This window comes from Pseudomonas sp. m6p (genome assembly GCF_055760375.1).
On the sequence record NZ_CM147084.1, the window covers coordinates 6022501 to 6080171 of the forward strand.

The 57671-nt window shown below is 61.2% G+C and carries 32 protein-coding genes and 3 rRNA genes (2 of these 35 only partly in view); 21 read left to right on the plus strand and 14 right to left on the minus strand.

The genetic code is table 11. The features are described from left to right. The 3 genes from ACYZUM_RS27605 to rrf (ACYZUM_RS27615) form a co-directional block, all read left to right on the plus strand. A 23S ribosomal RNA gene (locus ACYZUM_RS27605) occupies positions 1-1839 on the plus strand; it begins 1053 nt to the left of the window's first position. A gap of 154 nt (positions 1840-1993) precedes the next feature. Continuing rightward, a 5S ribosomal RNA gene (gene rrf, locus ACYZUM_RS27610) occupies positions 1994-2109 on the plus strand. 105 nt (positions 2110-2214) lie between these two features. Further along, a 5S ribosomal RNA gene (gene rrf / locus ACYZUM_RS27615) occupies positions 2215-2330 on the plus strand. 233 nt (positions 2331-2563) lie between these two features. On the opposite strand, the gene ACYZUM_RS27620 is transcribed toward rrf (ACYZUM_RS27615), so the two are convergent. From ACYZUM_RS27620 to ACYZUM_RS27630, 3 genes are all read right to left on the minus strand, one after another. Then, positions 2564-5056 carry a TonB-dependent siderophore receptor gene (locus tag ACYZUM_RS27620; RefSeq protein WP_108181290.1) on the minus strand — a complete coding sequence of 831 codons (2493 nt, stop codon included), beginning with the start codon at positions 5054-5056 and terminating at the stop codon, positions 2564-2566. Positions 5057-5143: 87 nt separating this feature from the next. Further along, positions 5144-6145 (minus strand): FecR domain-containing protein, encoded by a 1002-nt coding sequence (locus ACYZUM_RS27625; RefSeq protein ID WP_108181291.1) that lies wholly within the window; start codon positions 6143-6145, stop codon positions 5144-5146. Next, complete coding sequence (locus tag ACYZUM_RS27630) at positions 6145-6645, minus strand: sigma-70 family RNA polymerase sigma factor (protein WP_086795007.1); 501 nt, start codon at positions 6643-6645, stop codon at positions 6145-6147. Before ACYZUM_RS27630 ends, ACYZUM_RS27625 begins: the two co-directional genes overlap by 1 nt. 311 nt (positions 6646-6956) lie before the next feature. Between ACYZUM_RS27630 and ACYZUM_RS27635 the strand changes: the two genes are divergently transcribed. Then, entirely contained in the window at positions 6957-8837 is a 1881-nt protein-coding gene (locus ACYZUM_RS27635; RefSeq protein WP_108181292.1) for a methyl-accepting chemotaxis protein, read from the plus strand. 146 nt (positions 8838-8983) lie between these two features. On the opposite strand, the gene ACYZUM_RS27640 is transcribed toward ACYZUM_RS27635, so the two are convergent. From ACYZUM_RS27640 to ACYZUM_RS27660, 5 genes are all read right to left on the minus strand, one after another. Continuing rightward, positions 8984-9451 (minus strand): SRPBCC family protein, encoded by a 468-nt coding sequence (locus ACYZUM_RS27640; RefSeq protein ID WP_108181293.1) that lies wholly within the window; start codon positions 9449-9451, stop codon positions 8984-8986. A gap of 22 nt (positions 9452-9473) precedes the next feature. Further along, entirely contained in the window at positions 9474-12866 is a 3393-nt protein-coding gene (locus tag ACYZUM_RS27645; protein WP_142580082.1) for a non-ribosomal peptide synthetase, read from the minus strand. Between the two features lie 13 nt (positions 12867-12879). Then, positions 12880-13809, minus strand: coding sequence for a diiron oxygenase (locus ACYZUM_RS27650; RefSeq protein WP_041070899.1), 930 nt, complete (start codon positions 13807-13809; stop codon positions 12880-12882). After that, positions 13806-14582, minus strand: coding sequence for a DUF3050 domain-containing protein (locus tag ACYZUM_RS27655; protein WP_041070902.1), 777 nt, complete (start codon positions 14580-14582; stop codon positions 13806-13808). The genes ACYZUM_RS27650 and ACYZUM_RS27655 overlap by 4 nt, the downstream gene beginning before the upstream one ends. 768 nt (positions 14583-15350) lie before the next feature. Further along, entirely contained in the window at positions 15351-16061 is a 711-nt protein-coding gene (locus tag ACYZUM_RS27660) for a GntR family transcriptional regulator (protein WP_108181296.1), read from the minus strand. A gap of 197 nt (positions 16062-16258) precedes the next feature. Between ACYZUM_RS27660 and lapG the strand changes: the two genes are divergently transcribed. Continuing rightward, positions 16259-16951: a cysteine protease LapG gene (lapG, locus tag ACYZUM_RS27665; protein WP_007962016.1), complete on the plus strand. Its 693-nt coding sequence runs from the start codon at positions 16259-16261 to the stop codon at positions 16949-16951. Between the two features lie 14 nt (positions 16952-16965). Further along, positions 16966-18912 (plus strand): cyclic di-GMP receptor LapD, encoded by a 1947-nt coding sequence (gene lapD / locus ACYZUM_RS27670; RefSeq protein WP_108181297.1) that lies wholly within the window; start codon positions 16966-16968, stop codon positions 18910-18912. A 127-nt stretch (positions 18913-19039) separates the two neighbouring features. Here lapD and ACYZUM_RS27675 read toward each other — a convergent pair whose 3' ends face one another. Beyond that, positions 19040-19378, minus strand: coding sequence for a hypothetical protein (locus ACYZUM_RS27675; protein WP_041070910.1), 339 nt, complete (start codon positions 19376-19378; stop codon positions 19040-19042). A gap of 147 nt (positions 19379-19525) precedes the next feature. Continuing rightward, complete coding sequence (locus ACYZUM_RS27680) at positions 19526-36361, minus strand: LapA family giant adhesin (protein ID WP_108181298.1); 16836 nt, start codon at positions 36359-36361, stop codon at positions 19526-19528. A 357-nt stretch (positions 36362-36718) separates the two neighbouring features. On the opposite strand from ACYZUM_RS27680, the gene ACYZUM_RS27685 reads away from it, so the two are divergent. From ACYZUM_RS27685 to ACYZUM_RS27735, 11 genes are all read left to right on the plus strand, one after another. Further along, complete coding sequence (locus ACYZUM_RS27685; protein ID WP_041070916.1) at positions 36719-38071, plus strand: TolC family outer membrane protein; 1353 nt, start codon at positions 36719-36721, stop codon at positions 38069-38071. Between the two features lie 42 nt (positions 38072-38113). Further along, the gene (locus tag ACYZUM_RS27690; RefSeq protein WP_027611114.1) at positions 38114-40270 is read left to right on the plus strand and encodes a type I secretion system permease/ATPase; all 2157 of its coding nucleotides are present in this window, start codon (positions 38114-38116) and stop codon (positions 40268-40270) included. After that, positions 40260-41627, plus strand: coding sequence for an HlyD family type I secretion periplasmic adaptor subunit (locus tag ACYZUM_RS27695; RefSeq protein WP_041070920.1), 1368 nt, complete (start codon positions 40260-40262; stop codon positions 41625-41627). Before ACYZUM_RS27690 ends, ACYZUM_RS27695 begins: the two co-directional genes overlap by 11 nt. Positions 41628-42000: 373 nt before the next feature. Beyond that, positions 42001-42897: a TauD/TfdA dioxygenase family protein gene (locus tag ACYZUM_RS27700; protein WP_108181299.1), complete on the plus strand. Its 897-nt coding sequence runs from the start codon at positions 42001-42003 to the stop codon at positions 42895-42897. 18 nt (positions 42898-42915) lie between these two features. Next, complete coding sequence (locus ACYZUM_RS27705; protein ID WP_108181300.1) at positions 42916-43941, plus strand: ABC transporter substrate-binding protein; 1026 nt, start codon at positions 42916-42918, stop codon at positions 43939-43941. 5 nt (positions 43942-43946) lie between these two features. Further along, complete coding sequence (locus ACYZUM_RS27710; RefSeq protein WP_108181301.1) at positions 43947-44804, plus strand: ABC transporter ATP-binding protein; 858 nt, start codon at positions 43947-43949, stop codon at positions 44802-44804. 20 nt (positions 44805-44824) lie between these two features. Continuing rightward, positions 44825-45691: an ABC transporter permease gene (locus ACYZUM_RS27715; RefSeq protein WP_108181302.1), complete on the plus strand. Its 867-nt coding sequence runs from the start codon at positions 44825-44827 to the stop codon at positions 45689-45691. A gap of 194 nt (positions 45692-45885) precedes the next feature. Further along, positions 45886-46803, plus strand: coding sequence for a LysR family transcriptional regulator (locus tag ACYZUM_RS27720; RefSeq protein ID WP_041070933.1), 918 nt, complete (start codon positions 45886-45888; stop codon positions 46801-46803). Between the two features lie 188 nt (positions 46804-46991). Further along, complete coding sequence (locus tag ACYZUM_RS27725) at positions 46992-48530, plus strand: MFS transporter (RefSeq protein WP_108181303.1); 1539 nt, start codon at positions 46992-46994, stop codon at positions 48528-48530. Between the two features lie 26 nt (positions 48531-48556). Then, entirely contained in the window at positions 48557-49627 is a 1071-nt protein-coding gene (locus tag ACYZUM_RS27730; RefSeq protein WP_108181304.1) for an HlyD family secretion protein, read from the plus strand. Beyond that, positions 49624-51198: an efflux transporter outer membrane subunit gene (locus tag ACYZUM_RS27735; RefSeq protein ID WP_473061214.1), complete on the plus strand. Its 1575-nt coding sequence runs from the start codon at positions 49624-49626 to the stop codon at positions 51196-51198. The genes ACYZUM_RS27730 and ACYZUM_RS27735 overlap by 4 nt, the downstream gene beginning before the upstream one ends. A gap of 95 nt (positions 51199-51293) precedes the next feature. Here ACYZUM_RS27735 and ACYZUM_RS27740 read toward each other — a convergent pair whose 3' ends face one another. Both ACYZUM_RS27740 and ACYZUM_RS27745 read right to left on the minus strand, forming a co-directional pair. Further along, entirely contained in the window at positions 51294-51599 is a 306-nt protein-coding gene (locus tag ACYZUM_RS27740) for an XRE family transcriptional regulator (RefSeq protein ID WP_098966556.1), read from the minus strand. Next, the gene (locus tag ACYZUM_RS27745) at positions 51592-51957 is read right to left on the minus strand and encodes a type II toxin-antitoxin system RelE/ParE family toxin (RefSeq protein ID WP_108181305.1); all 366 of its coding nucleotides are present in this window, start codon (positions 51955-51957) and stop codon (positions 51592-51594) included. The genes ACYZUM_RS27740 and ACYZUM_RS27745 overlap by 8 nt, the downstream gene beginning before the upstream one ends. Before the next feature lie 169 nt (positions 51958-52126). On the opposite strand from ACYZUM_RS27745, the gene ACYZUM_RS27750 reads away from it, so the two are divergent. The 4 genes from ACYZUM_RS27750 to ACYZUM_RS27765 are packed head-to-tail and all read left to right on the plus strand — an operon-like array spanning position 52127 to position 56825. Further along, positions 52127-52906, plus strand: a complete 780-nt coding sequence (locus tag ACYZUM_RS27750) for an efflux RND transporter periplasmic adaptor subunit (RefSeq protein WP_108181306.1) — start codon at positions 52127-52129, stop codon at positions 52904-52906. After that, entirely contained in the window at positions 52903-54222 is a 1320-nt protein-coding gene (locus ACYZUM_RS27755; RefSeq protein ID WP_086794970.1) for an efflux RND transporter periplasmic adaptor subunit, read from the plus strand. The genes ACYZUM_RS27750 and ACYZUM_RS27755 overlap by 4 nt, the downstream gene beginning before the upstream one ends. Then, positions 54223-56319 (plus strand): site-2 protease family protein, encoded by a 2097-nt coding sequence (locus tag ACYZUM_RS27760; protein ID WP_108181307.1) that lies wholly within the window; start codon positions 54223-54225, stop codon positions 56317-56319. 11 nt (positions 56320-56330) lie between these two features. Then, positions 56331-56825, plus strand: a complete 495-nt coding sequence (locus ACYZUM_RS27765; protein ID WP_108181308.1) for a GNAT family N-acetyltransferase — start codon at positions 56331-56333, stop codon at positions 56823-56825. A 9-nt stretch (positions 56826-56834) separates the two neighbouring features. Here the strand turns inward: ACYZUM_RS27765 and ACYZUM_RS27770 are convergent, their stop codons facing one another. Continuing rightward, entirely contained in the window at positions 56835-57146 is a 312-nt protein-coding gene (locus ACYZUM_RS27770; protein WP_108181309.1) for a DUF6916 family protein, read from the minus strand. Positions 57147-57202: 56 nt separating this feature from the next. Then, positions 57203-57671: the 3' portion of a phage tail protein gene (locus ACYZUM_RS27775; protein ID WP_041070954.1), read on the minus strand. Its footprint extends 119 nt past the window's final position; only the last 469 of its 588 coding nucleotides appear in the window; its start codon lies beyond the right edge, outside the window — the gene reads right to left on this strand; the stop codon is at positions 57203-57205.

Below are 57671 nucleotides of genomic sequence, written 5' to 3' on the forward strand. Positions count from 1 at the left end.
GCTTAGAAGCAGCCACCCTTTAAAGAAAGCGTAATAGCTCACTAGTCGAGTCGGCCTGCGCGGAAGATGTAACGGGGCTCAAACCATACACCGAAGCTACGGGTATCACGCAAGTGATGCGGTAGAGGAGCGTTCTGTAAGCCTGTGAAGGTGAGTTGAGAAGCTTGCTGGAGGTATCAGAAGTGCGAATGCTGACATGAGTAACGACAATGGGTGTGAAAAACACCCACGCCGAAAGACCAAGGTTTCCTGCGCAACGTTAATCGACGCAGGGTTAGTCGGTCCCTAAGGCGAGGCTGAAAAGCGTAGTCGATGGAAAACAGGTTAATATTCCTGTACTTCTGGTTATTGCGATGGAGGGACGGAGAAGGCTAGGCCAGCTTGGCGTTGGTTGTCCAAGTTTAAGGTGGTAGGCTGAGATCTTAGGTAAATCCGGGATCTTAAGGCCGAGAGCTGATGACGAGTTACCTTTCAGGTGACGAAGTGGTTGATGCCATGCTTCCAAGAAAAGCTTCTAAGCTTCAGATAACCAGGAACCGTACCCCAAACCGACACAGGTGGTTGGGTAGAGAATACCAAGGCGCTTGAGAGAACTCGGGTGAAGGAACTAGGCAAAATGGCACCGTAACTTCGGGAGAAGGTGCGCCGGTGAGGGTGAAGGACTTGCTCCGTAAGCTCATGCCGGTCGAAGATACCAGGCCGCTGCGACTGTTTATTAAAAACACAGCACTCTGCAAACACGAAAGTGGACGTATAGGGTGTGACGCCTGCCCGGTGCCGGAAGGTTAATTGATGGGGTTAGCTAACGCGAAGCTCTTGATCGAAGCCCCGGTAAACGGCGGCCGTAACTATAACGGTCCTAAGGTAGCGAAATTCCTTGTCGGGTAAGTTCCGACCTGCACGAATGGCGTAACGATGGCGGCGCTGTCTCCACCCGAGACTCAGTGAAATTGAAATCGCTGTGAAGATGCAGTGTATCCGCGGCTAGACGGAAAGACCCCGTGAACCTTTACTATAGCTTTGCACTGGACTTTGAATTTGCTTGTGTAGGATAGGTGGGAGGCTTTGAAGCGTGGACGCCAGTTCGCGTGGAGCCATCCTTGAAATACCACCCTGGCAACTTTGAGGTTCTAACTCAGGTCCGTTATCCGGATCGAGGACAGTGTATGGTGGGTAGTTTGACTGGGGCGGTCTCCTCCTAAAGAGTAACGGAGGAGTACGAAGGTGCGCTCAGACCGGTCGGAAATCGGTCGTAGAGTATAAAGGCAAAAGCGCGCTTGACTGCGAGACAGACACGTCGAGCAGGTACGAAAGTAGGTCTTAGTGATCCGGTGGTTCTGTATGGAAGGGCCATCGCTCAACGGATAAAAGGTACTCCGGGGATAACAGGCTGATACCGCCCAAGAGTTCATATCGACGGCGGTGTTTGGCACCTCGATGTCGGCTCATCACATCCTGGGGCTGAAGCCGGTCCCAAGGGTATGGCTGTTCGCCATTTAAAGTGGTACGCGAGCTGGGTTTAGAACGTCGTGAGACAGTTCGGTCCCTATCTGCCGTGGACGTTTGAGATTTGAGAGGGGCTGCTCCTAGTACGAGAGGACCGGAGTGGACGAACCTCTGGTGTTCCGGTTGTCACGCCAGTGGCATTGCCGGGTAGCTATGTTCGGGAAAGATAACCGCTGAAAGCATCTAAGCGGGAAACTTGCCTCAAGATGAGATCTCACTGGAACCTTGAGTTCCCTGAAGGGCCGTCGAAGACTACGACGTTGATAGGTTGGGTGTGTAAGCGCTGTGAGGCGTTGAGCTAACCAATACTAATTGCCCGTGAGGCTTGACCATATAACACCCAAGCAATCTGAATGCTCGAAAGAGACCAGATTGCGGTGTGTGAAGACGCAATGAACCGAAAGTTCGCGCAGCTCACAAAGCACCTGTATCACATACCCGATTTGCTGAAGCGAGGCCAGTTGGTCACGAGTCAGTACCCGAATTTCTTGACGACCATAGAGCGTTGGAACCACCTGATCCCATCCCGAACTCAGAAGTGAAACGATGCATCGCCGATGGTAGTGTGGGGTTTCCCCATGTGAGAGTAGGTCATCGTCAAGATTAAATTCCGAAACCCCAATTGCGAAAGCAGTTGGGGTTTTGTTTTAGTAGAAGTCACCGATTTTGCTGGCACGTTACCGTGTTGACGGGCCAGATACAGAATTTCTTGACGACCATAGAGCGTTGGAACCACCTGATCCCATCCCGAACTCAGAAGTGAAACGATGCATCGCCGATGGTAGTGTGGGGTTTCCCCATGTGAGAGTAGGTCATCGTCAAGATTAAATTCCAAAACCCCTGTCTGCTAACGCAGACAGGGGTTTTGTCGTTTCAGGGAATTCAAAATTCATGCCGCTTTGCGAGCTGTATTGATCTTCCACGCAACCTTCCGGAACGGTTTGTCATGGAGTAATCGCACCGCCTCAGCTGAGGCCGTTTGAACGGCGCCCTTAAAATCGAAAAAGCCAGCCCCTGAATGATCAGGGGCTGGCTTTTTTATGCACAAGGCTAAGGTTCAGAACTGGTAGCTGACTGTGGCCGCGATGTTGCGCTCTTCGCCCATGTAGCAGAAGCTCAGACTGGCGCAGGAGGCCACGTAAGACTCGTTGGTCAGGTTGTTAGCATTCAATCGAACGTCGACGCCCTTCAAGCCGACCTTGCCCAGGTCATAACCGATCGATGCGTCGAACAACGTGTAAGACGGTACCTTCAGTGTATTTTCCGCATCCGCCCAGCTGTAACCGACATAACGCACACCACCGCCCAAACGCAGGCCATCCAGTGCCGCGCTATCAAACTTGTAGTCGGCCCACAACGATGCCATGTGCCGCGGAGCCTGAGTCGGCGAGTTGCCTTTGTTTTCGATCACGTCGGTCGGCGTGCTCAGGGTACTGACCATCGACTTCGAATACTCGATATCGGTGAAGGTATAGCTACCGAGCACTTTCAGGTTGTCGGTCACCTGCATGTGCGCTTCCAGTTCCAGACCTTGCGAACGCACGGCGCCGACAGCACGGTAGAAATTTTCCTGGGGCAGCTTGGTCGCCAGGTTCTCCTGATCGATATGGAACAGCGAGGCGGTGAACAGATTGTCGGTGCCCGGCGGCTGGTACTTCAGGCCGACTTCCCATTGCGTTCCGTCGGTTGGCGGCAGCGGATTGCCGGCGCTGTCGGCATATGAGTTCGGGTTAAACGACTCGGAATAGCTGATGTACGGCGCCAAGCCGTTTTCGAACAGATACAAGGCGCCAGCGCGGCCGGTCAGTTTGGTGCGGCGGTCGTTGATTTCGGTGCCCACTGGCCGTCCCGCTTCGGCGATACGGTTCTCATCGGAAGTCTCGACCCAGTCCTGACGCAGTCCGAGTGAGAAGCGCCACTGGTCTATCTCGATCAGGTCTTGCAGGTATACGCCGGTTTGTTCCAGGCGGCGCAGATAACTGGTCTCGCCGTACATGTCGATCGCCGAATTGCCGTAGACCGGATCGAAGGCATTGATCGGCGCCAGGCCGCCGCTGGTCCAGTCGACCACGGTTTTGCGCCGTTGATAATCTGCGCCCATCAACACGGTGTGCTTGGTGGCACCGGTGAAGAATTCGGCCTGCAGCATGTTGTCGACGATGAACGCATGCAGACGCTCATCGCCGCCGGTGTAATAGCGGTTCAGTTCGTTGCTGGTTGGCGTCGTCCAGCCATAGGCGTAGACCTGATCCATGTTCACTTTGGAGTCGAGGTAACGGAAATTCTGCCGCGCCGTGAAGACATCGTTGAAGCGATGTTCGAACTGATAGCCAAAAGACTGCTGATCCCGCGAATACCCATCAACTCCCGGCTCGCCCTCGAAGAAGTGCGGCGAGATGCGGTTGCCGTTGCGCTGATGAATCGTGCCATCCGCCGGAACGCCACCGTGGTAGCCGCCATCCGGATCGTGCTGCAGATACGCCTGCAGCGTCAGCGAAGTGTCTTCAGTGAAATCGATGCTCAGGGTCGGGGCGAGAGCGAAGCGTTTTTCCTTGTTGTGGTCGAATTGCGTGTCGGATTGATCCGTCAAACCGGTCAGACGATAGGCAATGCGCTTGTCGTCATCGACTGGGCCGCTGAAGTCAAACCCGACCCCGCGCTGACCTTGGGTACCGACCGTGGCCTGAACCTGATGATAGGCCTCGTACAACGGTTTTTTGCTGGTCAGCGCCACCAGTCCACCGGGCGAACTGCGACCGTACAACACGGACGATGGGCCTTTGAGAATATCCACGCGTTCAAGGAAATACGGATCGACCTGCATGGTGCTGTAGGTGCCGCTGTCACCCATCGACTTGAGGCCGTCGAGATAGATGTTGTCCACCGAACCGTCGTTGAAACCGCGCATCGCCACGTAATCGTAGCGATGCGTCGCGCCGTAAGGGTTGGTCAGCACGCCGGGGGTATAACGCATCGTCTGGGAGACGGTCTGCGAGCCTTGGTCGTCCATTTGCTCGCGAGTCACCACCGATACGCTTTGCGAAGTTTCCAGCAGCGCGGTACTGGTCTTGGTGGCGATCTGGCTGTGGGTGGCGTTGTAGCCCTCCATGCTGCCTAGCGCGTTACCGAGAGCGAAGCCTTTGATATCAGTGGCCGGCAGCGCCAGTGCATCGCTGTCGCTGACCGAGTGCAGAATATAGCTGCTGCCATCCTGGCTGACCGCTTCCAGCCCCGAGCCACTCAGCAAATGGCTCAACGCCTGATCGGTTGAATATTCGCCCTGCACGCCCGGCGACTGCCGCCCCTGCGTTTGCTGGGGTGTCATCGACAAAGTGATACCCGCCTCGCGCGCAAACCGGTTCAGCGCGTCGTCCAACGGGCCGGCGCCAATGTTGTAGCGATGGCTGCTCGCTTCACTGGCATTGGCGGCGAGGCTCAGGGCAGGCAACACTCCGGTGCCTAGAACAGTGGAGAGCAGGGCGGCGCGAACGGCGTGGCGTAACAGGCCTGATTCGGCAGTGAAATGCAGAGAGGTGATGCGGACAGTCATTGTCGGTTTCCGTGGCAAGTCGCTAAAGCGGAATGGAAGTGCTTACTGACCAAGCCGGATTTGCCGCAAAAAACCGCCAAAATAATTTCAGGCCACTGCCTCAATCATTACCCACCACCGGGTGCGGTAGCGCAATTGCACCGGCAACGTCTGCGGCAAAATGGTCAACAGCTTGTCGGTGTCCTCCAGGCGGAATACGCCGGACAGGCGCAAATCTGCCACCGCCGGCGCGCACGTCACGAAACCTGGACGATAACGTCCGACCTCGTTGAGAAAGTCGCCCAGGCGCATATTGCGAGTGACGATCAGACCGTCGACCCACGCGCCCGCGTCCATATTTGGTGGCGGCGCCGGGCGTACCTGGTGGTGATCGATCAGGTAGGTCTGCCCGGCGAGTGCCTCGACCGAGGTGCCAGCGCTATGAATGGTCACACGGCCGTGGGTGACGCTCAGACGCGTGCAATCACTGTCCTGACGCAGGATGAAGCGGGCGTGGGTCGGCTCATAAACGCCGTGACGACTTTTTACGCGAAGCGCCCGATTGAACGCCGCGCCTTCATCGTTACCGCCGCATGTGACGATGATTTCGCCGCGAGTGAGTTTGATCAGCCGCTGCTGCGCGGTGTAATCCAGATCCACTGCGCTGGCAGTGTTCAGCTCGATCCGCGTGCCGTCGGGCAACTGGAACCCGCGACGCTCGCCGGTCGCCGTAGCGTAATCAGCGCGCCACTGCTGCCACACGGAGGTGTCCTTGGCCAGCCATGCCGCGGAGCCCATCAGCACCGCGCCAGACAGCAGCTTCAAGGCTTGTCGCCGTCCGAGCCCTTGCGCACTGTTTTCCAGCGTATGGAACGCCACTTGGGCACCGGGCACGGCGCGCAGGTTATGGCTCAGTTCAGCCTGCAGCGACTGCACGCGCTGCCAGGCCAGTTCATGTTCATGATGTTCGGCGCGCCACGCGTCGCACTGATGACTCAGACGCGCATTGCCATGGTTGTTGCGCAGCCGCAGGAACCAGTAAATGGCTTGCTTGACCACCTGTTGCGGCGGCTCGGCGCGACGCCCGACTGAGTTGTTATCCACAGGCATCAACTTGCATACCGCAACACGTAACAGTGATACAGCGCAGCGGCGACGTAACGTTCGACTGAGCGCAGTGACAAACCCATCTGCGCGGCAATCTGCTTGTGGGTCAAACCTTCGCACTGCGCCAGCAGAAACGCCTGACGCACTTTCGGTCGCAGGCCTTCAAGCATGCGCGCGATGCTCTCGAGCAACTCGATTACCAGCGCGCGGGTTTCGGCGCTTGGGGCTTCGGCTTCGGGCAAGTGGGCGATGGTTTCGAGATAGGCGCGTTCGATTTCTTCACGACGCCAGAGGTCGATCACCAGGCCACGGGCGATGGTGCTTAAAAATGCGCGAGGTGCTTTCAGTTCCAGGCGTTCGCTGCGCTGCAGCAGACGGACGAAGGTGTCCTGGGCCAGATCCGCCGCATCCGCGGCATTGCCCAGTCGCGCTCGCAGCCAGGCGTTGAGCCAGCCGTGATGACTCCTGTAAAGCGCCTGCACTGCAAACTCAGGTGAGGACATGAACGCAACAGCCCGAACGTCACAAATGATAATTAGTCGCATTGTCATCAAGGGCTACAGAATTTGCAACCGGCGCTGCAAAACAGTCATCAAAAAATGACAGACGAACGCTCTGGCACGCCGTTCGGCGGGAATCTGGCAGAAATGCCGTGCATTTCCTGCAAAGCGCTAAGTTTTCTCCGAAGCGTGCCGACAGACTGGTGAGACATGCGTGCACCAAAGTAGAGCGGCCGTCAGAACGCCGCCTGCGCTGTACATGGAATGTTGCATCCCGGAACGCATCCCCACTTTTGCATAAGAAGTCCCATGAAATGAATCTCAAGTTCAGCCATAAAATCCTGTTGGCCGCCTCGGGCGTCGTGGTCCTGGCTTTCGCTTTGTTCACCCTCTACAACGACTACCTGCAGCGCAACACCATTCGCCAGAACCTCCAGTCGTCCGTGCAGCAGGCCGGCGATCTGACCGCCAGCAGCGTGCAGAACTGGATGAGCGGGCGAATTCTGGTGCTGGAAAACCTCGCGCAAAACGTTGCCCATCAGGGCAAGAACGCCGACTTCCCGGGGCTGGTCGATCAACCGGCCTTCACCTCGAACTTCCAGTTCACCTACGTCGGTCAAGCCAACGGTGTGTTCACCCAGCGCCCTGACGCGAAGATGCCGGACGGCTACGACCCGCGTCAGCGCCCTTGGTACAAGCAAGCCGTCGCTGCCGACAAAACCATGCTGACGCCGCCGTACATGGCGGCGGTCGGTGGTCTGGTGGTGACCATCGCCATGCCGGTAAAAAACAATGGCGAATTGCTGGGTGTGGTCGGCGGTGACCTGAGCCTGGAAACCCTGGTGAAGATCATCAATTCGGTGGACTTCGGTGGCCTCGGTCACGCATTCCTGGTCAGCGGTGACGGTCAGGTAATCGTCAGCCCGGACAAAGACCAGGTGATGAAGAACCTCAAGGACATCTACCCGAACGCCGGCGTGCGCATCGAGAAGGGCAACCAGAACGTGGTACTCAACGGCCAGGAGCGCATCCTGTCGTTCACCCCGGTCAGCGGCTTGCCGAATGCCGACTGGTACATCGGCCTGTCGATCGATCGTGACAAGGCCTATGCCGCGCTCAGCCAGTTCCGCACTTCGGCGTTGATCGCGATGTTCGTCGCGGTCGCTGCGATTGCGCTGCTGCTGAGCCTGCTGATCAACGTTCTGATGCGTCCGCTGACCACCATGGGTCGTGCGATGCAGGACATCGCCCAGGGCGAAGGCGACCTGACTCGTCGTCTGGTCGTGCAAGGCAAGGATGAGTTCGCTGAACTGGGCAGTTCGTTCAACCAGTTCGTCGAGCGCATTCATGCGTCGATCTCCGAAGTGTCGTCGGCCACCCGTCATGTACACGACCTGTCGCAACGGGTGATGGCCTCGTCCAACGCTTCGATCATCGGTTCCGACGAACAAAGCGCCCGCACCAACAGCGTGGCCGCCGCGATCAACCAGTTGGGCGCCGCGACTCAGGAAATCGCCCGCAACGCCGCCGACGCTTCGCAACACGCCAGCGGCGCGAGCGAGCAGGCCGATGACGGTCGTCAGGTGGTCGAACAGACGATTCAGGCGATGACCGAGCTGTCGCAGAAGATCAGCCTGTCGTGCACCCAGATCGAAACCCTCAATGCCAGCACCGACAACATTGGCCACATCCTCGATGTGATCAAAGGCATCTCGCAGCAGACCAACCTGCTGGCGCTCAACGCGGCCATCGAAGCGGCCCGTGCCGGTGAAGCCGGACGTGGTTTTGCGGTGGTGGCGGACGAAGTGCGTAACCTCGCGCATCGCACCCAGGAATCGGCGGAAGAGATCCACAAGATGATCACTTCGTTGCAGGTCGGTTCCCGTGAAGCGGTGACCACCATGAACGCCAGTCAGGCGTCCAGCGAAGAGAGCGTGGAAGTGGCCAATCAGGCGGGCCTGCGCCTGGTCAGCGTGACCCAGCGCATCGGCGAAATCGACGGCATGAACCAGTCGGTGGCTGCCGCGACGGAAGAGCAGACGGCGGTGGTGGAAACCCTCAACGTCGACGTCAATCAGATCAACCTGCTGAACCAGCAGAGCGTCGCCAACCTCAATGAAACGTTGAAGGATTGTGATGCGTTGTCGCAGCAGGCGAATCGGTTGAAGCAGTTGGTCGACAGCTTCAAGATCTGATTGTCAGATTCGAGACCGCGTTATCGTTCTTCGCGAGCAGGCTCGCTCCCACAAATTGACCGCGTTCCTACAGAAGGAATGCGATCAAAATGTGGGAGCGAGCCTGCTCGCGAAAGCGGTCTGACAATCACCGCAAAGCCAAAGCCTTAGACAAACAGCTTCAGCACATTCCCCATCGCATCATCGGCAAACCCCTGCACGAAATCCTTGAACCCCGGCAGCGCCTCGGCACCACCGCTGGCCGGCTCGGCAATAATCGTCCAGGTCGCCCGCGACTTGCCCACCCCCAAAGATTCCACGTTCATCGCCGCCCACAGATTGGCCACACCCAGCGTGTTGTAGATCGTGGTCCAGGTCATGGCGCGCGCCTGCTCATCGCGGGAGTTGAGTTGCTCGACCACCACGTTGCCGTCCTTGAAGAACTTCTTGCGCAGCGAGGACACGCCTTCACCGGTCATTTCGATGTGCGACAACGCCGGAATAAACCGGTCGAAACCGGCGAAATTGCCGACCACCGCCCAAACTTGCGCCGCGTCCGCCGGCACTTCCACCGACGAAACAACGTGGCAGCCGTGCGGGTTTTTGATCAAGGTGTCGGGTTGCAGATTGCTCATGGTGTTGCTCCTTTTTGATGAACTAGATGAAGTTGATCTGTTTCAGGTAATCGCAGCCGCGACGCAGCAGCGCCGGGGATTTTTCCGGGTACTGCGCGCCCATTTGTTGCACCCCGGCGTGGGCGTTGGCGTGGCCGATCAGGGAGATGTCGCCGATGTCTTCCTCGAAGCCGTTGAGGTAGAAACCGAGCACGCCGAACAGCGCGTTGTCGGCGTCGACCCGGCCCAGTTGCTGTTGCCAGTCGGCGAAACTGACCAGCGAAAATTCGCTGCCGGTTTCGCGGAACGAAGCGACGTAGGCATCCCAACTCAGTGGCTCGGGGTTGTGCAGGTTGAACACCGCTCGCTCGGTCGAATAACGGCTGGCGTGGAAGGCGATGAAACGGGCGAGAAAGTCCACCGGCATCAGGTCGAAATTCAGTGCGAAGGCCGGCACCTGACCGAGTTGGATCGAGCCCTTGAGCATCAGCATCAAACGGTTCTTGTGCGGTTGGCAGACGCCGCTCAGGCTGTTGAAACTGATGTTGCCGGGGCGATACAGGTTGACCCACACCCCACGCTCGCGCGCCCGTTCAAGGATGCGCTCGCCGACCCACTTCGACAGGTTGTAGCCATTGCGGATGTAGATCGGCGGGGTCGGTGCGGCGGGCAATTCGAGCACGCGGCCTTCGTCATCGACGGTGCTGGAAGCGGACAGCGTCGAGACAAAGTTGAAGACCTTTTTGCTGCGCCCTTCACACAGGCGCAGCAGCTCGAAAATCGGCTCGACGTTATCCGCGGCCAGCGACTCGTAATCGAGCACATGGTTGACGTTGGCGGCGTTGTGCACCAGTGCGCCGAACTCGCGATCCAGGCGCTGATAATCGGCGTCGGCCAAGCCCAGTTGCGGACGGGTGATGTCTGCCGAGTAGATCCGCACCCGGCTCAGGTCCAGATGCTCCAGACGGTTCTCGCGCAACGCCTGGGCAAAGCGCTGCGCCGCCGTTTGTCCGCCACCGTCACGCACCAGACACGCCACCTCGCTGGCGCCCCAGCCGAGCAGCGCTTCGACAATGTGTACGCCGACAAAGCTGTTGGCGCCGGTGACGATCACCTTGTGCACATCGCCCAGGCGACTGATCGGCAACGGCTCGATGTTCAGCGGGCGTTCGGCGTCGGCCATGGCCTGGGCGCTGAGCACCGCGCTGTCATCGGTCCCGCGCACCAGCGTTGCGAGCTTGATGATGGTCGGCAATTCGATGAAGCGGTTGATCGAGATGCTGCGCCCGAATTCCTCACGCAAACGCAGCAACATGCGCGACAGCAGGATCGAATGCCCACCGAGGTTGAAGAAACTTTCGTCGGTGGAAATATCGCTGGTGGGCAGCTCCAGCAGTTCCGCCCAGATCTCCAGCAGCAGCGCTTCGTCGGCATTTGCCGGCAGGCATTTCGGGCCGCTGTCCTGCACGCTCACCGGCAGTTCCAGCAACGCCTTGCGGTCGACCTTGCCGTTGCTGGCGAATGGCATGTGCGGCAGTTCAGTCCACGCCACCGGTTGCATGTAGTCCGGCAAAAACTGCTGGGCATGCGCCTTCAATAGATCGCGTGCAGCGTCCGACTGCGGCTGCGCAAGGAACGCCAGAATCCGCCGCTGACTGTCGATCACCACCGCCACCTGACGGTACAACTGGCTCTCGCGCAGGCAGCGTTCGATCTCTTCCGGCTCGACCCGGAAACCACGGATCTTCACCTGATTGTCGCGCCGTCCGCACAGCTCGATACCGTGCTCGCCCCATTTGGCCATGTCGCCGCTGCGGTACGCGCGCAACGTTTGGCCGTGCGGCAGTTGCAGGGTCAGGTAGCGCTCGGCGGTCTGCTGCGGGTTGTTCAGATAACCGAGGCAAACGCCGGGGCCGACGATGAACAATTCGCCGACGGTGTTCTCCGGCACCGGTTGCAAGTCGTCATCGAGAATCAGCACCTGACTGTTGGCGATCGGCGCGCCGAGGGTGCGGTTGCTGTCACCCGGTTGCAGTTGCCGGGCGGTGATCAGCACCGTGGCTTCGGTGGGGCCGTAGAGGTTATGCAACTTGCCCTGACGGGTCAGTTGCTCGATGACGAAGGGCTCGCAGACGTCGCCGCCGGTCATGACCTCGACGCCTTGCAGTTGCTCCAGCGGCAGGATGCTCAGCAGCGCCGGCGGCAGAAACGCGTGGGTCAGTTGCCGGCGGCGGATCAGCGCCACCAGTTGCAGCGGATCGCGGCGCTGGGTGTCATCCGGCACCACCAGTTCGGCGCCTTGCAGCAGGCTCGGGAAGATATCGATCAGCGAAGAATCGAAGCTCAGCGAAGAGAACTGCAAGACCCGACTTTCAGCGCGCAACTGCACGTAATCGGCGTACCACGCGGTGAAGTGCGCGAGGTTCGCCTGGCTCAGCAGCACGCCCTTCGGATGCCCGGTGGTGCCCGAGGTATAGAGCGCCATGCACGGCGCTTCAAGCGTCGGCCGCTGACGCATCAACGGTTGGCTGGGATCCGCATCCGCGCTGTCGATACAGCTGACATCCAGACCGGGCATTGACTCACTCAGCGGGTGCTCGCCGTCGTGCAGCAACAAAACCGCGCCGGCGTTCTGCAGGATGTATTGCTGGCGCTGCAACGGATGGCTCGGCTCCAGCGGCAGGTACACCGCGCCACTGCCGAGCACCGCCAGAATCGAGGCAAACAGCGCCGGGCTTTTCGGCTGACAGATACCTACGATCCACGGCTGCGGATGTTGCTCGAGCAATGGCAGCAGGCGTTGCTGGATCGCACAGCTGTGGGCGTGTAACTGGCGATAGCTGAGCGACTGCTCGGCCAGGTGCAGCGCCGGTCGCTCGGCGTGTTCGATCAGGCTGCGTTGCAGGCGTTCGATCAACGGGATCTGCGCCTGCTTGAGCAGCATCGGGTTGGCCGTGTCGTTAAGGCGATGGACGTAGGCCAGGCTGTCGAGAAACCGCAGGTCTTCCACCTGTTCGAAATCCGCTGCCGTGGCGGGCATCACCTGCTGGAAATACTCGGCATCGCGGGAGAAACGGCTGACCAGCAGCGCAACTTCGTCGACCACCTGCGTCAGCACCCGCTGGCGCAGAGCCTGACCGTTGCCGGACGGCTCATCGCCAATCGGCACTCGGCAGATCAGAGACGAACCAAGGAAGCACAGCAGGTCGAGCGTTGGTAAACCGCCAAGGCTTTGCGCAGCGATACCCAGGCGCAGATGCAAGTGCGGGATGGCGCAGAAATCGCCGGCGCCGATGAAGCCATCGTCGATGATCAGATCCACCGGCGATTGCGCCGCGCCGCTGCGCAGCAAGGTGTGACCGTGTTGTTCGAGTTCCTGCGCCAGGTCGGTCATGGCCTGGCTGGCGCCAATCAGCAAAATGTCGAGACGTCTCATGTCAGCCTCCTCATCAAACCAGATAGTCGCGCAGGGCGTGCTGCACGCAGGGCGTGTCGAGCAGCGAGCTGCTGTGGAAAAAACGCACGATGTTGCCCACCAGCGGATGGTGGCGATTGATCGGGAAGGCCAGCCCGGTCATCTCGTCACTGAGGGAACGGCGCACGGCATCGCTGACCGGCAAGGCGTCGATCAGGCGCAGATCGAAGGACTTCTGAATGTCGTTGGTCAGGTAATGGCCGATGAACACCGGCAGGATCTGCGCGATGGTTTCCCGGTCTGCGTCACTGGTGGTGTGCCAATAGATGCGCACCATGCGCGCCCAGAAACTGGAGTGCCGGCCCTCATCGAGCAAGTGATCGGCCATCAGGCCTTTGATCGACGGCTTGACCGTATCGTCCCGGGCAAACGCTGCGACATCGCCGGTTACGGTGTTTTCGGCGATGGCCACGCAGATCAGTTCCACTGCGCTGCGCAGGTGCTCGGGCGCCAGTGCCACGGCGGCAGGAATTGCCCGGCTCAGTTCGATTTCAGTGGGCAGTTCGATCGGCTCGATGCCGGTCATCGCCACGGTCTGCTGCATGAAGTCCATCGCCACCAGCGCGTGGTAATCCTCGTCCACCACCACGGTCATGGCGTCGTAGCGACAGGCGAACGGGAAGGCCACGGCAAAGCGATTCTTGGCGATACTGCGCGCGGTCTTGTCGACGATCTCGGTCTCGAAAATCACCACGTCGTTGATGAACTTGTACAGCGTCTGCACCAGGGCAAAATCCCGTTGTTGCGGGCACTCGCGCAGGAAGGTTTCGCTGAGTACCAAGGGCTGGCGGCTCAACGGATAGATCAGGCGCTCATCGTCTTCCAGTACGCGCCGTGGCCGGGTGCGGATGGTGGCGCGGCTTTCCCAGGCGTCGGCGAAGGATTGGTAATCGGCGGCGTTCATTGGGCCACCTCCGCCAACGGTTCGCGCATGCTCAGACGCAGGCCGTCCCACAAGGCGATGCGGCTTTCCACTGCCGCGATGGCGCTGGCGTAGACCTCGGCTTCGCGTTGCGGATCGCCATCGACCAGACGCTCAAGCAGTTGCTCCGCCGCCGGACCGTGATCTTCGGAATCGACCTCGATGTGGCGCTCCAGGTAATAGCGAAAGGTCGGCGCCTGTTCGATACCGATCCCCCAGTCATCGAGGATGCGCTGGAACATGGTCGGGATGACGCTCTCGCGACCATGCAGGAACGCGGCAGCGACGCTGTGGCCTGGCGCATGCAGCGCGGTGTTTAGCGTCTCGCGAACAAATTTTGCTGCTGCCGGATCCACTTCCACGCTTTGCAGGGCGACGTCGTAACTCACGCCTTCCTGTTGCAACGCGACAAAGCGTTCGACTGCCGTGGTGCTCGCACCGACTTCGCGCATGGCGTCCAGATACAGCTCGAAATGACTGTAATGGCCGTGAGCGGGACGGTCGTCGGACTCTTCGCCGAGCACGATCTCGTTGATCAGCCGCGCAGCATGCGGATCACGCGGCGGCAGCCAGGGCAGACGGGTGCAGGTCAGTTCTTGTTGGAGACGCTTGGTCAGCGACATGAAATCCCAGACGGCGAAGACGTGGGATTCCATGAACCGGCGCAGTACCGATAACGAATCGATTTCAGTAAAGATCGGATGAACGCTCAATTGAGCTTTTATCAGGGCGAGTTGTTCTTTAGTTGGCATCATGGCTAACCTCGGTGTTATTGGAATAGAGAAAGTTGCTCGTTCGGTGCGTCAACGCGGACTGGCTGTTTCTTGAACTTTTATAGTGGCGAGCGCTGGCCTCATTCAGATAAATGAAAGTGTGCGAAGTGCATGGGAGGCTCTGGGCTATGCCTGGGCGACTATTTGCCAAGGCTGTCAGCTGAGTGCGGAGCCGTGCCGTGTTTGCGGGGTTTAACCTGCTCGGCGAGGAAAAGCTAATACATCATCAAATAACTTAACAAGTTTATTTTTAATTATTTTAAGTTTGCTGTTTTTTAAGTATGAGACGATCCGGTAAAACTTATTAATTAGGTTTTACTTGGGCGTAGTTGCTCCTTTCGGCGAACAGTGGCCAAAATTGAAGACAAGAGTGAATGCCTCACTCAGAGCAACTTTTCGATACAAGGGTTGAAGTTATGTATAGGGGTGAAAGTTGGCCGGGAACGGCGCCGTAACTTCCTTTTATCCCGTGGCAAGGCTCCTTCCGTAGGTTCCTGGTGCGAGGACTGCGCCGGCGGTGCGGTGCGTCCCCGTTCTTCATGGGTTGGCTGTTCAAGAGTGCGGGTAAATTGGCGGGACGGCTATGACCGATTCGTCCGCGGCGAGCTGCAATACCGGACTTATGGGGGCGCTGGGAGGTTAGAGCGAACAGGCGAATCCGCCACCGGGTTTGCGGCAGACCGTAGAGAGGATTTGTAAGCGGGTTATTCGCCGGTCAGCTGCAAGGGCCTGAAACCGGCGTGGAGGGGATCAGCGAACGGCCTTGCGGTGTTGTCCGGCAGGGCTGGCGAGGTAACGGGTGATCACCTCGACGCCACGGTTGAGGTGTTGTGTGAGCAGCTTCACCGACAGTTCGACATCGCGTTCGATTACGGCCTGGAGCATCGCGCGGTGATCTTCCTGGGACAGTTTGCCCAGGCCCATGGCTTCAAGGTTGAAACGCAGAAAGCGCTCTTCTTCATTCAGGCCGCCTTCGACCAGTCGCAGCAACCGCTGATTCGGCGCCTTGCTGTACAACGCCATGTGGAACAGGCGATTGAGCCGACCGATTTCGCTGTAGTCGTGCTGGGTCTCAAGTGCTTCGATAAAACTGGCGGCAAGCGCGTGATCGGTGCTGGTCAGCAGCGGAACCGACTGGCGCATGGCTTCGGATTCGAGCAGGATTCGCAACTCGTAGGTTTCGGTAGCGTCGCCCTGAATCAGCGGGGCAACCACGGCGCCTTTGTGGGTCGTGACGCTCAGCAGCTCCTGAGCCTCCAGCTGACGCAGAGCCTCGCGCACCGGCATGCGGCTGACCCCGAACAGGTCAGCCAGATCCTGCTGACGCAGGGCAGTGCCGCACGGTAAACGACCGTCAAGGATCGCCGAGCGCAACGTCTCCTCGATGATCGAACGGGCAAGATGTGCAGGAATCGGCCCATCGACTTTGATGCTGTGCAGCGGTTTGGGCTTCTGTGTCACAACTACTCACCCTGAATGAAGACGTAATTTGGATCCAAAGACACTAGTGATTGCTCTACAGGTTGTCAAACCACGTAAAGGATTGCTGTCCTGAGTAAAGTTTAGCGCGCTGGCGATGATCTCATGGTGCCATTGTTTTTTGCCGGGCTAAGCTTCACCATCAAACGCTTTCCTTCCTGCCCCCTTGGAAACCAGCTGTGGCGGTACGTTTCGCGATCCCTCGGACTTTGCGCTGGCTAGGCTGCGCACTGCTGCTGGCCGGCGTCATGCTGGGCGGTCTGCATGCCGATTGGGATTTTTCCGCGATCAGCCGCAAAGCCACGGCGCTGTACGGGCCGCTGGGCGCCGGGCAGCAGCGGATCGATGCCTGGCAGAACCTGCTGGCCACGCAGAAACAAGTCAGCGAGATGGAAAAGCTGAAAGTCGTGAACCTGTTTTTCAACAAACAGGTGCGCTATGTAGAGGACATCGATCTGTGGGGCCAGGTCGATTATTGGGAGACACCGATCGAAGCGCTGTGGAAAGGCGCCGGTGATTGCGAAGACTACGCGATCGCCAAGTATTTCAGCCTGCGCCATCTCGGGGTTTCCAGTGACAAGCTGCGCATCACCTACGTCAAGGCACTGCGCCAGAATCGCGCGCACATGGTACTGACTTACTACGCCACCCCCGATGCCATGCCGCTGGTGCTCGACAGCCTGATCGATCCTATTCAGCCTGCGTCCCAGCGAACCGATTTGCTGCCGGTCTACTCTTTCAATGCTGAAGGTCTGTACCTGCCGGGAGCCAAGGGCAACAAAAAGGTCGGTGACACCAAACGCCTGTCGCGCTGGCAGGATGTGCTGAAGAAAATGCAGGCCGAAGGTTTTCCGGTCGAAACGACTAACTAGGAGCACGCGCTCAGATGTCTTTGTTCAAACAGCTGTTGATCGCTATCTGTCTGTTCCTGGTGGTCGCCTTCACCGGCAGCTTCATGGTCAGTCTGGAGAGCTCGCGCACCCAGTACGTCAACCAGCTGCGCTCCCATGCCCAGGATGCCGCCACGGCGCTGGCGTTGTCGCTGACGCCGAATATCGACGATCCGGCGATGGTCGAGCTGCTGGTCAGCTCGATTTTCGACAGCGGCTATTACGCGAGCATCCGTGTGGTCGACCTCAAGACCGACCAGACCATCGTCGAGCGCAGCGGGATTCCGGCGGTGAGCAATGTGCCTGACTGGTTCGTCAAACTGATCGGCCTGGAACCGGCCGGTGGCGATGCCTTGGTCAGCCGTGGCTGGGAGCAGGCCGCGCGGGTCGAGGTGGTCAGCCACCCGATGTTTGCCGTGGCCAAGCTGTGGCAGAGCGCGTTGGGCAGCCTCGGCTGGCTGTTGCTGTGCGGCGCGGTCAGTGCGGTGCTCGGTGCGTTGCTGCTGCGCCGGCAATTGCGCCCGCTGGATTACATGGTCAAACAGTCCCACGCCATCGCCCGTCGCGAGTTCCTCAGCCTGCCGGAGCTACCGCGCACCCCGGAACTGCGGCGCGTGGTGCAGGCGATGAACCAGATGGTCGAGAAGCTCAAGGCGTTGTTCCAGGAACAGGCCGAGCGCAGCGAAAAACTGCGCGCCGAGTCTTATCAGGACACCCTCACGGGGCTGGCCAACCGGCGCTATTTCGAGATGCAACTGCACAACCGCGTGAGCAACCCGGAGCAGGCCAGTTCCGGTTACCTGCTGCTGTTGCGGGTCAAGGATCTGGCCGGGCTCAACCAGCGCCTGGGCGGTCAGCGCACGGATGAATTGTTGAAAGCCGTCGGCGAGCAGTTGTCCCGCGAATGCGCCAAATACCCGGAAACCCAGAACCTCATCACCCGGATTCGCGGCGGTGAATTCGCCGTGCTGGCGCCGGGGCTGGTGCGTGAAGAGGCGCTGCAACTGGCGCAAAACCTCGACAGTGCGCTGAGCAGCCTGCACGCCACCGGCGCCACTGATGTGCCGGCCGTGGCCTCCATCGGCCTCGCCCCGTTTGCCCACGGCGATTCACCGCAAGCAGTGCTGACCCTGGGTGATCAGGCGCTGGCGCAGGCCGAAGGGCAGGGCGAGCAGAACTGGGCGTGCATCGATCAGAGCCTGGTGGCCGAGGTTGGCGACGATCACCACGCCTGGCATCGATTGCTTGATCAGGCGCTGAATCAGCAGCGCTTCGAGTTGTATTTCCAACCGGTGGTGGCTGCGCAGGACACGCAACTGGTGCTGCATTACAAAGTGCTCTCGCGCTTGCTGGATGAGCAGGGCCAGACCATTCCCGCCGGACGTTTCCTGCCGTGGCTCGAGCGTTTCGGCTGGACCGCACGACTTGACCGCTTGATGCTCGAACGCGTTCTGGAGCAGATGAAAGGGCACGAGGATTCGCTGGCGCTGAACCTGTCCTCGGCAACCCTGGCCGATCCACAGGCATTGAACAAAGTGTTCGAGATTCTGCGCGCGCACTCCGACCTCGGCGAGCGTCTGACGCTGGAGATCGGTGAGGAGCAACTGCCGGAGCAGGCGGTGCTGGAGCAGTTGACCCGGCGTTTGCGTGAGCTCGGTTTCTCCTTGAGCCTGCAGCGCTTTGGTGGACGCTTCAGCATGATCGGCAACCTGGCGAGGCTGGGGCTGGCGTATCTGAAGATCGATGGCAGCTATATTCGTGCGATCGATCAGGAAAGTGACAAGCGTCTGTTCATCGAAGCCATCCAGCGGGCGGCGCACAGCATTGATCTGCCGCTGATTGCCGAGCGCGTCGAGACCGAAGGGGAATTGTCGGTGATTCGCGAGATGGGTTTGTATGGGGTGCAGGGGCAGCTGTTTGGTGAGCCCAAGCCCTGGAATTAAACTTTTAGTGCGGCGGCGTCATTGATGCCGTCTTCGCGAGCAGGCTCGCTCCCACATTTGATATGCATTCCAATGTGGGAGCGAGCCTGCTCGCGAAGGGGACTGCCAGGTCACTGAAGATCGCGGATCAGATCAGCCCGCCTTCATCTTCATCGATCAACTGGCTCAACCCGCCCAACGCTTCCCGTGCCTGGGTCCGGTCCATCAGTTTGGCCTGCGCCGCCGGGGGCAGGTCGGTGACGCGGATCACGCCCTTCTGGGTCAGCACCTGAATCAGGTCGTCGAGTACCCGAATCATTTCAAAGTCGCTCTGCTTGAGCTGTTTGAGGCTGTTTTCCACGGCCGCGTTGGCGAACCAGGCCTGGATGTCATGGTGGTCGGCCGGCAGCGTTTCCGTGGCCTCGGCGTAGGCCGCCGCTTCCACGCGAATCAACTGACCCTGCGCATCGCGTTGCACGTAAAACATTGAGCATCCCTCAGAAAGAACCAGCGTCATGCTGTCAGCAGCATAGGCCAACTGCGCGCGAGTATGCGGGCTGGCGACGAAATCGTCACCGCCGAGTTAGCCGCAAACGTGACGGCCGCCCCAAGGGGCGGCCGTTTTGTTCACGCATCAGCTGTTGTTGTGGTCGACCTTGATGGTCGGATCGCTGCCGGCGATCAGGTTGTGAATGTTGGCGCTCGACCAGTTGTTGCCTTCCAGTTTGATCGTCACGTCCGGCGTGGCGGCTGCCGCGTCGCCGGAGTTGAACTTGCCCGCCGAGCTGACTTGCAGCGACGACGTGCCATCAACCGTGGTGATCTTCAGGAAGTTGTCGATGGTGCTGCCGGTTTCGCCCTGCAACAGGTCACGCAGGTCGATGCGGTCGCCTTCGCTGGCGTTGAAGTCCTTGATCACGTCGTTGCCGGTGTCGCCTGCTTTCCAGACGAAGGTGTCAGCACCGGAACCACCGATCAGGATGTCATTGCCCTGGCCACCGATCAGCGTGTCGTTGCCGGTGCCGCCGAGCAGGATGTCATTGCCCTTGCCGCCGTCGAGCAGGTCGTTGCCGCCCGAGCCGAACAGGATGTCATTGCCTGCGCCACCCAACAGCGTGTCGTTGCCATCGTGCGCACCGGAGACATCGAACGCCTGATAGTGCTCGGTGATGTACTGGTGCACATTGCTGGTAGTGACTTTGCTGACATCCACGCCGGTCTGCTGCGCCACGAACGCCTGCATCGCCTGATAACCCTCGCCGGCAATGCCGTTGAAGCTCACCAGGTCGCCGAACAGGATGTCGTTGCCGTCGCCACCGCTGACGGTGTCGTTGCCCGGCATCGTTGCTTCGGTATGGCCGATGATCGAGTTGGCCAGATCCTTCGGATCGATGTTGGTTTGCGGCAAGTGATCCGAGTCATACGGTTTCAGGTCGTTGAGGCTGACACCGCTGTTGATACCGATGGCTTCGACATTCGACAGACCGCTGAGCAAGGCGAAGCTGCTGCTGGAGTTGTCGGTGGTGGCAGTCGTGGTGCTGTTACCAGTACCGGCCAGGCTCGACAGCTCGTAGGTGCCATCACCCTGAGCGTGGACAGTGCCCAGGTTGGTGGTGGTCCAGCCGCGGCCGTTGTAGGTCTGCAACTGGGCATAACCGCTGGCGGTGATGCTCAGGTAATGCGTATTGTCGATGTACGTGCTGAAGGTATCGCCCAGCTTGTAGTTGCTGGTCGTGACCACACTGTCGAACTTCACGCTGCCATACAGCGTCGGGTTGGTCTGCTCGCCGCTCTGGTAGTAGGTCGGCTGGCCGTCGGTGATGAAGTAGGTAAGGTTCTTCGCCCCGGTGTTGGCCAGCGCTTCCGTGCTCTGGAAAAAGTTGGCCGTGGTCTTGAACACGTCTTCGTAGTTGGTGCCGCCACCGGAGGTCATCGAGTCGAGTACGGCTTTGAGCTGGGTCAGCGCGTTCGGGTCGTTGAGGTTGACCGAGACTGACTTGTTGACCTGGGTATCGAAGTCCACCAGGAAGATGTTCACCGTGCCCGAATTGCTGCCGCCCAGGCTCTGCTTGAGGGTGTTGAACACCGAGGTCAGCGAGTCTTTGGCCGCGTTGATCGACGAGGTGCTCATACTGCCCGAGCTGTCGACCATGAACGCAATGTTGTAGTTGGTGCCCGGCACCACGGTCAGACCGCCGATGTCGGCGACCATGATGTCGTTGCCGTCGGTACCGTTGAAGGTGTCATCGCCCGAAGTACCGACCACGGCGTTGTACACCGCCGGCACCACGGTGACCGGAATCGTCGCGGTGCTGCTGGCCGAGCCGCCGACCATCTCGGTGGAAGTCGACGTCACGGTCAGGTTGAACTGGCCGTTGTAGTAGGTCGGCGGGGTCACGGTCAGGCTGCCGAGGCTCCAGCCGGTGACGTTGGCTTCGCCGTTGCTCGCGGTGACAGTGAAACTGTGGCCATGGCCGTCGGAGAGTACCGAACCGACCGGCGCACCGCTGATCTTCACGCTCAGGGTTTCCGAGCCGTCGGTGTCGGTCAGCGCGGTGTTGATCGCCGACAGTTTCACCGTGGTGCCTTCGGCGCCGGTGTTGAGTTTGTAGCCGTCGTAATAACCTTCGCCGTTGGTACCGTGCAGGTCGGAGACGGTCACACCGGCGTTCACCAGATCCTGCACGCCGGTGTAGATCGGCACGCCGGCGCTGCTCAGGTCGATCGGCGTGCTGCCGTTGACCGACAGGTTCACGTCATAGCTGCCCGGGCCGCTCTGGTTGTGGTGGTAGATGTCCAGGGTGTAGTAGCCGCTGGTGGTCGGGGTGAACGAACCGCTGATCGTACCGCCCGCGCCCCAGGTGCCCGACGCCACGCTCTTGCCGCCGATGGTGATCAGCAGGCTGTCGTCAGCCACGCCGCTGAAGCTGTAGGTCTTGCCGGCTTCCAGATAGATCAGGCCCGAGGTTTTCGACGCGGTGCCGGCGGTCACGCTGCCGTCGGACTGCACGTTGGTCACGTTGGTGCTGGAGTTCGGGGTGCCGGCGCCATCGATCACGTTTTTCAGCGTGGTCGAGTCAGCGCCATTGCCGCTGGTACCCAGGCCCGCCAGACCGGTCCAGACTTCCTTGACCAGTCCGGTGGATTTCACGCTGTTGTCGGCCACGCTCACGGTCGGTGCATCCGCCACTGGCGTGATGTCGATCTTCACGGTGCCGGTGTTGCCCAGCAGTTGGCCGTCGGTGGGCTGGAACTTGATCTGCGCGTAGTCGGCCTGGTTGTTGCCCAGGCCGGTGCCGCCGTAACCGTTGACGCCCGACTCGTTGGCATCCGGCAGGAAGCGCAGCTTGCCAGCGTCGATGTCAGCCTTGCTGAAGGTCTGGTTGTTGGCGACGTCTTTCCAGGTCGAACCGTCCAGGTACTGCAGTTTGCCTTCGCCCGGCAGCTGGGTGATTTTGATCCCCAGGCTGCTGGCCGGGCTGTCGACGTCGGTCACACCGAAGGTCGACCAGCCGAGGATCAGCGGGGTGTCTTCGGTGCCGGTGACGTTGACTGGCGCTGCAATAGGCGCATCGTTGACCGCCACCACGTTGACCGTGGTGGTCGCGGTGTTGGAGTAGTTGCCGCCATCGGTCACGGTCACGGTGATGATCCGTGGCACGGTGCTCGGGTCTTCACTGCTGTTGGTGAAGGTGATGTTCTTGATGGCCTGCATGTAGTCGGCCAGCGTCGCGTTACCCGACAGGGTCAGGGTCACGGTGCCGTTGGTGCTGTTGGCATTGATGGTGATGCCGTTGACGCTGTTGCCGAGGTTCAGCGCATCGCCGTCCTGACGGTTGGTCAGGACGATGGTCGCACCGGTCAGCATGGTGCTGTCCGGGTCGGTGATCGTCAGGTCGGTATCGGCAATCGACACGCCGGCGCCCGGCGTGTTTTCGGTGAACGTCACCTTGTAGTCGGCACCGGTGGCGCCGCTGGAGTTGTTGGCATCCAGGTCGATGACCGGTGGTGCATCGTTGTCGATGATCGAGGTGCTGACGCTGCCGTTGGTGCTGCTGACAGCCAGGTTCTCGAAATTGCCACCGGTGGCCGAGTCGATCTTGACCACGAAGTTCTCGGTGCCTTCGGTGATCTTGTCATCGATGGTCGCGACGTTGAACTGCGCGCTGCTGGCGCCCGCCGGGATCTTCACGGTGTACACGCCAGTGAAGTCCGAACCGTCGGCGGCGGTGCCGCTGTAGACGATTTTCAGGGTCACGTCGGTTTGCGCCGGGTGGGTCAGGCTGACGGTGTAGCTGGCGGTCTGGCCTTCGGTCACCGAGGTGCTGCCGGTGATGCTGACGGTGGTGGTATCGATGGTATCGGCGACGCTGGTGACGGCCGGTGCCGTGCTCGGTACCAGGTTCTCGAAGTTGCCACCGCTGGCATTGGTGATGGTCGCCTGCACGCTGCCGGCGTCTTTGTAGACATCGTCAGCCGGAGCCGGAACGGTCACGGTGCCGGTGGTTTTACCGGCGTCGATGGTGATCACCGAGCCGTTGCTCAGGGTCACGGTCACCGGGGAACCGGCAGCGTTGCTCAGGGTTGCGGTGTAGGTGATCTGGCCGCCCTCGTTCACCGCCGGGGTCGCGCTCAGCGACAGGCTGGTGGTGTCGACGGTGTCGATCACGGTGGTGCTGACCGGGGTTTTGTCGGCCACGAGGTTTTCGTAATTGCCGCCGGTCACGTTGCTGATCGAGTTGGTCAACGGCGCGTGGCCAGTCAGTGCATCGTTTGGCGCGATGCTGGTCACGGTGCCGGTGGTCTTGCCGATGTCGATGGTGATGGTCTGGCCGTTGGCCAGGGTTACCACGACTGGCGAACCAGTCACAGGCGCACCGACGGTGGCGGTGTAGGTGACGGTGCCACCTTCGGCCACGGTGCCCGTGGCGGTGAGTTTCACCCCAGTGGTGTCGATGGTGTCGGTGACGCTGGTCACGGCTGGCGTGGTGCTTGGTACCAGATTTTCGAAGCTGCCACCGGTGGCAGTCTTGATCGTGGCCTGCACGGTGCCGGCGTCTTTGTAGACGTCGTCCGCTGGAGCCGGAACGGTGACGGTGCCCGTGGTTTTGCCTGCATCGATCGTGATCACTGCACCGTTGCTCAGGGTCACGGTCACTGGCGAGCCAGCGGCGTTAGTCAGGGTTGCGGTGTAAACGATCGAGCCGCCTTCGGCCACGGTGCCGGTCGCGGACAGCGACAGGTTGGTGGTGTCGACGGTATCAGTCACGGTGGTGCTGACCGGCGTTTTGTCGGCCACGAGGTTCTCGTAGTTGCCGCCGCTGACGTTGGTGATGGCGTTGGTCAGTGGAGCGTGGCCGGTCAGCGCGTCGTTTGGCGCAGTAGTGGTCACGGTGCCGGTGGTTTTGCCGATGTCGATGGTGATGGTCTGGCCGTTGGACAGAGTCACCACGACTGGCGAACCTGTGACTGGCGCACCGACGGTGGCGGTGTAGACGACGTTGCCGCCTTCAGCCGCTGTACCGGTGGCAGACAACTTCACGGTAGTGGTGTCGATGGTATCGGTGACGCTGGTCACGGCCGGTACGGTGCTTGGTACCAGGTTTTCGAAGTTGCCGCCGCTGGCATTGGTGATGGTTGCCTGCACGGTGCCGGCGTCTTTGTAGACGTCATCAGCCGGGGCAGGAACGGTCACGGTGCCAGTGGTTTTGCCCGCGTCGATAGTGATCACCGCGCCGTTCGACAGGGTAACGGTCACTGGCGAGCCAGCCGCGTTGGTCAGGGTCGCGGTGTAGATGATCGAACCGCCCTCGGCGACCGTGTTGGTGGCACTGAGGGTCAGGTTGGTGGTGTCGACAGTGTCGGTCACGGTGGTGCTGACCGGGGTTTTGTCGGCCACCAGGTTTTCGTAGTTGCCACCGCTCACGTTATTGATCGCGTTGGTCAACGGCGCGTGGCCGGTCAGCGCGTCATTCGGCGCGATGCTGGTCACGGTGCCGGTGGTTTTGCCGATGTCGATGGTGATGGTCTGGCCGTTGGCCAGGGTCACGACGACAGGCGAGCCGGTAACTGGCGCACCAACGGTAGCGGTGTAAGTGACGGTGCCACCTTCGGCCACGGTGCCCGTGGCGGTGAGTTTCACGCCCGTGGTGTCGATGGTGTCGGTGATGCTGGTCACTGCTGGCGTGGTGCTTGGTACCAGGTTCTCGAAGCTGCCACCGGTCGCGGTTTTGATCGTTGCCTGAACAGTGCCGGCGTCTTTGTAGACGTCGTCGGCCGGGGCAGGGACGGTGACGGTACCGGTGGTTTTACCGGCGTCGATGGTGATGACTGCACCGTTGCTCAGCGTCACGGTCACTGGCGAACCAGCGGCGTTGGTCAGCGTTGCGGTGTAAACGATCGAGCCACCCTCGGCCACGGTGCCGGTCGCGCTCAGGGACAGGTTGGTGGTGTCGATGGTGTCGGTGACCGTGGTGCTGACCGGGGTCTTGTCGGCCACCAGGTTTTCGTAGTTGCCGCCGCTGACGTTAGTGATGGCGTTGGTCAGTGGCGCATGACCGGTCAACACGTCGTTCGGTGCGGTGGTGGTCACGGTGCCGGTGGTTTTGCCGACTTCGATGGTGATGTTCTGGCCGTTGGCCAGAGTCACGGTCACTGGCGAACCGGTTACCGGTGCACCAACGGTCGCGGTGTAGGTGACGGTACCACCTTCAGCAGCAGACTCGGTCGCGGTCAGTTTGACCGTGGTGGTGTCGATGGTGTCGGTGACGCTGGTCACGGCTGGCGTGGTGCTTGGCACCAGATTTTCGAAGTTGCCACCGGTGGCGGATTTGATCGTGGCCTGCACGGTGCCGGCGTCTTTGTAAACGTCATCAGCCGGTGCCGGGACGGTCACGGTGCCGGTGGTTTTGCCCGCGTCGATGGTGATCACGGCGCCGTTGCTCAACGTCACGGTAACCGGCGAACCGGCAGCGTTGGTCAGCGTCGCGGTGTAAACGATCGAGCCGCCTTCGGCCACGGTACCGGTCGCGGACAGCGACAGGTTAGTGGTGTCGACGGTATCGGTGACCGTGGTGTTGACCGGGGTCTTGTCGGCGACGAGGTTCTCGTAATTGCCACCGCTGACGTTGGTGATCGCGTTGATCAGCGGCGCGTGGCCGGTCAGCGCATCGTTCGGTGCGGTGGTGGTTACGGTGCCGGTGGTTTTGCCGACTTCGATGGTGATGTTCTGACCGTTGGCCAGAGTTACCACGACTGGCGAGCCCGTCACTGGCGCACCAACGGTCGCGGTGTAGGTGACGGTGCCACCTTCGGCAGCAGACTCGGTCGCGGTCAGTTTGACCGTGGTGGTGTCGATGGTGTCGGTGACCTGAGTCACAGCCGGCACGGTGCTCGGTACCAGGTTTTCGAAGTTGCCACCGGTAGCGTTGGTGATCGTTGCCTGAACGGTGCCGGCGTCTTTGTAGACGTCATCGGCAGGTGCCGGAACGGTCACGGTGCCAGTGGTTTTACCGGCTTCGATGGTGATCACAGCGCCGTTCGACAGGGTCACGGTGACTGGCGAGCCAGCCGCGTTGGTCAAGGTCGCGGTGTAGATGATCGAACCACCCTCGGCGACCGAGTTGGTTGCGCTCAGCGACAGGTTGGTGGTGTCGACAGTGTCGGTCACAGTGGTGCTGACTGGCGTTTTGTCAGCCACCAGACTCTCGTAATTACCGCCGGTCACGCCAGTGATCGCGTTGGTCAGAGGAGCATGACCGGTCAGTGCATCGTTCGGTGCGGTGGTAGATACAGTGCCGGTGGTCTTGCCGACTTCGATGGTGATGTTCTGGCCGTTGGCCAACGTCACTACGACCGGCGAACCGGTCACTGGGGCACCGACAGTCGCGGTGTAGGTGACGGTACCGCCTTCAGCGGCAGACTCGGTCGCGGTCAGTTTCACCGTGGTGGTGTCGATGGTATCGGTAACGTTGGTGACGGCCGGAACAGTGCTCGGCACCAGGTTTTCGAAGTTGCCACCGGTAGCAGTGGAAATGGTTGCTTCGACTTTACCGGCGTCTTTGTAAACGTCGTCCGCCGGCGCAGGAACGGTTACGGTGCCAGTGGTTTTACCGGCTTCGATGGTGATCACTGCGCCGTTCGAAAGAGTCACGGTGACTGGCGAGCCAGCGGCATTGGTCAAGGTCGCGGTGTAAACGATCGAGCCACCCTCCGCCACGGTGCCGGTCGCATTGAGCGACAGGTTGGTGGTGTCGACGGTGTCAGTAACGGTGGTCGAAACCGGCGTTTTGTCGGCGACCAGATTCTCGTAATTGCCACCGGTCACGCCGGTAATCGAGTTGGTCAGTGGTGCATGCCCGGTCAGCGCATCGTTCGGTGCTGTGGTGGTCACGGTGCCAGTGGTCTTGCCGACTTCGATGGTGATGTTCTGCCCGTTGGCCAAGGTCACGACAACCGGCGAACCGGTGACCGGCGCACCGACGGTCGCGGTGTAAGTCACGGTGCCGCCTTCAGCCACCGAAGAATCGGCGCTGAGCTTCACGGCGGAGGTGTCGATGGTGTCGGTGACTTCGGTCACTGCAGGAACAGTGCTTGGGACGAGGTTCTCGAAGTTGCCACCGGTGGCGCTGGAAATGGTTGCTTCGACTTTGCCAGCGTCCTTGTACACGTCATCGGCAGGCGCCGGAACGGTCACGGTGCCGGTGGTTTTACCGGCGTCGATGGTGATCACTGCGCCGTTGCTCAACGTCACGGTAACCGGTGAGCCGGCAGCGTTGGTCAGCGTCGCGGTGTAGACGATCGAGCCACCCTCGGCCACGGTGCCGGTCGCACTCAGCGACAGATTGGTGGTGTCGACGGTGTCGGTGACATTGGTCGAAACCGGCGTTTTATCCGCGACCAGATTCTCGTAATTGCCACCAGTCACGTCAGTGATCGCGTTGGTCAGAGGAGCATGACCGGTCAACGCATCGTTCGGCGCAGTGGTAGTCACGGTGCCGGTGGTTTTACCCACTTCGATGGTGATGTTCTGACCGTTGGCCAAGGTTACGACCACAGGCGAGCCGGTAACTGGCGCGCCGACAGTCGCGGTGTAAGTGACGGTGCCACCTTCCGCAGCGGATTCAGTCGCCGTCAGTTTGACCGTGGTGGTGTCGATGGTATCGGTGACATTGGTGACGGCCGGCACAGTGCTCGGTACCAGATTTTCAAAGTTGCCACCGGTAGCGCTGGAAATGGTCGCTTCGACTTTGCCGGCATCTTTGTACACGTCATCGGCTGGCGCCGGAACGGTCACGGTGCCAGAGGTTTTACCGGCGTCGATGGTGATCACTGCGCCGTTGCTCAACGTCACGGTAACCGGTGAGCCGGCAGCGTTGGTCAGCGTCGCGGTGTAGACGATCGAGCCACCCTCGGCCACGGTGCCGGTCGCACTGAGCGACAGATTGGTGGTGTCGACGGTGTCGGTGACATTGGTCGAAACCGGCGTTTTATCCGCCACGAGGTTTTCGTAGTTACCGCCGCTCACGTCGGTGATGGCGTTGGTCAGCGGCGCGTGGCCGGTCAACGCATCGTTCGGCGCAGTGGTGGTGACGGTGCCAGTGGTTTTACCCACTTCGATGGTGATGTTCTGACCGTTGGCCAAGGTCACCACGACCGGCGAGCCAGTCACTGGCGCACCGACAGTCGCGGTGTAAGTGACGGTGCCACCTTCAGCAGCGGATTCAGTTGCGGTCAGTTTGACCGTAGTGGTATCGATGGTGTCGGTCACGTTGGTGACGGCCGGAACGGTGCTCGGCACCAGGTTCTCGAAGTTGCCACCGGTAGCGCTGGAAATGGTTGCTTCGACTTTACCCGCGTCTTTGTACACGTCGTCAGCCGGAGCTGGAACGGTCACGGTGCCCGACGTTTTACCGGCTTCGATGGTGATCACCGCGCCGTTGGACAGGGTCACGGTCACCGGCGTCCCGGCCGGATTGGTCAGGGTCGCGGTGTAAACGATCGAACCACCCTCGTCCACCGAGTCGCTGGCGGTCAGGTTCAGGTTGGTGGTGTCGACAGTGTCCGACACTGAGGTGTTCGCCGGTGTCTTGTCGGCCACCAGGTTTTCATAGTTGCCGCCGGCAACCTTGTCGATGGCCACGCTCAGCGAGCTGCCGCCCGCCAATGGGCTGTTCGGCGCGACGAAGTTCACGCTGCCGGTGGTCTCACCGACGGCGATGGTGATGGTCTGGCCGTTGGACAGGGTGACCACAACAGGCGAGCCTGTTACTGGTGCAGTCACGCTTGCGGTGTAAACCACGGTTTCGCCTTCGGCGACGTTGGCGGTGGCGGTCAACGACACGGTGGAGGTGTCGATGGTGTCGTTGACGGTGGTCACGGCCGGGGTGTTGCTGGTCACCAGGTTTTCGAAGTCGCCACCGGTCGCGCCCTTGATGGTCGCCTCAACGGTGCCGGCGTCCTTGTAGACGTCATCCTTCGGCGCATCGACGGTCACGGTGCCGGAAGTTTTGCCGGCGTCGATGGTAATCACCGCGCCATTGCTCAAGGTCACGGTCACCGGAGTGCCGGCGGCGTTGGTCAGGGTGGCGGTGTAGGTGATCTGCCCGCCTTCGTTCACCGCCGGCGTCGCGCTCAGCGACAGGTTGGTGGTGTCGACGGTGTCGGTCACGGTGGTGCTGACTGGCGTCTTGTCGGCGACGAGGTTTTCGTAGTTGCCGCCGCTGACATTGGTGATCGAGTTGTTCAGCGGCTCGTGACCGTTCAACGCATCGTTCGGTGCGGTGGTCGTCACGGTGCCGGTGGTCTTGCCGATGTCGATGGTGATGGTCTGACCGTTGGCCAGGGTCACAACAACAGGCGCGCCAGTCACTGGAGCGCCGACAGTAGCGGTGTAAGTGACAGTGCCGCCTTCAGCCACCGAAGTATCGGCGGTGAGTTTGACCGTCGAGGTGTCGATGGTGTCGGTGACTTCGGTGACGGCCGGAACGGTGCTCGGCACCAGGTTCTCGAAGTTGCCGCCCGCAGCATCCTTGATCGTGACTTCGACCTTGCCGGCGTCTTTGTAGACGTCATCGGCAGGTGCTGGAACGGTCACGGTGCCGGTGGTTTTGCCCGCGTCGATGGTGATCACGGCGCCGTTGCTCAGGGTCACGGTGACCGGCGAGCCGGCAGCATTGGTCAAGGTCGCGGTATAAACGATCGAACCGCCCTCAGCCACGGTACCGGTCGCGCTCAGCGACAGGTTGGTGGTGTCGACGGTGTCGGTAACGGTGGTGCTGACCGGGGTTTTGTCGGCAACCAGATTCTCGTAGTTGCCGCCGCTCACGTCGGTGATGGCGTTAGTCAACGGCGCATGACCGTTCAACGCATCGTTTGGCGCGGTGGTGGTCACGGTGCCGGTGGTTTTGCCGACTTCGATGGTGATGTTCTGACCGTTGGCCAGGGTCACCACGACTGGCGAACCGGTCACGGGTGCACCGACAGTCGCGGTGTAAGTGACGGTGCCACCTTCAGCAGCCGACTCGGTTGCGGTCAGTTTCACCGAAGTGGTGTCGATAGTGTCAGTGACTTCAGTCACTGCCGGAACAGTGCTCGGAACGAGGTTCTCGAAGTTACCACCCGCAGCATCCTTGATCGTGACTTCAACCTTGCCGGCATCTTTGTAGACGTCATCGGCTGGCGCTGGAACCGTCACGGTGCCGGTGGTCTTGCCCGCTTCGATGGTAATCACCGAACCGTTGGACAGCGTCACGGTGACTGGCGAGCCAGCGGCATTGGTGAGGGTCGCGGTGTAAGTGATCGAACCACCCTCGGCGACCGAGTTGGTGGCGCTGAGCGACAGGTTCGTCGTGTCCACGGTGTCAGTGACGGTGGTGCTGACAGGGGTTTTGTCAGCGACCAGATTTTCGTAGTTGCCGCCGCTGACGCCGGTGATCGAGTTGGTCAGCGGTTCGTGACCCGTCAGCGCGTCGTTTGGCGCGGTGGTGGTCACGGTGCCGGTGGTTTTGCCGACTTCGATGGTGATGTTCTGACCGTTGGCCAGGGTCACAACAACCGGCGAGCCGGTTACCGGAGCACCGACAGTCGCGGTGTAGGTGACAGTGCCGCCTTCAGCGACCGAAGTATCGGCGGTCAGTCTGACGGTCGAAGTATCGATGGTGTCAGTGACTTCGGTGACAGCCGGAACCGTGCTCGGCACCAGGTTCTCGAAATTGCCGCCTGCTGCGTCTTTGATCGTGACTTCAACCTTGCCAGCGTCTTTGTAAACGTCATCGGCTGGGGCGGGAACAGTCACGGTGCCGGTAGTTTTACCTGCTTCAATGGTGATCACCGAGCCGTTCGACAGGGTCACGGTCACCGGCGTACCGGCCGGATTGGTCAAGGTCGCGGTGTAAACGATCGAACCACCTTCGGCAACGGAGCCAGTGGCGCTCAACGTCAGGTCGGTGGTGTCGACGGTGTCGGTAACGGTGGTCGAAACCGGAGTTTTGTCAGCGACCAGGTTTTCGTAGTTGCCACCGGTGACGCCGGTAATCGAGTTGGTCAGCGGTTCGTGACCGTTCAGCGCATCGTTTGGCGCGGTGGTGGTCACGGTGCCGGTGGTTTTGCCCACTTCGATGGTGATGTTCTGACCATTGGCCAAGGTGACAACAACCGGCGAGCCGGTTACCGGTGCGCCGACGGTGGCGGTGTAAGTGACAGTCCCGCCTTCAGCGACCGAAGTGTCGGCGGTGAGTTTGACCGTCGACGTATCGATGGTATCGGTCACTTCGGTAACAGCCGGAACGGTGCTCGGCACCAGGTTCTCGAAATTGCCGCCTGCGGCGTCTTTGATCGTGACTTCAACCTTGCCAGCGTCTTTGTAAACGTCATCGGCGGGTGCTGGAACAGTCACGGTGCCAGTGGTTTTACCGGCCTCGATGGTGATGACCGAGCCATTGCTCAAGGTCACGGTCACCGGAGTGCCCGCAGGATTGGTCAGGGTCGCGGTGTAGACGATCGAACCGCCCTCGGCCACGGTACCGGTCGCAGTCAGCGACAGGTTGGTGGTGTCGACGGTATCGGTGACGTTGGTCGAGACCGGGGTTTTGTCCGCCACCAGATTTTCGTAGTTGCCACCGCTCACGTCAGTGATCGCGTTGGTCAGTGGCTCGTGACCATTCAACGCATCGTTCGGTGCGGTGGTGGTTGCGGTGCCGGTGGTTTTACCCACTTCGATGGTGATGGTCTGACCGTTGGCCAGGGTCACGACAACCGGCGAACCGGTCACCGGTGCGCCAACCGTAGCGGTGTAGGTGACGGTGCCACCCTCGGCTACCGAGGTGTCCGCGGTCAGTTTGACGGTCGAAGTATCGATGGTATCGGTAACTTCGGTGACCGCTGGAACGGTGCTCGGCACCAGGTTCTCGAAATTGCCACCGCTGGTTCCGGTAATGCTGACTTCGACCTTGCCGGCATCTTTGTAGACGTCATCGGCAGGCGCCGGAACAGTCACGGTACCGGTGGTTTTACCGGCTTCGATGGTGATGACGGAGCCATTGCTCAGGGTCACAGTCACCGGGGTGCCGGCCGGGTTGGTCAGGGTCGCGGTGTAGACAATCGAGCCACCTTCCGCCACGGTGCCGGTCGCAGTCAGCGACAGGTTGGTGGTGTCGACGGTGTCGGTGACGGTGGTGCTGACCGGGGTTTTGTCGGCCACGAGATTTTCGTAGTTGCCACCGCTCACGTCAGTGATCGCGTTGCTCAGTGGCTCATGACCATTCAACGCATCGTTCGGCGCGGTGGTGGTCACGGTGCCAGTGGTCTTGCCCACTTCGATGGTGATGGTCTGACCGTTGGCCAGAGTCACGACAACCGGCGAGCCAGTCACCGGCGCACCAACCGTAGCGGTGTAAGTGACAGTGCCGCCTTCAGCGACCGAAGTATCAGCGGTCAGTTTGACGGTCGAAGTATCGATGGTGTCAGTGACTTCGGTGACAGCTGGAACGGTGCTCGGAACAAGGTTCTCGAAATTGCCACCGCTGGTTCCGGTAATACTGACTTCAACCTTGCCGGCATCTTTGTAAACGTCATCGGCAGGCGCTGGAACGGTCACGGTACCGGTGGTTTTACCGGCTTCGATGGTGATGACGGAGCCATTGCTCAGGGTCACGGTCACCGGGGTGCCGGCCGGGTTGGTCAGGGTCGCGGTGTAGACAATCGAACCGCCTTCAGCGACGGAGCCAGTGGCGCTCAACGTCAGGTTGGTGGTGTCGACGGTGTCGGTCACGGTGGTGCTGACCGGCGTCTTGTCGGCCACGAGGTTTTCGTAGTTGCCACCGCTCACGCCAGTGATCGAGTTGGTCAGCGGCGCCTGGCCGTTCAACGCATCGTTCGGCGCGGTGGTGGTCACGGTGCCAGTGGTCTTGCCCACTTCGATGGTGATGGTCTGGCCGTTGGCCAGAGTCACGACAACCGGCGAGCCAGTCACCGGCGCACCAACCGTAGCGGTGTAAGTGACAGTGCCGCCTTCAGCGACCGAAGTATCAGCGGTCAGTTTGACGGTCGAAGTATCGATGGTGTCAGTGACTTCGGTGACAGCTGGAACGGTGCTCGGAACAAGGTTCTCGAAATTGCCACCGCTGGTTCCGGTAATACTGACTTCAACCTTGCCGGCATCTTTGTAAACGTCATCGGCAGGCGCTGGAACGGTCACGGTACCGGTGGTTTTACCGGCTTCGATGGTGATGACGGAGCCATTGCTCAGGGTCACGGTCACCGGGGTGCCGGCCGGGTTGGTCAGGGTCGCGGTGTAGACAATCGAACCGCCTTCAGCGACGGAGCCAGTGGCGCTCAACGTCAGGTTGGTGGTGTCGACGGTGTCGGTCACGGTGGTGCTGACCGGCGTCTTGTCGGCCACGAGGTTTTCGTAGTTGCCACCGCTCACGCCAGTGATCGAGTTGGTCAGCGGCGCCTGGCCGTTCAACGCATCGTTCGGCGCGGTGGTGGTCACGGTGCCGGTGGTTTTACCCACTTCGATGGTGATGGACTGACCGTTGGCCAGAGTCACGACAACCGGCGAACCGGTCACGGGTGCACCAACCGTAGCGGTGTAAGTCACCGTGCCACCCTCGGCGACCGAGGTGTCAGCGGACAGTTTGACGGTCGAAGTATCGATGGTGTCGGTCACTTCGGTGACCGCAGGGACAGTGCTTGGCACCAGATTTTCGAAGTTGCCGCCGGTTGCACCGTTGATGCTGACTTCGACTTTGCCGGCATCTTTATAGACGTCATCGGCAGGTGCCGGAACAGTCACGGTACCGGTGGTTTTACCGGCTTCGATGGTGATGACGGAGCCATTGCTCAGGGTCACGGTCACCGGGGTGCCGGCCGGATTGGTCAAGGTCGCGGTGTAAACGATCGAACCGCCCTCAGCCACGGTAGCGGTCGCGCTCAACGTCAGGTTAGTGGTGTCGACGGTGTCGGTAACGGTGGTCGAAACCGGGGTTTTGTCGGCGACGAGGTTCTCGTAGTTACCGCCACTGACGTCGGTGATGGCATTGGTCAGCGGTGGGTTGCCGGTCAACGCATCGTTCGGCGCGGTGGTGGTCACGGTGCCGGTGGTTTTGCCCACTTCGATGGTGATGGTCTGACCGTTGGCCAGGGTCACGACAACTGGCGAACCGGTCACAGGTGCACCGACGGTGGCGGTGTAAGTGACAGTGCCGCCCTCAGCGACCGACGTATCGGCAGTCAGTTTGACGGTCGAGGTATCGATGGTGTCAGTGACTTCGGTAACAGCCGGAACGGTGCTCGGCACCAGGTTCTCGAAATTGCCACCGCTGGTGCCGGTGATGCTGACTTCGACCTTGCCGGCGTCTTTGTAGACGTCATCCGCAGGCGCCGGAACGGTCACGGTACCGGTGGTTTTGCCAGCCTCGATGGTGATGACGGAGCCGTTGCTCAACGTCACGGTCACCGGGGTGCCGGCCGGGTTGGTCAGGGTGGCGGTGTAAACGATCGAGCCGCCTTCAGCGACGGTGCCGGTGGCACTCAGCGACAGGTTGGTGGTGTCGATGGAGTCGGTGACGGTGGTGGTCGCCGGCGTGGTGTTCGGCACCAGATTCTCGAAGTTGCCGCCGGTCGCACCGGTAATCGTGGTGCTGACGGTGCCGCCGTTGTTGTAGACGTCGTTCGGCGCGGTCGGCACGTTGACGGTGCCAGTGGTCTGGCCGGCTTCGATGGTGATGGTCGAGCCGTTGGACAGGGTGACGGTGACCGGCGTCTGTGCCGGATTGGTCAGGGTCGCGGTGTAGGTGATCTGGCCACCTTCGACCACGGTACCGGTGGCGGTGAGGGTCAGGCCGGTGGTGTCGCGCGAATCGACGATGTTCGTCACGGCTGGCGTCGTGTTCGGCACCAGGTTCTCGAAGTTGCCGCCACTGGCACCGGTAATGGTGGTAGTGACGGTGCTGCCGTTGTTATAGACGTCGTTCGGCGCAGTGGGCACGTTGACGGTGCCTGTGGTCTGGCCCGCTTCGATGGTGATGGTCGAGCCGTTGGACAGGGTGACGGTGACCGGCGTCTGTGCCGGGTTGGTCAGGGTCGCGGTGTAGGTGATCTGACCACCTTCGGTGACGCTGCTGCCAGCGGTCAGGGTGACGGTGGTGGTGTCGATTGTGTCGGTGACCTGGGTCGTGGCCGGAGTGGTCGGCGGGGTCACGGTGATGCCGTTGCCGCCAGTGGTGCCGGTGACGGTCACGTCGATCTGGGTCGGGTCGTTGTAAACGGTGTCGTTCGGCGCCAGCGGCACGTTGACGGTGCCGGTGGTGGAGCCGGCCGGAATCACGATCACCGAGCCGTTGGACAGGGTGATGGTCAGGTCGGTCAGCGGCGCCTGGGTCAGGGTCGCGGTGTACACCAGCACGCCGCCGGCTTCGGTGATGGTCGGCGTGGCGCTGAGGCTCAGGGTCGATTCACGCAGGGCGTTGGCGGTGGTATCGGTGGTCTGGCCACCGGTGATGTTCTGCGCCGCTTGCGCACCGGCGTTGATGCCCGCGGTCGGGAAGCCGATGGTCGGGTCGACGCGGCCAGCAGTGGCGTCGAGCATCACGAAGCTGTGGCCGCCGCCTGCCGCGCCGCCAGTCCCCGCGGCGGTCGCGCCGGCAGCGGTGGCTTCAAGGGCAGTGGTCGGGTCGGCGCCGGCGGCGATGGCCTGCTGCAACTCGGCTACAGAAGGTGCGGCCTGCGCGGTGGCTTCGGCCAGGTCCGTGCTGGAGTCGGGCGCGTTGGCGCTCCACTGCGTTTCGCGACCCAGGTCCAGGGTGCGGCCATCCGCCAGTTCCAGCGATACAGCGCCGGAGAGGCCAGTATCGATCTGGTCGCCGACGAACAGGCGATCGCCTTCAACGAGCACGCGGCGTACACCCTCGGGGGATACCACGAATACCTGACCGACAATGCTTTTGACGATGGCAACAACACTGCTCATTGAAGACTCTCCGGGTGTTACGTTCAGTTGACTTCCATTGCCTGATGGCTTCGGCGCCGATTCAGTCTGGACGTACTTTTAAAATTTGCGAATCAAGTTTGACGCTTCTTTTCGTCAATATTTTGGCTAGATTCTTTCGCTATTAACTTTATGCCAAACTATTGACCTTCTGGGTGCCATCCTAAACAATCGCCCCACTAATGTCACATTGATATTTCCGCGGCGACCTATCCCTCAGCGTGTGATCCAGTTCCTATTTTGAACTTTCCGACATACGGTCATTCCGGTTGCCAATCATCCGACGCAGCAGCACGTTTTGCTGTGATTCAAGACAAGAAGTCCTGGGAAATCTTTACCATGCGTTTGCACTTGTTCAAGGCTCTACCCTTCGCTCTGGCCGCCTCTTTCGCCCATGCACAATCCTTACCGGAAGCCATGCAACAGGCACTGGATGTCCATCCGGAAATCCAGGCAGGGGTCAACAGTCGTTTGGCCGCGGATTATCAGTTAAAGGCTGCGAAAGGTGGATACCTGCCCAAGGTCGACCTGCTGGGCGGTTATGGCCGTGAGGGCACCGACAGCGTGACCACGCGCGCCAACGGTGGCGGCAACCACTGGGAGACGCTGAACCGCAGTGAGTCAAGTTTACGTCTCTCGCAAATGGTCTTTGACGGTTTTGCGACGTCGAGCGAAGTCGGGCGTCAACAAGCCACCGTCAACTCCCGCGCCTACTCCCTGCTGGGGACTTCCGAGCGCACCGCGCTGACCGTCGCCCAGGTGTACCTGGACGTGTTGACCCGCCGCGAATTCGTGCGTCTGGCCGAAGAAAACCTCAAGAGCCATCAGCGCATCTACGACCAGATTCAGCTGCGCACCCAGCGCGGCGTCGGCAGTGGTGCCGACCTCGATCAGGCCGAAGCGCGGATGGCACAGGCGCGTAATAACCTGATCACCGAGCAGACTAACCTCGCTGACTCCGAGACCAACTTCCTCAGCGCTGTCGGCCAGATGCCTGACCAGTTGGAGCGTCCGGCGCCGTTCATGGCAATGATGCCGGCCAACCTCAATGAAGCGCGGCAGCAGATGCTGGAAAACAGCCCGATCCTGCGCTCGGCCGAGTCCGATATCGCTGCTGCCGAGAAGCAGTACGAAACCGCCAAGTCGACCTTCTACCCACGTTTCGACGCCGAGCTGGGTCGCACCGCCGACAACGATCTCGACGGTCAGAACGGCCATAACAACGAGTGGCAGGCCATGCTGCGCATGCGCTTCAACCTGTACTCCGGTGGCAGCAACAAGGCCGATCTGGAATCCAAGTCGTACCTGTCGAACCAGGCGCTGGACATCCGCAACAACGCCCTGCGTCAGTTGAACGAAGAACTGGGCCTGGCCTGGAACGCCCTGAACAACGCCAATGCGCAGGTGCCGATCGCTCAGCAGTACGTTGATCACAGCACCGCCGTGCGTACCGCTTACCAGCGTCAATTCAGCCTCGGCGAGCGCACCCTGCTCGATTTGCTCGACAGCGAAAACGAGTTGTTCACCGCTTCGCGCCGTTTGGCCGAGATCAAGAACATTCAGTTATTTACTCAGTATCGAATCAAGGCGACCATGGGCGAGTTGCTCAAGAGCCAGGGAGTGGTCGCACCGTTGGCATCCGTCGTGCAGAACGATGTGAAGCCGAAGGTCCAACTGCCGGGTATGAATTGAGCAGAACCTTCATTGTTCAATTGTTAGCCAAGAGTGCCGAGCGTGGAATCAGAAGTCAGTCGAGTTCAACTCATTCATGATCCGCGCGCGATGCACGACGATCCGTTGCTGGATGGTCTGCTCGCTCTGTGCATGCTGCACCAGAAACCCGCCAGTGCCGCGATGCTCACCACCGGTCTGCCGCTGCCCAAGCAGCGCCTGAGCGTCGAGTTGCTGCCCCGCGCAGCGGCTCGCGCCGGGCTGCAGGGTCGGGTGCTGCAACGCAAGCTGGAAGAGATTCCGGCGATTGCCATGCCGGCGCTGTTGCTGCTCAAGGATGGCCGCAGCGCCGTCCTGCTCGGCTGGCAAGGTGACAACGAAGCCCGGGTGCTGCTCAGCGAAAGCGACGGCGGCGAATCGGTGGTCAGCCGCGAACTGCTGGCCGACGACTACACCGGCAAAGTGTTCTTCGCCCAGCCGCAGCACAAATTCGACGTCAACCACGGCACGCTGATCCCGCGTGCGCGCTCGTGGTTCCGCGATACCCTCAAGCGTTCGCGCTGGCTGTACGCCGATGCGATCGCCGCGAGTTTTCTGATCAACATCATCGCCATGGCCGCGCCGCTGTTCGTGATGAACGTCTACGACCGCGTGGTGCCGAACCAGGCCGAAGCGACCCTGTGGGTGCTGGCGCTGGGCATCACCGGTGCCTACATTTTCGACCTGATCCTCAAGAGCCTGCGCAGTCTGTGCCTGGATCTGGCCGGCAAGAAAACCGACCTGATCATCTCCGCGACGCTGTTCGAACGCATCGTCGGCATGGCCATGAAGTACCGCCCGGCGCGGGTCGGCAGTTTCGCGCAGAACATCCATGAGTTTCAGAGCCTGCGCGACTTTCTCGCCTCGCTGACCCTGACCAGCCTGATCGACCTGCCGTTCACCATTCTGATTTTCATCGTCATCGCGATTCTCGGCGGGCATTTGGTGTGGATTCCGGTGCTGGCGTTCCCGATTGCGCTGTTGATCGGTTACGCGTTGCAGAAGCCGCTGGTCGCGACCATGGAGCGCACCATGGCCCTCGGCGCCGAGCGTCAGTCGAGCCTGATCGAAACCCTCGCCGGCCTCGACGCGGTCAAGGTCAACAACGCCGAAAGCGAACGCCAATACCAGTGGGAGCAGACCATCGGTACTCTCAGCCGCCTTGAGCTGCGCGTGAAAATGCTCTCCGGTCTGGCGATGAATATCACCTTGCTGATCCAGCAACTGGCCGGGGTGATCATGATCGTCTTCGGCGTGTACCAGATCATCGCCGGCAACCTGAGCATGGGCGGTCTGATTGCCTGCTACATGCTTAGTGGCCGTGCGCTGAGCCCGCTGGCCTCGTTGTCCGGTCTGTTGACCCGCTACCAGCAGGCGCGGGTGACCATGACGTCGGTTGACCAGATGATGGAGCTGCCGCAGGAGCGCAATTTCGAAGAGCGTCCGCTGAGCCGCAAGGTGCTGCAAGGCGCGATCGAGTGCCGTCAGCTGAACTTCACCTACCCGGAACAACAGAACCCGGCGCTGAAGAACATCAACCTGGTCATCCGTCCCGGCGAGAAGATCGGCATCATCGGCCGCAGCGGCTCGGGCAAGAGTTCGTTGGCGAAACTGCTGGTCGGCCTGTACCAACCGGATGACGGCGCGCTGCTGGTAGATGGCGTCGACATCCGCCAGATCGACGTCAGCGAGCTGCGCTACAACATCGGCTACGTGCCGCAGGACATCCAGCTGCTGGCCGGCACCCTGCGCGACAATCTGGTTTCCGGCGCGCGTTATGTCGAAGACGAACTGGTGCTGCAAGCCGCAGAGCTCGCGGGCGTGCACGAATTCGCCCGCCTGCATCCGCAGGGTTATGAACTGCAAGTCGGTGAACGCGGGCAGAACCTGTCCGGCGGCCAACGGCAGAACGTCGCACTGGCGCGGGCGCTGCTGCTCAACCCGCCGATCCTGCTGCTCGACGAACCGACCAGCGCCATGGACAACACCGGCGAAGAACGCCTCAAGCAACGCCTGGCCGCCGTCGTTGAAAACAAGACCGTGGTGCTGGTGACGCACCGGGCCTCGCTGCTGTCGCTGGTCGACCGCCTGCTGGTGGTCGACCGTGGACAGATTCTCGCCGATGGCCCGAAAGCCGCCGTGATGGAAGCGTTGAAGAAGGGGCAGATCAGTGTTGCTTAAGTCGGGTGTCAAAGAGTCGATCCGCCGCTACTTCAAGGGTTCTGCCTCGCTGCAGGGCCAGCCGCTGCCGGAGGTCAACAAGGCGTTGATCGAGGACGCCCCGCGCGTCGTGCGCCTGACCATCTGGGCAATCATCGGCTTCTTCCTGTTCCTGCTGCTGTGGGCCAACTTCGCCGTGATCGACGAAGTGACCAAGGGCGACGGCAAGGCGATTCCGTCGTCGAAGATCCAGAAAATCCAGAACCTGGAGGGCGGGATCGTTTCGGAAATGTTCGTCAAGGAAGGCCAGATCGTCGAGGCCGGCGCACCGCTGATTCGCCTGGACGATACGCGATTTGCTTCCAACGTCGGCGAAACCGAGGCTGATCGCCTGTCGATGCTGTTGCGCGTCGAGCGCCTGAGCGCCGAGGTCGATGACCGTCCGCTGAACTTCCCGGAAGACGTGCTCAAAGCCGTGCCGGGTCAGGCGAAAAGCGAAGAGTCGTTGTACATCAGCCGTCGTCAGCAATTGCATGACGAAATCGGTGGTTTGCAGGAACAATTGATTCAGCGTCAGCAAGAACTGCGCGAATTCAGTTCCAAGCAAGCGCAATATCGTCAGCAACTGGGCCTGCAGCGCCAGGAAATCAACATGTCCGAACCACTGGTGGCACAGGGTGCCGTATCGCCGGTGGAAGTGCTGCGCCTCAAGCGTGCCGAAGTCGAAACCCGTGGTCAGCTCGACGCCACCACGCTGGCCATCCCGCGCGCCGAATCGGCAATCAAGGAGGTCCAGCGCAAGATCGACGAGACGCGCGGCAAATTCCGCAGCGAAGCGCTGACTCAGCTCAACGAAGCCCGCACCGACCTGAACAAGGCCCAGGCCACCGGCAAAGCGCTGGAAGACCGGGTCAGCCGGACGCTGGTCACCTCGCCGGTGCGCGGCATCGTCAACAAGTTGCTGGTCAACACCATCGGCGGCGTGATCCAGCCCGGCAGCGACATGGTGGAAATCGTGCCGCTGGATGACACCTTGCTGGTCGAAGCCAAGATCCGCCCGCAGGACATTGCCTTCCTGCATCCGGGGCAGGAAGCGATCGTCAAATTCACCGCGTACGACTACACCATTTATGGCGGGCTGAAAGCCAAACTGGAGCAGATCGGTGCCGACACCATCACCGACGAAGACAAGAAAACCACCTACTACATGATCAAGGTGCGCACCGAGCGCAGCCACTTGGGCACCGATGACAAGCCGCTGCTGATCATTCCGGGGATGGTGGCGTCGGTGGATATCATCACCGGCAAGAAATCGGTGCTGAGCTATCTGCTCAAGCCGATCATTCGGGCGCGGGCCGAGGCACTGCACGAGCGTTAGATTTGCAGCGCGGCTGATGGCCTCTTCGCGAGCAGGCTCGCTCCCACATTGGATCTTTGTTAAGCACTCATTTTGTGTTCACCAGCGAACCCCTGTGGGAGCGAGCCTGCTCGCGAAGGCGTCAGCGGGAATAACACACTCCTGTCAGTAAGTGACACAAATCGTCACTCACCATCCCGTCCATTCCTCACCAACCGCCATATCGTTATTCATTAACGGTATTTAATTTCCAGTTCTTATAGCTTTAAAGTCACCCACTTGCGTACCTGCCGACCAATCGGCGCGCCGCACGACCTGAACCGACACGCAATCCAGCGTGAGTGTCTGATCGACGTGCGCGCCTGTGAGCGCGCCGTGCGTGGGAGATTGAAAGATGTCCGCAGCTACTGCCACCCCAAGCGCCGCGACTGCCGCGCCGCAAAGCTTTGAAATCCGTCCGTTCAGCGGTGCCGTCGGTGCCGAGATCATCGGCCTGGACCTGACCCGGCCGGTCAACGATCAGGACTTCGCGCGCATTCATCGCGCGCATCTGGATCACCATGTCGTGGTGTTCCGCGACCAGCGCATCACCCCGCAACAGCAGATCGATTTCAGTCGCCGCTTCGGCGTGTTGCAGATTCACGTGCTCAAGCAGTTCCTGCTGGCCAATCACCCGGAAATCCTCATCGTTTCCAACATCGTCGAGAACGGCCAGAACATCGGCCTCGGTGACGCTGGCAAGTTCTGGCACTCCGACCTTTCCTATAAAGAGCTGCCGAGCCTCGGTTCGATGCTGCATGCGCAGGAATTGCCGTCCGAGGGCGGCGACACGTTGTTCGCCGACATGCACAAAGCCTGGGACAACCTGCCCGAGGCGCTGCGCAAAGCCGTGCAAGGCCGCTCGGCCGCGCATTCCTACACCGCGCGCTACAGCGAAACCAAATTCGAAGGCAACTGGCGTCCGACCCTGACCCCGGAGCAACTGGCGCAGGTCGCCGAAGTGGTGCATCCGATCGTCCGTACGCACCCGGAAAACGGCCGCAAGGCATTGTTCGTCAGCGAAGGCTTCACCACCCGCATCGTCGGCCTGCCGGAAGACGAGAGCAAACAACTGCTGGCCGAGCTCTACGCCCACAGCGTGCTGCCGCAAAACATCTACCGCCATCAGTGGCAGCCCCACGACATGGTGTTCTGGGACAACCGTTCGCTGATCCACCTTGCCGCCGGCTGCCCCGCGCACCTGCGCCGCAAGCTGTATCGCACGACCATCCAGGGCGACGCGCCTTTCTGATTTGCCGGAGATTCGATCATGTCCAAACGTCTTCCCTTTGCACCGCTGGCGGCGGCCATCGGCCTGGGTTTCAGCCTGCTTGCCGGTAGCCTGGTGGCGCCAACCGTGGCCCACGCCGAAGGTGAAATCCGCATCGCCGAACAGTTCGGGATTGTCTATTTATTGCTCAACGTGGTGCGCGATCAGGGCCTGATCGAGAAGTACGGCAAGCAGCAAGGCCTCGACATCAAGGTCGACTGGACGCAGCTCTCGGGCGGCGCGGCGGTCAACGATGCGCTGTTGTCGGGTTCTATCGACATTGCCGGCGCCGGCGTCGGCCCGCTGCTGACCATCTGGGATCGCACCCACGGCAAGCAGAACGTCAAGGCAGTCGCCTCGCTCGGCAACTTCCCGTACTACCTGGTCAGCAACAATCCCAAGGTCAAAACCATTGCCGACTTCACCGAGAAGGACCGCATTGCGGTGCCGGCGGTGGGCGTGTCGGTGCAGTCGCGCTTCCTGCAATTCGCCGCGGCCAAACAATGGGGAGACAAGGAATTCAATCGCCTCGACAAGTACACCATCGCCGTGCCGCACCCGGATGCGACCGCTGCGCTGATTGCCGGCGGCACCGAGCTGACCGGGCATTTCTCCAACCCGCCGTTCCAGGATCAGGCGCTGCAGAATTCCAACGTGCACGTGGTGCTCAACTCCTACGACATCCTCGGCCCGAACTCGCCGACGGTGCTGTTTGCCACCGAGAAATTCCGCAACGACAACCCGAAAACCTACAAAGCTTTCGTCGAGGCGCTGAGCGAAGCCGCGCAATTTGCGCAGAACGATAAGGGCGCGGCGGCGGACACCTACATCCGCGTGACCAAGGCCAGGATCGACCGCGCCGAGCTGCTGAAAATCATCGACAACCCGCAATTCGAATTCAGCGTCACGCCGAAAAATACCTATCCGCTGGCCGAATTCCTCTACCGCGTCGGCGCGATCAAGAACAAACCGGAGTCGTGGAAGGACTACTTCTTCCAGGACGCCAAACCGCTGCAAGGGAGCTGATCGAGATGAACGCCCCTTTGCAAGGCCACGCGGCCAGCAACCCGGTCGCCAGCACGCAAGCGCTGCTGGCGGTGGATAACGTCAGCCTCGAATACCGCACTCCGCAACGGGTGGTGCGGGCCACCCATCAGGTCAGCTTCGAAATCGATCCGGCGGACCGCTTTGTGCTGCTCGGCCCGTCCGGCTGCGGCAAGTCGACTTTGCTCAAGGCCGCTGCCGGTTTCATTGCGCCGAGCGAAGGCGAGATTCGCCTGCAAGGTCAGCGGGTCGAGGGACCCGGTCCGGACCGGATCGTGGTGTTCCAGGAGTTCGATCAACTGCCGCCGTGGAAAACCGTGAAACAGAACGTGATGTTTCCGCTGCTGGCCTCGCGAACCTTGAACAAAAAAGACGCTGAACAACGCGCGCTGCACTATCTGGAAAAAGTCGGACTGGCGGCGTTCGCCGATGCCTATCCCCACACCTTGTCCGGCGGCATGAAGGCGCGGGTGGCGATTGCCCGGGCGTTGGCGATGCAGCCGAAAATCCTTTTGATGGACGAGCCGTTCGCTGCGCTGGATGCGCTGACCCGGCGCAAGATGCAGGAAGAATTGCTGCTCTGGGAAGAAGTGCGCTTCACCTTGCTGTTCGTCACCCACTCGATTGAAGAGGCGTTGGTGGTCGGCAACCGCATCCTGTTGCTGTCGCCACATCCGGGGCGGGTGCGCGCCGAAGTGCACAGCCATCAATACGATCTGCAAAGCCTCGGCGGCGTGGCGTTTCAGGAATCGGCGCGGCGCATTCACCGTTTGCTGTTCGATGAAGGCCAGTCGCCGGAAACCGAGCGTGACCATGACTTCAACGACATTCGTATCGCTTATTGAGCGTTCTGGAGGATTGCCCGATGAGCCAGCCATCATCTGTACGACAAGAGTTTGAAACCGTCCTTGAACCATTGACCAGCGTGCCGCTTGAGCGCGAATTGCCGTTGGCGCAACGCCTGTGGCAACAGGGCTGGCTGCGTAAGAGTGTGATCCTGATTCTGCTGGCGATCCTCTGGGAAGTGATCGCCCGGGTGCAGAACAACGACCTGTTGCTGCCGAGCTTTCTGCAGACCGGCCACGCGCTGTACGACGGCCTGCTCAGCGGCGAGCTGCTGGGCAAGGTGTGGATATCGCTGGTGGTGCTGATCAAGGGTTACCTGATCGGTATCGTGCTGGCATTCGCCCTGACCACGCTGGCGGTGTCGACCCAGTTCGGTCGCGACCTGCTGAGCACCCTGACCTCGATGTTTAACCCGCTGCCGGCGATTGCCTTGCTGCCGCTGGCGTTGCTCTGGTTCGGCCTTGGGCAGAACAGCCTGATTTTCGTGCTGGTGCATTCGGTGCTGTGGGCGCTGGCGTTGAACACCTACGCAGGCTTTCTCGGCGTCTCGGAAACCCTGCGCATGGCCGGGCGTAACTACGGGCTGAAGGGCATGCGTTTTGTGCTGTTCATCCTGATCCCGGCAGCGCTGCCGTCGATCCTCGCCGGGTTGAAAATCGGCTGGGCGTTTGCCTGGCGCACGCTGATCGCCGCCGAGCTGGTGTTCGGCGCCACCAGCGGCAAGGGCGGGTTAGGCTGGTACATCTTCCAGAACCGCAATGAGCTGTACACCGACAAGGTGTTTGCCGGATTGGCGGTGGTGATCCTGATCGGGTTGCTGGTGGAGAATCTGGTGTTCGACACGCTGGAGCGGGTCACCGTAAAGCGCTGGGGCATGCAGCGCTGATGTGTATTGACTGAGCTGGCCCTATCGCTGGCAAGCCAGCTCCCACAGGAGTTTCGCCGGCCATAGACTTTGTGGAAGCTCACAATCCTTGTGGGAGCTGGCTTGCCAGCGATGGTGTCCTTAAAGCCGCCAACTTAAGGGATGTTTGCTAGCATTGCACCCGGATCAATCCAGATCAGCCACGAGTGCTCTGCATGCAACTCCCGGACATGAATCTCCTGGTCGCCCTCGACGCCCTGCTCGACGAGGGCAGTGTGGTTGGCGCCGCGCGGCGGATGAACCTCAGCCCTGCCGCCATGAGCCGCACCCTGACGCGTATCCGCGAGGCGATCGGCGATCCGATCCTGGTGCGCGCCGGTCGTGGCCTGGTACCCACCCCCAAAGCCCTCGAATTGCGCGAGCAGGTGCGCGATGTGGTCGAGCAGGCGGCGCTGCTGTTTCGCTCCGCCGACAGCGTGGATTTGGGTACCTTGCGGCGGCGCTTCAGTATCCGCGCCAATGACTTTTTCATCGGCGTGTACGGCGGCAAGCTGTTCGACACCCTCGACCAGCAGGCGCCGCACTGCGAATTGCGCTTCGTTCCCGAGGGCGATGGCGACGACGAAGCGCTGCGCGAAGGACGGATTGATCTGAGTGTCAGCAACACCCGTCCGGTGACCCCGGAAGTCAAAGTGCAGAACCTGTTCTCCACGCATTTTGTCGGTCTGGTGCGTGAGGATCATCCACTGCTCGACGGCGAAATCACCGCCGAGCGCTATGCCGGTTATTCGCATATCAGCATGTCGCGCCGTGGCATTGCTCGCGGCCCCATCGACACTGCGTTGAACGCCTTGGGCCTGGAGCGGCGGGTGGCGGTGATTGCACCAAGCTTCCACGCGGCGATGTTTGCCTTGCCCGATTCCGACCTGATCCTGCCGGTGCCCAAGGAAGCGTTGCTCAGCGTGCGCCGACTGGGCCTGAAGCTGCGCTCGTTCAATCTGCCGATCCCGTTGCCGACGCTGATGCTGACCCAGGCCTGGCACCCGCGCTTCGACAAGGACCCGGCGCACCGCTGGCTGCGCGAAACGCTGAAGGCCTGTTGCGATGAGACGTGGCTGGCCGCGCAGCCCTGAAGGGCCAAAAGATCGCAGCCTTCGGCAGCTCCTACAGGGAAGCGGAGTCCGTAGGAGCTGCCGAAGGCTGCGATCTTTTGCTTTAAACTATTGTGTCTGACGCACTTATAACCTGCCAATAAGTCAATTTTCGTCAGCACTAAGCCTTACTAAAATGCTCCGGTATTTTCCCTCCGGAGTGTGTACTCATGACATCCCTGACCGTCCCGGCGAACGTCGCTGCGGCCAGTCCGGCGACGGCGGCCACGCCACCGGTGTTCGGCGCGCGGATCATCACTGGTCTGGTCGGCGTGCTGCTGGCGGTGCTGGTCTCGGGCCTCAACGAGATGGTGACCAAAGTCGCTTTGGCCGACATCCGTGGTGCGCTGAACATCGGTTACGACGAAGGCACCTGGCTGGTGTCCTGCTACGCCGCGACTTCGGTGGCGGCGATGGCGTTTGCGCCGTGGTGCTCGGTGACGTTTTCCCTGCGCCGCTTCACCCTCTGCGCGATCAGTCTGTTCACGCTGCTCGGCGTGCTGTGCCCGTTTGCCCCGAACTACGAAAGCCTGCTGCTGATGCGCACCTTGCAAGGCCTGGCGGGAGGCGCGTTGCCGCCGATGCTGATGACCGTCGCCCTGCGCTTTCTGCCGGCCAATTTCAAACTTTATGGCCTGGCCGGCTATGCGCTGACGGCGACGTTCGGCCCGGGTCTTGGCACGCCGCTGGCCGGGTTGTGGAGCGAATACGTCGGCTGGCAATGGACGTTCTGGCAAATCATCGTGCCGTGTCTGATTGCCATGGCGATGGTGGCCTGGGGCATTCCGCAGGATCCGCTGCGCCTGGAACGCCTCAAGACCTTCAACTGGAAAGGCCTGCTGCTGGGTTTTCCGGCGATCTGCATGCTGGTGATTGGCTTGCTCCAGGGCAATCGGCTGGACTGGTTCGAGTCGAGCCTGATCTGCGCATTGCTCGGCGCCGGCGCGCTGTTGCTGCTGGCGTTTCTGATCCATGAATGGTCGCAGCCGATTCCGTTTTTCAAGCTGCAGATGCTCGGCATTCGCAACCTGGCGTTCGCACTGATGACCCTGGCCGGGGTGCTGGTGGTGTTGCAGGCGGTGGTGCTGATTCCGTCGAGCTATCTCGCGCAGGTGCAGGGTTATCGCCCGGTGCAGACCGCGCCGATCATGCTGATTGCGGCGTTGCCGCAGCTGATCGCGCTGCCGCTGGTGGCGGCGCTGTGCAACCTGCGCTGGGTCGATTGTCGCTGGGTGCTGGGCATCGGTTTGAGCATGCTCACGCTGTCCTGCCTGGGCGGCTCGCTGCTGACTTCGGAGTGGATCCGCGACAACTTCTACGTCCTGCAATGGTTGCAGATTTTCGGTCAGCCGATGTCGGTGCTGCCGCTGTTGATGCTCTCGACCGGCAGCATCCAGCCGCAGGACGGCCCGTTCGCTTCGGCGTGGTTCAACACGGTGAAAGGCCTCGCGGCGGTGATCGCCACCGGCGTCATCGAGGCGCTGACCACCGCGCGCCTGCATTTTCACTCGACCATGTTGATCGACAACCTCGGTAATTCACCGTTGGCCGATCGCAGCGATCCGGGCCTTGCCCATCGCCTGCACGAACAGGCCGTGGTGCTGACGTCCTCTGATCTCTATGTGTGCATGGCCGGCGTCGCGGTGGCGCTAATCCTGCTGATTTTCTGGCTGCCGACGCGGATTTTTCCGCCGCGCGCGCCGACCTGATTGCTTCACAGATACCGAAGGTTTTTATGACGACTCAAGCAAAGCAAAAACTCGCGGTGGCCGTGGCCGCCGCACTGGCGGTCGGCGTGTTGCTGTCCCTGGCGGTGCCGGGACTGTTCGGCAAGCGCACCCAGCAAAACACCAACGACGCGTTCGTTTCCGCCGACTACACGTTAGTGGTGCCGCGCGTGGCCGGGTTCATCAAGGAAGTGCTGGTGGAAGACAACCAGCAGGTCAAGGCCGGGCAATTGCTGGCGTTGATCGATGATCGCGATTTGCGCGCCGCCGCTGAAGCGGCCGATGCGCAAACCCTGGTCGCCCGGGCTCAGCTGCAAAACGCCAAGGCGACGCTGGAGCGGCAGACCTCGGTGATTGCTCAGGCGCAGGCCTCGGTGGTCTCGGCCAAGGCAGAAATGGCCTTCGCCCAGCAGGAACTCAATCGCTACAACCACCTCGCCGGTGTAGGTGCCGGCACGGTGCAGAACGCGCAACAAGCCCGCACGCGTATTGATCAGGCAACCGCTCGGCTCGATACCGCCAGCGCGAAGCTCGCGGCTGAGCGCAAGCAGGTAGAGATTCTCTCCGCGCAGCGCGATGCCGCCGAAGGCAATCTGAAGCATGCGCAAGCGGCACTGGAAATCGCCAGTTTCGAGCTGTCGTATACGCGCATCACTGCGCCGCAGGACGGCATGGTCGGCGAGCGTGCGGTGCGCGTCGGAGCCTATGTCACGCCGGGCAGCAAGCTGCTGGCGGTGGTGCCGTTGCAGCAGGCGTATGTGGTTGCCAACTTCCAGGAAACCCAACTTACCGACGTGCAGCCGGGGCAGCACGTACAGGTACGCGTCGACAGCCTCGGCGGCGAGGCCTTGAACGGTCGCGTCGAAAGCATCGCCCCGGCGACCGGCGTGACATTCGCCGCGGTGAAACCGGATAACGCCACGGGCAACTTCACCAAAGTCGTGCAGCGGATTCCGGTGAAGATCGTGCTTGAGCCGGGTCAGCCAATGGCCGAGCGTTTGCGGGTGGGCATGTCGGTGGAGGCGAGTATCGACACTCGCCGTTCGGCGTCGGCGAAGCGCGAGGTGACTCAGCGATGATTTTTGTTGAATCGGCTGGCGCCATCGCTGGCAAGCCAGCTCCCACAGAGGGTGTGCAGACTGGCCGGGATTCTCACTCCAAACAGAGTTCTCTGTGGGAGCTGGCTTGCCAGCGAAGAGGCCCGTGGCAACAACTCACCTTAAGTGCCTTGCTTACCCTTGGCCTCAGCGCCTGCACCGTCGGCCCGGACTTCCACAAGCCTGAAGCCCGCCAGATCACCGACTGGGCCAAACCCGCCAAGTCCGCCCCCAGCCAGGCGGTCAGCGAACCGCTGAACGAACGCTGGTGGGAGGTTTTCCACGACCCGCAACTCTCAGCCCTGACCCAGCGGGCGATGAACAGCAACCTCGATCTGCAGCTGGCCGGCAGCCGCTTGCAACAAAGCCGTGCCGCGCGCCAGGTGATCACCGCTGATCGCTACCCGAACACCGCCGCTAACGGCAGCTACGCGCGAAAGCGCAACAGTGGCGAAGGCCTGAATGACCCGTCCGGGCACAACGGCGATTCCGCCTTCAACCTGTGGGACGCCGGTTTTTCCGCCTCGTGGGAACTGGATGTCTGGGGCCGCGTGCGCCGTGAAACCGAAGCCGCCGATGCCAACCTCGAAGTCGCCGAAAACGACCGTCGCGGCGTGCTGCTCGCGGTCCTCGCCGATACAGCACAGAACTACATCCAGCAGCGCGGCGTGCAAAACACCCGCGCGGTCACCGAGCAGAACCTCGACGTCGCCCGGCACAGCCTCAAGCTGTCGCAACTGCGCCTCAACGACGGTGTGGCAACCGATCTGGATGTCGCCGAAGCCGCCGCTCAGGTCGCGGCCATCGAATCGCGTCTGCCAGCGCTTGAACAACGCCAGTCGCAACTGATCAACGCGATCAGTCTGTTGATGGGCGAGCCACCGCAAGCGCTGGCCAAAGAGTTATCCACAGACGCTGCCGTGCCGCAGTCACCGCTGCAAGTCGCCATCGGCCTGCCGTCGCAACTGGCCGAACGCCGACCGGACATCCGCCAGGCCGAGGCGCGCCTGCACGCGGCCACTGCCAACATCGGCGTGGCCAAAGGCGATTTTTATCCGCGCATCACCCTGTCCGGCAACTTTGGTTCGCAGGCAATGCAGCTGAGCGATTTCGGTTCCTGGGGCTCGCGAGCTTTCGGTATCGGACCGCAATTCAGCCTGCCGCTGTTCGACGGCGGCCGCCTGCGCGGCATGCTGCAACTGCGCGAAGCCCAGCAACAGGAAGCGGCCATCGCCTATCAGCAGACCGTGCTGCGCGCCTGGCATGAAATCGACGACCAGTTGACGGCCTACAACGCCAGCCAGCGCCGCCGCGACAGCCTCGCCGAAGCCGTGCGGCAGAACCAGATCGCCCTGCGCACCGCGCAACAGCAATACGTCGAAGGCGTGGTCGATTTCGTCAACGTCCTTACCGTGCAAGGCGCGTTGCTGGCCACTCAGGAGCAGTGGGTGGAGAGTTCGACGGGTGTGTCGTTGGCGATGGTCGGGTTATACAAGGCGTTGGGTGGGGGATGGGAGTCGGTGTATCCGGTGGGGGAGATGGCGCAGCGTTGAGATTGCGTCTGAGGGAGCAAATCGGCGAATTCGATTGGCCACTATACGGCTATTGCACAGTGGAAGATTCACAGGTTGAAGCGGGTTATGGCTGTTCAGCCTGCGAAATTTTCGATTTTGATTTGCCCGTCGGGAAAGGTCGCGATGATTTCAAGTTCGCCACCCATTGCCCGGATATAGTTGCGCAGCGTGCTGATGTACATATCGGTACGGCGCTCCATTTTCGAGATGGCCGCTTGGTTGACGTGCAGCATTTCAGCCAGCGTGGCCTGGCTCAAGGCCTTGGCTTGTCGCAGTTCGTTAAGCGGCATTTCCTTGATGTGTTGTTCGTAGATCGAATCGGCAAGCGCCCGTGCTTCGGGTGTCATGCGTGCTTCGAGGTCGGCGAATTTCTTAGCCATTGTTGCGACCCTCTTTGCGCAATGTTTCGAGATGCTCATCGTACAGTCGATCGGCGAGCGGGATGTTGAGTTCATACCAGCGGTCCAGACCGGTTTTATCTCCACCGATCAAAAGCAACGCGCAGCGTCTTGGATCAAACGCATAGAGCACGCGATACGGTCGCCCGCCATGCTGGACGCGCAATTCCCGTAAATGACCATGCCGCGCGCCATTGATTGCACTGCTATGCGGAAAACGCAGGCCTGGGCCGAATTGCCCAAGCAGTTTGACGCTTGCCGCCACAGAACTCTGCTCGCTCTCAGTCAGTTCTTCCCACCAGTTGCCGAACTCGTCGGTGTATTCGATATCCCAATTCATGGGCACTAATATGAGTGTTATGGAATATTCCATCAAAGTCATATTTTCGATGGGTTGACCATAGCGCTTCGGTCGGATTACAGCAAGCGTAACGGCACAGTGATGGCCTTTCGCTTGACGCTATTCCCCGCTGTCGTAGACTCCGCTCATCCGTCAGGGAGTAGCGGTTATGCAGCGTTTGCGCGGTTGGGTTATCGGATTGACCTTTGTTACGTGTGCAGTTCAGGCGCAAACGCCCGGGCCAGACGATCCGCTGCTGGATAACGCAGCGCCTGCGACAGCCACGGCGAGCAGTGAGGCGCGGGGTGTGTTGCGCGCTCGGGATCAGGCAACGCTGGCCAGTGAGTTGTCCGGGCGGATTGTCGAGTTGCCGTTCAGCGAGGGCGAGTCGTTCAAGAAGGGCGATGTGCTGGCGAAGTTCGATTGCTCGGCGTATCAGGCGCAGCTCAATGCCGCCCAGGCCGCCAGTCGCGGTGCCGGTGAGGAGCTGGCGCACAATCGGCAACTGGCGGCGCTCAATTCCGTCGGGCGTTTCGAAGTGGCGCGGGCCGAGGCCAAAGTCAGCGAGACCCAGGCGCAATCTCAGGTTTATCAGGTTCAGGTCAAACGCTGCAGCGTGGTTGCACCGTTCGACGGGCAAGTGGTCGAGCGCAAGGTACAACGCTACGAAAGTGTGCCGGCCGGCGCGCCACTGCTCGATGTCGTCGACAACCGTACCCTGGAAATTCACCTGCTGGTGCCCTCACGCTGGATGGCCAGACTCAAGCCAGGCCAGACCTTCAGTTTCGTTCCCGATGAGACTGGCCAGCCCATCGACGCCACGGTCAAACGACTCGGTGCGCGGATTGACGAAGGCAGTCAGACCCTGTTGCTGGTCGCCACACTTCCCGAAGCCAAGGGCTTGCTCGCCGGCATGAGCGGCACGGCGCATTTTGCGGAGCTTAAATGAACGCCCCGGTGGCCGGCGGCGCCGAACAGGTGTTTGCGCGGTTTCTGGATCTCGAACGACAGACACGCGCTGCTCGCGATGCCTCGCAACTGGCCTATAGCCTGGTCAACGACGGCCAGGCGCTGTTCGGGTATCGCCATGCGGCATTACTGATCGCTGGCAAGGTACAGGCGGTGACTGGCGTCAGTACGGTCGAGCCGAATGCACCGTTTGTGGCATTCGTCGAGCAGGCGGTGGCGCAGTTGTTCAAGCAGGATGGATTGAAGATTGCGCGGGTCATCACGCCTGAGCGGGTGGGCGAAGCGATTCAGGCTGACTGGCGCAGTCTGTCTGCCGCTCAGGTGTTCTGGCTGCCACTGATCGACCGCGAGGGCGAGGTGTTCGGCGGTTTGTGGCTGGCCCGCGACGTGCCGTGGAATCCTTCCGAACAAGTTCTGTTGTCACAACTGGGCGACACCTACAGCCATGCGTGGCTGGCGCTGCAGCCGCGCAAACCGTGGCGGTTGCGCTGGACGCGCAAGCGTCAGGTGGCGCTGGTGGCGGTGCTGTTGCTCGGGTTGTTGATCCCGGTGCGCCAGTCAGTGCTGGCCCCGGCCGAGGTGGTGCCGCAGGGCGGGCGCGTGGTGGCGGCGCCGCTGGACGGGGTGATCGCCGAGTTTCTGGTCAAGCCCAATCAACCGGTGAAAACCGGCGACCTGCTGCTGCGGTTTGAAAGCACCACCCTCAAGGCCCAGGCCGATGTGGCCGAGCGTGCCTTGGGCGTGGCGGAAGCAGAGCTGAAATCCAACTCGCAACGTTCATTTGCCGATGCCGAGTCCAGTGCCAGGGTCGATTTGCTCGCCGCCCGTGCCGAGCAAAAACGCGCCGAGCGCGATTACGCCCGCGAGTTGCTGGCGCGCAGCGAAGTGCGCGCCGAGCGTGACGGGATCGCCGTGTTCGCCGATGCCGAACGCCTGACCGGCAGACCGGTGCAGACCGGCGAGCGCTTGATGGAAATCGCCGACCCGAATCAGGCCGAACTGCGCATCGAACTGGCGGTGGGCGACGCGATTGCGCTGGAACCGGGCGCCGATATTGCGTTGTTCCTCGACAGCGATCCGCTGCAACGCCACACCGCCAGACTTGAGCGTTCGGCCTATGAAGCGCAGCCCACCGCTGGCGGCCAACTGGCGTATCGACTGGATGCGAATTTTACCGAGGCACCGCCGCGCATCGGCCTGCGCGGTACGGCCAAGATATTCGGCGACCGCGCGCCGCTGGCCTTGTATCTGCTGCGCCGCCCGCTCGCCGGTCTGCGCCAGAGCGTGGGCCTGTAAATGAATCTGCCGAGCCTGCGTGCCGACCTGCAACTGTCGCCCGCGGCGCCGGCACTGGACGGTTCACCGCGCTGGACCCTGGCCGATCCGGTGCGCGGTCGTTATTTCAAACTTGGTGCGGCGGCGATGCGTCTGTTGCGCCACTGGTCGCTGGGCGATCCCGAGCAAGTGCTGCGCGCCGCCAACCGCGAACCGGGCCTGCCGCTGGACGGCGTCGAGTTGGAGCAACTGCTGACATTTCTGCGCGGGCATGACCTGATCAGCGCCCTTGACGATCAGCAGCGTGCCAGTTACTCGCTCAAGGCCCTCGCGCAACGGCAGAGCCTGTGGAAAATCCTGCTTCACCAATATCTGTTTTTTCGCATTCCATTGTGGCGCCCGGACGCTTTTCTCAATCGCGCGTGGCCGTGGCTGGAGCGCTTCGGACCACGACTGTTGCGCGTCGGTCTGCCGGTAACGCTGGCGCTCGGGGTGTTTCTGGTTTCGCGGGACTGGCAGCGCTTTGTCGGCACCTTTCCGCACCTGTTCAGCCTCGGTGGGGCGCTCTCGTTTGGTGTGGCGCTGTTCTTCGCCAAGCTCTGTCACGAGTTTGGCCACGCATTCATGGCCAAGCGCGCCGGGTGTCGGGTGCAGAGCATGGGCGTGGCGTTCATGGTCTTGCTGCCGATGTTTTACACCGACGTCAGCGACGCCTGGCGGGTCAACGACCGGCGTGCACGGCTACTGATCGGCGCCGGCGGGGTGCTGGCGGAGTTGTTGCTGGCGTGCATCGCGTTGCTGGTCTGGTCGCTATTGCCCGACGGCCCGGCCCGGACGGCGGCGTTCATGCTCGCCAGTGCGACCTGGATCACCACGCTGGTGGTCAATCTCAACCCGTTCATGCGTTTCGATGGCTACTTTTTGCTCAGTGACCTGTGGGAGGTCGACAACCTGCAGGGCCGGGCCTTTGCCCTGTGTCGCTGGCGGTTGCGCGAATTTTTGTTCGGCTATGGCGCTCCGGCGCCAGAGCCTTGGTCGCCGAAGATGCAACGGCGTTTGCTGATCTGGGGGTATGGCTCGTGGTTGTGGCGTGCGGCGTTGTTTTTCGGGATCGCGCTGGCGGTCTATCACCTGTTCTTCAAGGTATTGGGGATTTTCCTGATGCTAGTGGAGCTGGTGTGGTTCATCTTTCTGCCAATCATGAATGAGTGGCGCCAGTGGTGGAGCCGTCGCGAACAGGCCCACGGTGCGCGTGTGCTGCTGAGCAGTCTCGCTGTGCTTGGTCTGCTGCTGGTGCTGATCGTGCCGTGGCGCAGCGCGGTGGAACTGCCAACGATGCTTGAGGGCGGTCGGGCCAGTGCGTTGCATGCGCCGGTGGCGGCACGGGTCAAAACAGTCAAGGTCACGGACGGGCAGACGGTCGCTCAGGGTGATGTGTTGATCGAACTGGAGTCGCCGGATCTCGATTCGCAGCAGGCCATCGTCCGCCGGGAAATCCAGATCCAGCAATTGCTGATGCGCCGACAGGCCGGTCGCAGTGAAACCGCGGCCGACGCCAGTATCATCGAGCAACGCCTCGCCGAAGCCGTGGCGCAATACCGTGGTCTGAGCGCTCGCCGCGAACGCCTGCTGCTGCGCGCGCCCCATGCCGGCACTGTGCGTGATGTGCTGCCCAATCTGACGCCGGGGCGCTGGCTGTCGAGCAAGGATGCGCTGGCGCGGGTGGTCGAGGACGGTTCGCGCCTGCGCGGCTATATCGCCGAAGCCGAGTTGTGGCGGGTCCAGCCGGGTGCGACCGGGCGGTTCATCGCCGATGATCCGATGCATCCGGCGCTCGCCGTAAAACTGGATGAAATCGATACCAATGGCGTGGCCTATGTCGATCAGGAGGCGCTGACCTCCGATCATCACGGGCCGATTGCCGTGCGCCGCGATCAACAGCAACGAGCCGAGCCTGTACAGGCGCAATATGGCGCGCGATTGACTACGCTGGATCAGCCGCCCACCCCGGTTCAACCGTTGCGCGGTGTGGTGGTGCTGCAGGGCAGCGGCGAGTCGGTACTCGGCGTGGCCTGGCGCCGGTTGGCGGCGCTGGGGGTCAGGGAAAGCGGTTTTTAGGGAGCGTGAACATGGCGAGCAACGCAGATGTGGCGGCAGACGGATTGGTGGTGCGACCTGCGCGGGCCACCGACGGGCCGTTTTTGCACCGCCTCTATCAGTCGGCACGCCCGGATCTGCAATGGATCGACGGCGAGCAGGAAGTTGTCCATCAAGTGGTCTCCCAGCAATTTCAGGTGCAGGAACAGGGCGTGGGTGAAAACCATCCCAACGCCATGCACTACGTCGTGGAAAAACTCGGCACGGCCATCGGGGCGCTGAGCACCGACTTCGGCCCCAATGAAATCCGCGTGTTGTACATCGCCTTCATCCCTCAGGCGCGGGGCAAGGGTTACGGCCGCGCGGTGTTGCAAGGCGTGCAAAAGGCCGCGCAGCAGGTCCGCTGCCCGGTGGCAACGGTGGTCTGGGCCAACAACCCTCATGCGCGCCAGCATTACCTGGCGCTGGGCTTTGCGGTAGAGGAGCACAACCCGGCGGCGGAGCGGCTGGTGTGGTATCCGCAGTGAGGCGGGACTTCAGTTGAAGGACATGCAGAAGTAACCCAGTTGCGGATCCCGCCCCATCGCTGGCACTCGTGACACGAAAATATCTTCCACTCGCCCGAGTCCCGGCAGCTCCAGTGCGCACAGGCCGTCGACGAACCCGGTCGGCACCAGGCTGTTGAATTCGAGGCAGAACGGCATGCGCTCGCTGTAGCGGGTTTTCGCGGCGGGGACTTCGTTGAGGTACTCGATGTGGATCGGCAATGCCGTGCCATCTGGCAGGTGCAGCGTGCTTTGCTGTCCGAGCAACGGCTGGACGTGTTGGATCTGAACCGCTTGCAGCATGATCTGACTCCGTTGAAAAAAGAACGGCCGGGGGCCGTGAGGCCCCCGACGTTTGTTCAGTTGCGCGAAGGGAACAGCCCGTTCAGGGCAACGCTGAAGTTGACGACCAGAGAGGGGTTGACGATGGATAACGGCTGACTGCCGCCCGTGGAGGAAATGTCCCCGGTGACCGTGGTGGTGAGGCCTTTGATGGGAACCGGTGTGGCACCTTGGGCATCGGAATAGATGTTCGCCGAGCCAGGGCCGCCGCCGGACGCGCCGATGTACGAGTTGGTGGCGGTGGGTACGGTCGCCGGATTGCTTGCAGGCACCGCCAGTTGCAGGGCGGTGTTGGCGGAAAGGCCGGTCATCGCGTGGGTGTGGTTGGGCATGTTGGCGATCGTGGCCGTTACGTTTTCTGTGCCATACACCTGACCGATGACACGCGGCGTCAGCCCCTGTCCGTTACCCTGTGCCACCGGCACCCGACCTTGCAGGTTGGGCAACTGAAAATTGGTCGTGCCGTTGCCGCCGTAGTAGGTGCCC

Coding starts and splice junctions, on each gene's coding strand:
- ACYZUM_RS27620 (WP_108181290.1), bottom strand. CDS start 5,056: ATGACTGTCCGCATCACCTCTCTGCATTTCACTGCCGAATCAGGCCTG.
- ACYZUM_RS27625 (WP_108181291.1), bottom strand. CDS start 6,145: ATGCCTGTGGATAACAACTCAGTCGGGCGTCGCGCCGAGCCGCCGCAA.
- ACYZUM_RS27630 (WP_086795007.1), bottom strand. CDS start 6,645: ATGTCCTCACCTGAGTTTGCAGTGCAGGCGCTTTACAGGAGTCATCAC.
- ACYZUM_RS27635 (WP_108181292.1), top strand. CDS start 6,957: ATGAATCTCAAGTTCAGCCATAAAATCCTGTTGGCCGCCTCGGGCGTC.
- ACYZUM_RS27640 (WP_108181293.1), bottom strand. CDS start 9,451: ATGAGCAATCTGCAACCCGACACCTTGATCAAAAACCCGCACGGCTGC.
- ACYZUM_RS27645 (WP_142580082.1), bottom strand. CDS start 12,866: ATGAGACGTCTCGACATTTTGCTGATTGGCGCCAGCCAGGCCATGACC.
- ACYZUM_RS27650 (WP_041070899.1), bottom strand. CDS start 13,809: ATGAACGCCGCCGATTACCAATCCTTCGCCGACGCCTGGGAAAGCCGC.
- ACYZUM_RS27655 (WP_041070902.1), bottom strand. CDS start 14,582: ATGATGCCAACTAAAGAACAACTCGCCCTGATAAAAGCTCAATTGAGC.
- lapD (WP_108181297.1), top strand. CDS start 16,966: ATGTCTTTGTTCAAACAGCTGTTGATCGCTATCTGTCTGTTCCTGGTG.
- ACYZUM_RS27675 (WP_041070910.1), bottom strand. CDS start 19,378: ATGTTTTACGTGCAACGCGATGCGCAGGGTCAGTTGATTCGCGTGGAA.
- ACYZUM_RS27680 (WP_108181298.1), bottom strand. CDS start 36,361: ATGAGCAGTGTTGTTGCCATCGTCAAAAGCATTGTCGGTCAGGTATTC.
- ACYZUM_RS27685 (WP_041070916.1), top strand. CDS start 36,719: ATGCGTTTGCACTTGTTCAAGGCTCTACCCTTCGCTCTGGCCGCCTCT.
- ACYZUM_RS27700 (WP_108181299.1), top strand. CDS start 42,001: ATGTCCGCAGCTACTGCCACCCCAAGCGCCGCGACTGCCGCGCCGCAA.
- ACYZUM_RS27705 (WP_108181300.1), top strand. CDS start 42,916: ATGTCCAAACGTCTTCCCTTTGCACCGCTGGCGGCGGCCATCGGCCTG.
- ACYZUM_RS27710 (WP_108181301.1), top strand. CDS start 43,947: ATGAACGCCCCTTTGCAAGGCCACGCGGCCAGCAACCCGGTCGCCAGC.
- ACYZUM_RS27715 (WP_108181302.1), top strand. CDS start 44,825: ATGAGCCAGCCATCATCTGTACGACAAGAGTTTGAAACCGTCCTTGAA.
- ACYZUM_RS27720 (WP_041070933.1), top strand. CDS start 45,886: ATGCAACTCCCGGACATGAATCTCCTGGTCGCCCTCGACGCCCTGCTC.
- ACYZUM_RS27725 (WP_108181303.1), top strand. CDS start 46,992: ATGACATCCCTGACCGTCCCGGCGAACGTCGCTGCGGCCAGTCCGGCG.
- ACYZUM_RS27730 (WP_108181304.1), top strand. CDS start 48,557: ATGACGACTCAAGCAAAGCAAAAACTCGCGGTGGCCGTGGCCGCCGCA.
- ACYZUM_RS27735 (WP_473061214.1), top strand. CDS start 49,624: ATGATTTTTGTTGAATCGGCTGGCGCCATCGCTGGCAAGCCAGCTCCC.
- ACYZUM_RS27740 (WP_098966556.1), bottom strand. CDS start 51,599: ATGGCTAAGAAATTCGCCGACCTCGAAGCACGCATGACACCCGAAGCA.
- ACYZUM_RS27745 (WP_108181305.1), bottom strand. CDS start 51,957: ATGAATTGGGATATCGAATACACCGACGAGTTCGGCAACTGGTGGGAA.
- ACYZUM_RS27750 (WP_108181306.1), top strand. CDS start 52,127: ATGCAGCGTTTGCGCGGTTGGGTTATCGGATTGACCTTTGTTACGTGT.
- ACYZUM_RS27755 (WP_086794970.1), top strand. CDS start 52,903: ATGAACGCCCCGGTGGCCGGCGGCGCCGAACAGGTGTTTGCGCGGTTT.
- ACYZUM_RS27760 (WP_108181307.1), top strand. CDS start 54,223: ATGAATCTGCCGAGCCTGCGTGCCGACCTGCAACTGTCGCCCGCGGCG.
- ACYZUM_RS27765 (WP_108181308.1), top strand. CDS start 56,331: ATGGCGAGCAACGCAGATGTGGCGGCAGACGGATTGGTGGTGCGACCT.
- ACYZUM_RS27770 (WP_108181309.1), bottom strand. CDS start 57,146: ATGCTGCAAGCGGTTCAGATCCAACACGTCCAGCCGTTGCTCGGACAG.